Raw genomic sequence first — 54,565 nt, 5'->3', positions numbered from 1 at the left:
CTCGGGCAGGTTGAAGTCCAGCTGGACCGTCGACATCTGCCAGGTCCGCCCGATCGCGTCCTTCGTCTGGACGGAGATCTTCGGGCCGTAGAACGCGGCGCCACCCGGGTCCGGAACCAGCGGCAGCCCCTGCTTCTCGGCGACCTGGCGCAGCGTCTCGGTGGCCTCTTCCCAGACCTCGTCCGAGCCGACGAACTTCTCCGGGTCCTTGGTCGACAGCTCCAGGTAGAAGTCCGTCAGGCCGTAGTCCCGCAGCAGGTTGAGGACGAAGGTGAGCGTCTTGTCGAGCTCGTCGGCCATCTGCTCGCGCGTGCAGTAGATGTGCGCGTCGTCCTGCGTGAAGCCCCGCGCGCGGGTGAGGCCGTGCACGACGCCCGACTTCTCGTACCGGTACACGGTCCCGAACTCGAAGAGGCGCAGCGGCAGTTCACGGTACGAGCGGCCACGCGCGTCGAAGATCAGGTTGTGCATCGGGCAGTTCATGGGCTTGAGGTAGTAGTCCACGCCCTCGTCGAGCTGCATGGGCGGGTACATGCCGTCGGCGTACCAGTCCAGGTGCCCGGACGTCTCGAAGAGCTTCCCCTTCGTCGCGTGCGGGGTGTAGACGAACTCGTAGCCCTCTTCCTCGTGGCGGCGCCGCGAGTAGTCCTCCATGACCCGGCGGACGACGCCGCCCTTGGGGTGGAAGACGGCGAGGCCGGAGCCGATCTGCTCGGGGATCGAGAACAGGTCCAGTTCGCTGCCGAGCTTGCGGTGGTCGCGCTTCTCGGCCTCGACCAGGAAGTCGAGGTGCGCCTTCAGCTCCTCCTTGGAGGGCCAGGCGGTGCCGTAGATGCGCTGGAGCATGGGGTTCTTCTCGCTGCCGCGCCAGTAGGCCGCCGCGTTGCGCATCAGCTTGAACGCCGGGATGTTGCGCGTGGTGGGCAGGTGCGGGCCTCGGCAGAGGTCCTTCCAGCACAGGTCGCCGGTCTTGGCGTCGAGGTTGTCGTAGATCGTCAGCTCGCCGCCGCCGACCTCGACGTCCGCGCCGTCGTCGGTGGACGCGGAGCCCTTGATGCCGATGAGTTCGAGCTTGTACGGCTCGTTCGCCAGCTCCTCGCGGGCGTCCTCGTCGGTGACCACGCGGCGCGAGAAACGCTGGCCGCGCTTCTGGATCTCCTGCATCTTCTTCTCGATGGCCTTGAGATCCTCGGGCGTGAACGGCCGCTCGACGTCGAAGTCGTAGTAGAAGCCGTCCTTGACCGGCGGGCCGATGCCCAGCTTGGCCTCGGGGAACAGCTCCTGCACGGCCTGCGCCATGACGTGCGCGGTGGAGTGGCGCAGGATGTTCAGGCCGTCGGTGGAGGAGATCTCGACGCCCTCGACCTCGTCCCCCTCGGAGACGACGTACGCCAGGTCCTTGAGCTCCCCGGCCACGCGCGCGGCGATGATCGAGCGTTCGCCGGCGAAGAGCTCCGCGGCCGTGGTGCCCGTCGTCACCGTGCGCTCTTCCCGCTCGGAATCGCGTTGGATGATCACACGGACGTCTGACACCGGTCTCTCCTGACTGCAGGGTGGATGCGGCGCCATACCGGGAGCGCGCGCAATAGGGGATCGTACCGACCCTAAGGGGCTCACCGCGAAACGGTTGCCCCCGGCCCCCGCTCCCCTGCGCTCCCTCAGTCCTCCCCGCTGCACGCCTCCTCGAAGAAGTCGAGGTTCTCCTGGAGGGACTTCATCAGCCGGTCCCGCTCCGCCTCGTCCACCTGCACGGGTACGACGCCGGAGGCGCCGGTCAGCCGACGGAAGCCGCCCCGGCTCTCCAGCCTGCCGTGCACCCGCACCGGAAGGCCGACGAGGTGGGCGTGACCGGCTATCCGGTACGACTCCTCGTCCAGGGTCATCCGGACGTGCCCGACCTCGGCGCCGGCGATCACCTGCATCCGTACGGTGCCCTCGCCGCGCGGCCCCGACCTGCGCATCCGCACCACCGAGCCGGTGATACGCACGGGCATGGCCGGTTCCTCGCGCAGATAGCGGGCCCCGGCGGCGCGCAGCACGGGCAGGTCGCCGGGTGAGAACTCGACGGCCTCGGCGGGGGCCGCGCAGCCCTCGGGGACGCCTGCGGCGGGCGCCCACTCGACGGCGATGCGGGCGCCCTCGGTGCCGCGCACCAGGGCGACGACGGCTTCGGTCAACTCCCGGCTGACGCCCGCTTCGACGGCCCCGTCGAAGGCGTCCATGCCGCCGGTGGCCCGCTCGTAGTCGATCGCCTCGCGGGTGGCGTACAGGGCCTGGTGCAGGCGTACGGCAAGGGCGCGCCCGGCGTCGACGGGAACGAACGCGGTCAGTTGCCGGCCACCGGGGGCGGAGCCGACGAGGACGTGCTCCAGGGACGCGGCGGCGGGGCGGCGGTGGCGGGCGCCGTAGTAGCCCGCACGCGCGCGTGTGGCGAGTGCGGCGGCGAGCAGCATCTGGCGCGCGGCGGCGCGGAGTTGCTCTTCCACCGTCCAGGGAGCGGCGCCGGCCGGTCCGGTGGGGATGTCGCGCCACCAGCGGATCTCGTCGCTCGGTACGGCGAGGCCGACGAGGACCTCGCGGGCGGAGGGGGTGTTGCTGCGGGCGAGTGCGATGAGCGCCTCGCCGAGGAGGTCGTCGCTGTCGGGGAAGGCCCGGCTCTCGGGAACCAGCAGGCTGGTGGCCGAGCCGCCGGGCCCGGGTGGGGTCCAGCGGCCGTACCGTCCGGCGGCGCCGCCGCGCCGCTGCCAGCCGTGCCGGCGCAGCAGGGCGCTGAGGACGGCGGGGTCGACCTCGTCGGCTTCCGGGGCACGGTCCCACACCGTGTCGTCCACGGGATGCGGTCGTACCGCCCGCAGGTGTTCCTCGACCGAGCGGTGCCTCATGGCCTGCCTCCCGTCCCGACCCGCGTCATGATCTCGCACAGCGCCCGGTCGTCGAAGATGCGCGAGGTCGGTATGCGCACGGTGGTCCGGGTCCTGCCGGTGATCGCGTGACCGGCGAGGTTGACCCAGTAGCAGCAGTGCCGCAGGTCGAGCCGGTCGTGGCTGGCGCGCAGCCAGTCGTCCTGGGAACGCGGGACGAGCATCACGACCAGGATCTTGTGCACCGAGACCGGTGTGCGGGCGAGCTTGCGCAGATGGTCGTTGTCGAGCGTGAAGGAGAAGGAACGTCCCGGCGGGTTCGGCGGGATCTGGTAAGTGCACTTGAGCTGCACTTTTATCGTGACCTCGTCGTCCACCGTGTGCCCGGGCGAGCCGTGACTGACGTGCCAGTCGATGCCGTTGTCCGGAAAGGGTTGCGACAGCGAGCAGCCGGCCGCGGCGGCGACGGCGTGCAGATAGCCCACCTGCAAGGTTTCCATGCAGGCGGTGGTGGCGAGCGATCCGCGATGGGGTGCCGTCCGTTCGGGCAGCAGCCCGCCCCGCTCGGGCTGCGCTATCACCATGACCAACAGCCTTCCAAGTTCAGGTGTATCCCTGTGCCGGGTCGCTGAACTGCAAAGACCCGTACTCCTGTTGTCTCCTTCCGGCGTACGGCGCAAACAGCCCGGGTATCACCAAACAGGCAGAAGACGGTACGTCAGCTGCCGTGGGTGAACGAGGAGTTGTGTACGTATGACGTGCTGGTACGAGGGCCCGTTGGCCGCGTTCGACACGGAGACCACGGGCGTGGATGTGGAGACCGACCGGATCGTGTCGGCCGCCGTCGTCGTCCAGGACGCCCCCGGTACCCGTCCCCGGGTGACCCGGTGGCTGGTGAACCCGGGGGTGCCGGTGCCCGAAGGAGCGACGGCGATCCATGGACTGACGGACGAACACCTTCAGCGCAACGGCCGCTGGCCTGCGCCGGTGATGCATGAGATAGCCGACGAGTTGGCCGAACAGGCGGCCATGGGGCGCCCGTTGGTGGTCATGAACGCACCGTTCGACCTGACCCTGCTGGACCGCGAGCTGCGCCGCCATCGCGCGTGCTCGCTGGACCACTGGTTCGAGTCGACGGCGCTACGGGTGCTGGACCCCCGGGTCCTGGACAAACACCTGGACCGCTACCGCAAGGGCCGCCGCACCCTCACCGACCTGTGCACGCACTACGGCGTCACGCTGGAGGGCGCACACGACGCGGGCGCGGACGCGTTGGCCTCCCTGGAGGTGGTACGAGCCCTGGGCCGCCGCTTCGCGACCCGACTGGAGCGCCTGTCCCCCGCCGAACTGCACACCCTGCAGTCGACCTGGCACGCGGCACAGGCCCGAGGCCTCCAGGCGTGGTTCGCCCGCAGCGGCACCCCGGAGTCGGTGGACCAATCATGGCCACTACGCCCGGAGTTGGACGCGGCGGCCTGACCGAACGGGGCGCCGGAACCGGCGCCCCGCACTTCACCAGGAGCCGCCGCCCGAGACACGAAAAAACCGGCCCGCTGATGCGGACCGGCCTTTCCCGGTGGGCGATACTGGGTTCGAACCAGTGACCTCTTCGGTGTGAACGAAGCGCTCTCCCACTGAGCTAATCGCCCGGGAACGCACCGAACAATACAGGCCCCCGCCGGTTTCCTTCAAACCGCTTCCGTCAGTCCGCGCCCAGGTGTGCGAGGAGCCCGCGCTGTCCGGCCCGCATCATCAGCGCGTGGTTGAGGCGGAACACCGGCCGCCCGGGCACGGCGAACCACTTGAGCAGCGGCCGGTTCAGGTCGACCTCCTGCTCGTAGCGGGCGAGCGTGCCGGAACCGTCGGCCGTGAGCGTCCAGCGCGCCCAGCCCGCCAGATCGCCGGTCATCGCGATCTCCAGCACCCCGGCGACCGGATCGCGCCGCACCTCCCGCGCGGTGAAGGTGAGGGCGTACGGCAGGCTCGCGCGGATGCGGATGACGCCGGTCGTGTCGTCGATCTGGTGCACCTCGCGCACCTGCGGCCACCAGCGGGGGTACTCCTCGGCCCGCTCCAGGACCGGGTACACGACGGCGGGCGGCGCGGGCAGGGACCACCGGGCACGGAAGCGGTAATGGGTCCAGTCCATGGCGGAAGTCTGCCCGGGCGCGGGCCATCTACGGACATCTGAGTACGTTTTGAGTACGCGCACTCATGCCGTACGACGTGACGGGCGCCACACTCCGAGGCATGACGCACATTCCGCACCCGGCCGAGGAGTTGCGGCTCCTGGACGCCGAGCTGCGCCAACTGGACGCCCGTCGCTCGCAGTTGCTGCACCGGCGGGCCTGGCTGATCACGCTGTTGCAGCCGGCCCGGCCCGCGCCCGCGCCCCTGATGGCGCCGCCCGCATCTCCGACCCGGCCGGAGGCCACCGCGCCGGGGGTGCAGAACGTGCTGCTCCTGCTCGGCGGCATGCTGCTCACCCTCGCGGCGATGGCGTTCACGCTGGTCAGCTGGGGGAACCTGGGGATCGCGGGCCGGGCCCTGGTGCTCGGCGCGGTGACCCTGGCGGCGCTCGGCGCACCCGTCGCGCTGTTGCGGCGGGGCCTGCGTTCCACGGCCGAGTCGGTCGCGGGCCTCGGTCTCGTCCTGACGGTGCTGGATGCCTACGCGCTGCACGAGGTCGCGTTCCCGGACGGGGACGGCGTGGCGTTCGCGGCGGTCGCGTCGGTGGTACTGGCGGTGGTGTGGACGGCGTACGGCCTCGGGACGGCGGCGCTCCCGAGCCGGGCCGCGACCGGCACGCGACCGGCCACCGAACCCACCCCACCCATCGCCTCACCGACTCTTCTCCTCCCCCTCCCCGCCGCGCTCGCGGTCGCCCAACTCCCCTTGATTCTCTGGGCGATCGCGGACGGCGGGGGCCCTCGCACGATCACGGCCGCGGTACTGCTGACCGCCGTGATCGACATGGTTGTCGCGCTTCGGGTCTCCCTCAAGGCCGTTCGTTTCGTCGCCGTCGGCGGTGCGTTCGGTATGGGTGGCTGGGGCGTGCTGGCGACCGGCGTGATCTCCCTGGACGCGGCCGGTCCGGGCGCCGCCGCCCGTGCGGCGGCGCTCTTCGCTCTCGCGGCGACGGGCGCGTTCGGCGCCGCGTGGCTCGCCACGGGCTCGGGACTCAGGACGAGTACGGCCACGGCGGGCGGCCTGCTCGTGGTCGCCGCGCTCGGTGGCATGCTGCGCGCGTCACTGCCCGCCGACTGGACGGTTCCCGGCTATCTGGCCTGTGGGCTCGCCCTGTTGGTGCTCGTGCGGGTCCGGCTCCCCGAGTCTGTGCGCCATGGTCTCGGCCGGGCCTCCGGTGTCGTCCAGGCGGGCGCGGTGTTGTGGACGGTGCCGGTCGTCGGTGTCACGCTGCTCGGTCCTGCCGCCTGGGTGTCGCACATCTGGTCCGGTGCGCCGGGCAACGCCCGTGACGCGGCGGCGATGGGTGCCTTCTGGCCGCCCCACACCGCCACGGTTCCCCTGGTTCTCGCCGCGGTCGCCGCGGTCCTTGCCGCTACGGTCCGTAGCGCCGAGTGGCGCCCCCAAGCGCTGACCACCGCCCTCGCCCTGACCTGGGCGACGGCACTCACCATCCTGACGACACTCCAACTGCCGTACAGCATCAGCCTGTTGGTGCAGGGCCTCGCGGTCATGGCCCTTCTCGCCCTCGCGCACCGCACCGCCACTGTCCTCGCCTTGGTCACCTCCCTCAGCCTGGCCGCCCTCTCGCTGGCTTCGGAGCCGGCCACGCTCGCCGTACTCGCGTCGCTGACCGCCCTGTTGGCGGGAGTCGCATGGCGGGGGCGTCCCGCACCGGTGTTCGCCGCCGCGTCCCTCGGGTACGCCGCGTCCCTCGGGTACGCCACGGCGTTCGCCTGCGCGGTGGGGGCCGCCCTCGACTGGCAGCCACAGCACATCGCGGTGCTGGTGCTGGTCGTACCGGCGGCTGCCGCGCTGCTCGCGGCACGCCTCACCGACCAGGTCACGACGACGGCCGTCGAGATCACGGGCGCCGTCGCGGGCTTGGTCGCGATCGGCCTCGCGTCGGCCGAACTCCCCATGCTGGCACTGGTGTTGTCCCTGTGCGGGGTGATCGCGGCAGGCACGGCGCTACGACCCGAGCGCAGGAACGTCGGCTACGCGGCCGCCGCCCTGTTCATCCTGGCCGGCTGGGTACGGCTGGCCGCGTGGGACGTCGGCAGCCCCGAGGCATACACGCTGCCCGTGACCGTCCCCGCGCTGTTCGTCGGGGCGCTGCGCAGGCGCCGCGACCCGAGCGCCACGTCCTGGACGGCCTACGGCCCCGGGCTCGCCGTCACGCTCGCGCCGAGCCTCGTCGCGGCCTGGGCCGACGCGCACTGGACGCGCCCGCTGCTGCTGGGCACCGCCGCGCTGCTGGTCACGCTGATCGGCGCGAGGCATCGCCTCCAAGCGCCGCTCGTCCTCGGCGGCACCACCCTCGTCCTGGACACACTGCACGAACTGGCCCCGTACATCGCCCAGGTCGTCGGCGCGCTGCCCCGCTGGGCACCTCCCGCCCTCGCCGGAGCCCTGCTGCTCGCACTCGGCGCGACGTACGAGCAGCGGATCCGGGACGCCCGACGGGTACGGGAGGTCCTGGGGAGGATGAACTAGCCCTGTACTAGGGCATCTTGTCGCCGAGCAGGGCCAGGTTCTCGATGGCGGCGAGGCCGTACAGCGCGGTGTCGTTCGAGGACACCCAGGCCGCCTCGCTGCCCGGGACGAGGGTGACCGGGCCGTTCAACGCCTCCGTCTTCCACGGCGAGGACTCCATATAGCCGTCCGAGCTGTAGAACTTCGTCCACGCCCGCTTGGCGAGCGTCGCGTCGCCGAGCTGTACGGCGGCGTAGGCGTCGAGGCGCGAGTGGCCCTGGAAGAGCAGCAGGGTGCCGAAGTTGGAACCGTAGCGTGCCGCCTGTTCCGTCTTGGAGGCGTTGAAGTAGCGGCAGTAATCCATGTACACCTCCTTGAACTTGGGCATGTCGACCAGGTAAATCAGCTCCGCGCACAGCTCGTTGAGACCGAAGACCGCCGAGAGGTGCGAGACGGAGACCACGGGCGCGGCGGCGACGGCGAACTTGCCTGTGTCGAGGTCGTACAGCCCACTCCCCTGCACAAATCCGTTGGGCTGGGCGGCGATTGTCTCCATGGTCGACAGCACACGCGCCTTGGCCTTCTCCCACTTGGGGCCCCTGCGTTCCCACTCGGTCAGCCACGCCGACACCAACCCGCTCCAGTCCGTGCCGAATCCGATCGACAGGGCGTGCCGGTCGGGGGTGTACGGCGCGGTGCGGATCTTGCGGATCGGGTCGAGGACGAGGAAGGTCTCGTCGGAGTCGACGTTGGCGGCCATGAGGTCGCCGACGCGTTCGTCGGCGGTGAGGAAGTAGTAGTAGCGCCGGTAGGTGGTGTTGGCGATGCGCTGCTGCTTGGCGCTGTCGGCGTAGTGCTGCACGCCGTGCCGGGTGCCCAGGCCCGCCCACTGGCCGAGGTGGTAGACGTCGACCTCGCCGGTGTGCCGGGTGAGTGCCTCGGCGAAGCGGAAGATGTCCGAGCGGCCCGAGCGGATGTACGCGAACCAGAGCCAGATGTCGGGCGACAGCTCGGAGTTGTCCCAGGCGTAGCCCCCGATGTCGTACCGCCACTGGTGGCGCACGGTGTCGTACGAGTGCATGAAGTCGCCGTAGTCCCAGAAGCCGTACCAACGGCGTTGCGCCACCTGGCCCTTGTAGTAGGTGAAGAGGAAGTCGAGGTGGTCCTCGATCTTCGCCTTGGCGGTGGTGGAGCGGTCGGGCTCGGAGTAGAGACCGGGGCCGAACACCCTGGATTTGATGAGTTGCTGGGGTGGAGCGGCGAGTTGGGGCAACACCCTTACTGCTTCGACCTGTTGGGCGAGGGTCTCAGGTGTCGGGGTGAACTCGTTGGCCCAGAAGAGGAGTTCGGAGGTGCGGGCGATGCCGTACGGGGTGCCGAACTCGGGTTCGTAGTCCTCGTAGGTGATTTCGAGGCCTTCGAGCTGCTTGGCGTACGTGTCCTGGCCCATGCCGTCGTGGTAGAAGCGCAGGTCCATCGGCTGGGCCTCGGGCGACCAGAGCCAGAGGGTGACCTCGGCCTCGTCGGTGTGGGCGTCGCGGATGTCGAGCTGCGCGGGGAACTTCTCCCAGAAGTCCCGCAGCCCGAAGGAGAATCCGCCGCTCACCCCACCGACGTACCCGAATCCGGAGGCGTGTCCGCCACCGCCGGCCGGGATCCAGCCGTAGCCCTTGGTGGTGCGTTTGCGCAGGGTGAAGCCGTCGGCGGAGAGCTGGGAGAGGGTGTAGTCGCCCCACTTGGGGATGTACTGGAGGCGGCTCGTCACGCGCTGGTCCCAGGTGGAGGGGTCGGCCAGCTTCTGCCCCGCGTACTGGGCCGCCTGGACGGTCGCGCCCGGGTCGCGGCGCAGGCCGGTGATGCCCTGAACTGCCTCTCTCAGCAGGCCAGTTCCCTCACCGCCGATGCGGACGTGCCGGTCGTAGGCCGCATCTCTCATCGGCACGGTGAAACGGACGCCGAGCCCTCGGATGAAGTCGCCGCTCGCCTTGCCCGGTTCCACCGTGCCGTCGAAGGTGATCGTGTGGACCATGCGGAAGGAGTCGGCGCCCGCGTAGAAGTAGAGGCGAATCGAGAACGGCAGCCAACTCCGGCTGCCCTTACGGTGTTTGCCGTCGATGCGGACAACGGCGCGGACCGGGCCGTCCTGCTCGACAGTGACCTCGCCGATCGTCCCGTCGAAGCGCTCGGTCTTCACCGAGCCCTGGTCCTCGTCCTCGATCTCGGGCTGGCGGATGAGGACGAGACGGCCGTTCTTCGCGATCTCCGTGCCGCCCCGGGTGACCGACTTGATGAGCGTCGAACCGTTCTTGCCGATCTTCGCGGTGATGACCCCGGTCGAGACGTCGACGGTGCCGCCGCTCTTGTCGACGGTGACCTTCTTGTCGGAGGCGGCCATGTCCCCGGCGGTGAGGGTGAGCTTGCCGGAGCCCGAACTCACCGCGTGCGCCGTCCACTTGAGCGATCCGTCCGGCCAGTAGGCGATCGGCCAGGACTGCACCGGCACGGCCGTACCCTCGGCGTCCGTCAGCGCGAAGGTCTGGTCCTCCTGATAGGTGCCCATCGGCCACGGCACTCCGACCGTCGAACCGGGTGCGGCGCCGAGACCGCCGTCCTCCAGCCAGTCGAGGGTCACCGGGTCATCGTCGGCCGCCGCGGCTCTGGGCGCGGCCTGGGCATCCTTCGCTCCTAGCGCCCAGCTGAACTGCGCGGCGGCTCCGGCGACGGCCGCCGCCTTGAGGAGAGACCTGCGGGGAATGGGGGACATGGCTTTCCTTTCCGTGCGGGAGGCTTTCTTCACATGCGACATGCGATATGCGACCGATCAGGGGCATGACAGATAGAGGTGCGGCGCTCCGGACACGCCGACCTCGTGCGAGGCACCGCCCACCCGTCAGCGGTGCCGGTACCGCTCCTCCACGGCGACGGCCGCCGCGGCGACGGCCCCCAGCACGGGGACCGCCAACGGTGCGATGAGCAGGGCGGAACAGCCGACGAGGACCAGCCCGCCGACGAGCAGGAAGGAACCGGCCGGGTCGAGGACCGTACGGCGACCGGCCTCGGCGAGCAGCGCCCGCCAGCTGTCCCCCGGCGCCCAGACGGCCGCCGCGCGCATCCCGGCGACGACGATCCCGAGCAACGCGAACACCCCGACCGCACCTACGAGTTGCCCACCGGGCAGCCCGGCGCGCACAGCCTGGACGTCCACCCATACGGCGGCCGCCGCGCCCCACCCGGCAACGCCGACGATCCACCCGCCACGCATCGCAGCCCGGACGTCCGCGACGAACTCCCGCCAGCCACCGCCCATATGACCCGTGCGATGCCTCAAGTGCCGTGCCCCGGCAGCGAATGCGGCGGGATAGGTGACAACCCCCGCCGACGCGACGGCGATCCACACCCCGGTGAGCAGACATTCGGCGAAGACCCCGAACCGCTCGGCGAAGACCGACTCCCTGCGTACCTTCACGCGCGCTTCGGCCACCGTCTCAGCCCTTCAGTCCGGAGGTCGCCATACCGTCGATCAGGTACCGCTGGAAGGCGAGGAAGAACAGCAGCACCGGCAACAGCGCGACGAGCGACATCGCGATCATGCCGCCGTAGTTCGCGGCCACGCCGTCCGAGTCGCGGAACATCATCAGGCCCAGCGAAACGGTGTATTTGCCGGGCTCGTTGAGGTAGATCAGCGGGCCCATGAAGTCGTTCCAGGCGTTGATGAAGGTGAAGATCGCGCTGGTGATGAGCGCGGGCCGGCACAGCGGCAGCACGATCGACCAGTAGATGCGCAGATGTCCGCAGCCGTCGAGCCGGGCGGCCTCGTCCAGTTCCTTGGGCAGGTTGCGCATGAACTGCACCATGAGGAAGACGAAGAAGGCCTCGGTCGCCAGGTACTTGCCGATCAGCAACGGGACGTAGGTGTTGACCAGTTGGAGCTTCTGGAACATCACGTACTGCGGGATCAGGAGCACGTGGTACGGCAGCAGGAGCGTGCCGATCATCAGCGAGAAGAGCAGGTTGCGGCCGGCGAACCGGATGCGGGCGAAGGCGTAGGCCGTCAGGGAGCAGGAGATGAGGATGCCGACGACCGAACCGAGGGCGTAGAAAAGGGAGTTCTGGAAGAAGGTCCAGATCGAGATGTCGGCGATGCCCTTGGCCAGGCCCTTGAAGTTGGCGAGGATCGGGTGCCCGGGGAACAGTTGCAGGTTGTTGATGACGTCCTTGCTCGGCTTGAACGAGGCGCCGATCACCCAGACGACCGGGTAGAGGACGACAGCGAGGACGGCCAGCGCACCGACGTGCCAGACGAGCGAGCCGGTGCGCCTGCGCCCCAGCCCCGGGGACTTCGTGGCGGTGGTGACACTCATCGGGCGCCTCATCGAGTGACTCATCGCGCGTCCTCCTCGTAGTGCACCCACTTCTTCTGCGACCAGAAGAGGACGGCCGTCACGAGCGCCACGGCGAGCAGTAGCATCCAGGCCATCGCGGACGCGAAGCCCATCTGGGCGTTCTTGAAGCCCTGTTGGTAGAGGTAGCAGGTGTAGACGAGCGTGGCGTCGGCCGGTCCGCACTGGGAGTTGGAGACGACGTACGCCGAGCCGAAGATCTGGAAGGAGTGGATGGTCTCCAGCAGCACGTTGAAGAACAGCACAGGGGAGATCATCGGCAGCGTGATGTTCCAGAACCGGCGGAAAGGCCCGGCCCCGTCCATCGCAGCCGCCTCGTACAGCTCCCTCGGCACCTGCTTGAGCCCGGCGAGGAAGATGACCATCGGCGCGCCGAACTGCCACACGGTGAGCGCGACCAGGGAGTAGAGGATCCAGTCGGGGTCACCGACCCAGCCACCGACATGGGAGCCGAAGAGGGACTGCGTACGGTCCACTACGGCGCCGTCGGAGAAGAGTGTCCGCCAGACGAAGCCGATCGAGACGCTCGCGCCGATGAGCGAGGGGGCGTAGAAGGCGGCCCGGTAGAGGGCCTGGCCGCGGCGGCTCTGGGCGAGCAGCATGGCGACGCCGAGGGCGAGCAGCAGTTTCAGCGGGGTGCCGATGACGACGTATTTCGCCGTCACCTCTACCGACTTCTGCCACCTCGGGTCGTCGAACATCCGGGTGAAGTTGTCGAAGCCGATCCACTTCGGGCTGTCGAAGAGGTTGTAGTCGGTGAACGCGAAGTAGAGGGAAGCGACCATGGGGCCGGCGGTCAGCAGCAGGAAGCCGGCGATCCACGGGGACATGAAGAGGTAGCCGGCGAGGTTCTCGCGGCGCCCCCGCCGTTTCTTGGCGGCGGGGGCGGCGGAGCGGGTCTGCCGGGTGTCGGGCGGAGCGTCGTCGACGAGCGTCACGGCGGTTCCCATCAGGCGGAGAAGGCGGCCTGCGCCTCGGAGAAGAACTGCTTCACCGCGTCGGCGACCTTGGTCTTGCCCAGCGCCATGTCCCCGCCGATGCGGAGGAAGGCGGACTCGGCCGTGTCGGCGCCGGACGGGTGCGGGGTGATCGTCCCGAGGACGCCCGCCTTGGCGGTGTCCACCTCGTACTGGGCGATCTCCTTCTGTACGGCGTCGGTCGGCTTGAACGCGTCGTACTGGTCGGTGGTCGCCAGGATGCCCCGGTCGTAGCCCATGATCTTGCCGACGGCGGGGTCGTGGACCATGAAGTCGATGAACTGGGCGACTTCCTTGGGGTGCTTGGTGTGTGCGGAGCCGCTGAGCATCAGGGAGGCGAGGTACTGGCCGGTGTCCTTGCCGTCGGTGGTGGGGATCGGCGCGAGGCCGTAGGTGCTGTTGCCCTCGGCCGAGTAGCGGACGGTGAAGTTGTCCCAGGTGAATTCCGAGGCGCCGTGTCCTGCCGAGAGCGAGGACTTGGGGGTGTCCTGGGCGACGACCTTCGGGGAGGTGACGATCCCGGCCTTGACCCGGCCGTACCCGTCCGTCCACCACTCCGTCAGATCTGACTCCTCGAAACCGAGCCCGTCCTTGGTGAAGAACGCCTTGCCGTTCTGCCGGAGGTAGAGGTCGTACAGGTACATGATGCTGAAGTAGCCCGTGTCCCCGGGGACTTCGGTCTTGTCGTGGATCGTCTTGAGGGCCTTGAAGTACTCGTCCCAGGTCCAGCCCGCCGTGGGGTCGACGCCCGCCTTCTCGTAGACCTTCTTGTCGATGACCAGCGCCATGGTGTTCGAACCGACCGGAATACCGAGCTGCTTTCCGTCGACCTCGCCGACCTTGGTGACGCCCGCGCGGAAGTGATCCAGGCTCAGATTCCCTGCGTCGATCTGGGACTTGAGATCGAGCAGGACGCCTCTCTTGTCGTACTTCCGAAGAAATCCGACGGCGTTCTGGAATACGTCCGGTGGATTTCCGCCCGCGGCCTGCGTCTGGAACTTCTCCCAGAAAGAGAGGTAGTCCTGAAAGTCCGTCTTCACCTTGATCTTCGGATACTTCTTCTCGAAGAGAGCGATGGACTGATTGATCTTTTTCGCCCGCTCCTCGGCACCCCACCACGAGTAACGGATCGTCACCGTCCCGTCCGCGGACGTCCCGTCGTTCCCACCGCATCCCGTCGCGGCCAGCCCCAGCGTCACCGCCGAGACCCCGGCGACCTTCAGGACCGTACGCCTCTCCACATTCGTGCGGGTTCCCATGATGGGCCCTCCCCGTAGCGTCGTTGCCACCTGCATGAATCGTTTCAAGTAAGCGCTTGCTGGCACAAGTTACGGAGGCCCTCGGGGTGCGTCAATGATTCGGACAGGAATTTCTTGTGGACCGGCTGAGCGCTACGACGGCGCCGCCGGGCGCGTTGCGGAAGCGACGGGACGGACACCGCAGGTGAGGCGTGCGCGATCGGTCGGCCGAACAGGAAGCGGCCCGCCGCACTCCGGTTCCGACCGGCCGAAAAGCGCCTGGGCGATGAGGAGTTGACCCCGCGCCTCGGCGGGCGAACGCCGACGACCCGCCTGTGTATCACAGGCGGGCCGTCGGTCCGGGTGGGCGATACTGGGTTCGAACCAGTGACCTCTTCGGTGTGAACGAAGCGCTCTCCCACTGAGCTAATCGCCCGGGCGCACGGAGAACATTACCCCATGTCAGCGGGTGCCTCCGACCAGCACGGGGAGGCACCCGGACGCCGTCGGCAGGTCACTGGTCCTTGATCTTCCAGGGCATCACGACGCCGAACTTCCAGACGTAGACACCGACAAGAGCGACCACGATCACCAGGCCGATCGAGGTCAGGACGATGTTGCGGCGGCGCACCTCGGGGTCGAGCGCGCGCTGTGCCGCCTCGGTGACCTTGCGTTTCGTCCAGCGGAGCACGAGCTGGGCCCAGACGAACTCGGTCGCCCAGATCGCCATGCCGGCGAAGATCACGACCCAGCCGGGTCCCGGCAGCGGCAGCATGACGATGCCGGCGACCACGACCGCGAGGCCGATGACGAAGACGCCGACCTGCCAGCTCAGATGCAGCGCGCGGCGTGCCTTGATGAATTCCGGCGCCTTGGAACCGAGCCCTTGCTCGTCCTGCGCCCCGCCTGCTCTCGCCTTGTCCGGCGTCTCGTCGGCCGCCCCGTCCGGCGCCACGGCGACCTCACCCGGCTCGTCACTCCCCGTATTCATACGGACAAACCCTACCCGAGTGAAACCGGTCACCGGAATGGCCGCACCGAGCGATCGAGCTCTCGGCCGGAAGAGTTACATAAAGGCACGCAAAACACTCAGAGGGGTTTACAACGGCACCGTAGGTGGCATGTCGATTTCGCCGACGTGCGAATCCCCGAGCGCACACTGAGCGAAAGGCCCTGGCGCTTATGAACACCACGGTCAGCTGCGAGCTGCACCTGCGCCTCGTTGTGTCGAGCGAGTCATCCCTGCCTGTCCCCGCAGGCCTGCGGTACGACACGGCCGACCCCTACGCCGTGCACGCCACCTTCCACACCGGAGCCGAGGAAACCGTCGAGTGGGTGTTCGCCCGCGACCTTCTCGCGGAGGGCCTCCACCGACCCACCGGTACCGGCGACGTCCGTGTCTGGCCATCCCGTAGTCACGGTCAGGGCGTCGTCTGCATCGCGTTGAGCTCTCCCGAGGGCGAAGCCCTGCTGGAGGCTCCCGCACGGGCCCTGGAGTCCTTCCTGAAGCGGACGGACGCAGCCGTGCCACCTGGTACGGAACACCGGCACTTCGACCTGGATCAGGAGCTGTCGCACATCCTGGCGGAGAGCTAGAGCGAGGCCCCGACGAACCAAGTCCGACGCCGTCCGAACTCGGGGAGACGGCTCGGGCCTGGACAACCGCATATGGCACACACCGGCGCCGTCGCCGCGATTCGTCGCGGGGGCGGCGCCGGTGCGCGTGGTGACCCGGACCCCGGCAACTCTCCGTGGTCCGGGGAACCCCGAGGGGCACGCTGGCGTTCATAGAGGCATGGGGCCGTCCTCCGGGAAGCCACTACCATCGGCCAGCATCGGCGGGCGCCCGCCCGACCCCCAGGCCAGGGAGCGAAACGTGCTGATCACCCACGACACCCGGTGTGCCCTCGACACCGTGGTGGATCTGGTGAACACCGCACCGGAGGACGCCGCGGCGCCGGACGGACTGTCGGACGTCTCGCTGCTCGCGGATTTCGTACGAAACCACGAGATCAGCGATGTCGGAGTGCTGTCGGAGTTCGACCTCTCCGCCGTGCGCAAGATCCGCGGCCTGTTCACCGCGGTCTTCTCGGCCACGGACCCCCGGACCGCCGCCGGGCTGATCAATGACCTGATCGCCGCCGCGGGCACCACCCCCCGCCTCACGGACCACGACGGCTACGACTGGCACGTGCACTATTTCGCGCCCGGCGCCTCGGTCGCCGACCATCTCGCCGCCGACTGCGGGATGGCGCTCGCGTTCTTCGTGGTGGCCGGCGAGCAGGAGCGGCTGCGCCGCTGCGAGGCCCCCGACTGCCGACGCGCCTTCGTCGACCTCTCCCGGAACCGCTCACGCCGGTACTGCGACAGCCGGACCTGCGGAAACCGACTGCACGTGGCCGCGTACCGGGCCCGGCGCAAGGAAGCGGCGGGCTGACACCCGGCGCACATCGATGAGGTCGTGGCCCCCGACGGGTGACGTCGGGGGCCACGAGTACGGCTCACAGCATCAGCAGGTCGTGCAGCGAGGCCATGAGCAGCAGACACCCGATCACCGCAAGGAAGATCATCAGCGGTGGCTGGGAAAGGGCGAAAAGGCACCCGCGCGGCTCGTCCTTCGGCGGCGCGGCGTCGCTCTGTGTCGTGTCCAGCATCTCGCCGCGATGATGACGCAGTGGAGACCCCTGACGCGATCAACACGCCCGATAAGAGAGGGAGTTCGCCGAATTCCGTGATGTCCGTTTCGACTCGCGTCGAGTCCTGAACGCTTACCGGCGGACCCGGCTCGCTCTGTGTCGTTTCAGTCGCTGCCCGACCGTCATATGCCGTGCTTCTTCAGGATGGCCTCGATGTCGCTGAAGTCGTCCCCGCTCTTGGCACGGGGAGCGGCCGCGGGCCGGGTCGCAGGGCGCGTGGCCGGGCCCAGGGAAGGCGCGGAGGCGGTCGGGGCCACCGCGTCCGGCTGGGCCGAGGCTCGGGCCGCCTTGCGTTCCTTACGGGTGCCGCCACGGCGGCGCTCCAGGGCACGGGTGCCCGTGAAGAGCAGCCAGGCACCGCCCAGTACGACGAAACCCGCCCAGGCCATGGGACTGAACGCGGTGTCGGCCGCCCAGCCGACGACCCCGGTCATCACCAGGCCGACGGGCACCAGCGAATAGGCGGCGATACGGGCGGCGGAGAGAAAACGCTTGCGGTACGCCGTGACCGCCGCGATGCCCAGGCCGGCCGCGGAGACGGCGGAACAGACGGTCTCGGCAATCATCCGGTCCTCCAGGCATGGTTCGGTCGGGCAGGTCGTACTTCGTCCCTTCCATCCTGCACCGTCCGGTCCCCGTGATGCCATGCCCCGGTCGGACATCAGGGACATCTCCGGGTCGCATCCTCCCCAGGTGCCGGTCGGCGTCATACGTATGCGGTCCGTGGTGGTCCCGGTTGGGGCGGTGCGGCCGGGACTGGGAGACTGGTCCCATGAGTGACCTCTCCTCCGCGCGCACCCCCGTCCTCGACATCTGGTGCGAACTCCAGTGCCCGGACTGCCACACCGCCCTGGACGACCTGCGCGCCCTGCGGGCCCGCTACGGCGACCGGCTGGAACTGCGGCTGCGGCACTTCCCGCTGGAGAAGCACAAGCACTCCTTCGCCGCCGCGCAGGCCGCCGAGGAGGCGCTGGAGCAGGGGCGGGGCTGGGAGTACGTCGAGGCCGTGCTCGGCCGGGTCGCGGAGCTGGACCGTAAGGGAGAACCCTTCCTGGTCGAGGTGGCCGGTGAACTCGGCCTGGACGCCGACGAGTTCGACACCGCCCTCATCGACGGCCGGCACATCCTGATCGTCGACGCCGACCAGGCCGAGGGCAAGGCCATCGGCGTGACCGGCACCCCGACGTACGTCATCGGCGGCGAGCTTCTCGACGGCAGCAAGAGCCAGGAAGGGCTCCGCGCCCGCATCGAGGAGATCGCCGACCGGCTGCTCGCCGAGGGCGAGTGACCCTCGGGTCAGGCGTCAGAGCAGGTTCTTGTACAGGTGGTAGGTGACCGTCTCGTAGCCGAGTGACTCGTAGAGCCGCTCGGCGGGGGTGTTGCCCTCGAAGACGTTCAGCCGGATGGTCGGCAGACCGGCCGCGACGCCCTGCGCCTCGGCCAGGAGCATCAGGGTGCGGCCATGACCCCTGCCCCGATAACGCGCGTCGGCCTCGACCTTGTAGACGAAGGCCTTGCCGTCACGGGGGGCCACCCAGAGGGTGCCCACCGCGGTCCCTTCGTGCTCCAGGACGCTGAAGAGCATGCCCGCGGTGGCCAGTCCATCGGGGAGCAACGTGGCGTTGCTCCGCAGCGCTCTGGCCCGGGCCTCGGCCTCGGGCACTCCGCGCTCGGTCCAGCTCGCGGTGAAGCTCTTCGTCTGGAGTTCCTCCCAGGGGCCGTACTCCTCCTGGGTCATGGGCCGGCTCCGGCTCCCCGCAGGCAGCTCGGGCGCGGTGCCGCCGAGCGGCTTCTCCATGTGGCGGTTGCGTACGACGTAGCCGAGGGCCGTCGCCACCTTCAGCGCCGTCTCCGCCTCCGCGGGCACGGATGCCTCGATCCGCGCGCAGCCCCAGCCACGCGCCACCTCCTCGGCGGCGAGCGCGGCCACTGTGCCACGGCCGCGCCGACGGTCCGGTTCCTCGATGTTCAGGTCCAGGATCCGGGCCACCGAGGCATCGGAACCGGGACTCGTGCCGAGGTGTATCGCGCCAACGGAACGGCTGTTCACACACACCTGGTAACGGCGTGAACGCGTCCCGTCGGCCTCGCGCTGAAGCGGCTCGGTCGGCCGCAGGGTCGTGGTCATCAACTGTGTTCTACCCGAACTGGAACCCCAGGTCAGCCTCTTAAATGAGGCGCTTACGGATCAAGGTCGTCGCCCGACCGCTCGTCGAACACGCGCATGATCTTGGCCGTCATCGGCCCCGCCACGCCCGGGAGTTGGCGCTCGTCGACCAGGTGGACGGCCTGTACGTCGCGCAGCGAGGACGTCAGGAAGACCTCGTCGGCGCGCTCCAGGACGTCGAGCGGCAGGTCGGTCTCCTTGGCACCGGTCCATTCGACGGTCAGGGCCCGGGTGATGCCGGCGAGACAGCCGGAGGCGACCGGCGGGGTGTGGATCTCGCCGTCCAGGACGACGAAGATGTTCGACCCGGTGCCCTCGCAGAGTTGGCCGACCGTGTTGGCGAACAGGGCCTCGGAGGCGCCGTGTTGGTGGGCGCGGGCGAGGGCGACGACGTTCTCGGCGTAGGAGGTCGTCTTGAGGCCGGTGAGGGCGCCGCGTTCGTTGCGGGTCCAGGGGACCGTGACGGCGGCCGTGGAGTCGGGGCGGCGCTTCGCCTCGCCGAGGGCGACCACGAGGGTCGGGCCGTGCTCGCCGCGGTCGGAGCCGAGGGGGCCATGGCCGCCGGTGTACGTGATCCGCAGCCTGCCGAGCGGCATCGGGTTGGCGTCCAGGACGGCCGCGCAGCCTCGGCGGACCTCGTCCAGGTCGGGGTCGGGCAGCCCGAGGCCGCGCGCGGAGCGGGTCAGCCGGTCGAGATGCCGGGTCAGCGCGAACGTCCTGCCGTCCGTCGCCTTCACCGTCTCGAAAATGCCGTCGCCCACGGTCAGTCCGTGGTCGAAGACAGAGACACGGGCGGACTCGATGTCCTGCAGCCCGCCGTCGAGCCAGATCTTCATGAAAGAGCCCCTCCGCTCACCTCGTACGCTCCCGACGCTATCGCGAGCAGCCGTGACGCCTTCAGCTCGGTCTCCCGCCACTCCCCCTCGGGGTCCGAGCCCCAGGTGATGCCCGCGCCGGTGCCGAAGCGCAGCATCCCGTCGGTGCGGTCGATCCAGAACGTGCGGATACCGACGGCCAGTTCGCCGGTCCCCCGGTCCGCGTCGACCCAGCCGATGCCCCCGCAGTAGGGGCCCCGGGGCGCGGTCTCCAGGGCGTCGATGATGCGCAGGGCGCTGGACTTGGGGGCGCCGGTGACACTCCCGGGCGGGAAGGCGGCGGCCAGCAGTTCCGGCCAACCGGCAGCGACGGGCAGCTCTCCTCGTACCGTCGACACGAGGTGGACCAGACCCGGATGCTTCTCCACGACGCACAGGTCCGGGACGGTCACGCTCCCCGTGGCGCAGACGCGGCCGAGGTCGTTGCGGACCAGGTCCACGATCATCACGTTCTCGGCGTAGTCCTTCTGCAGCAGGTCCGCCTCCGTCCGCCCGGTGCCCTTGATCGGGCCCGACTCGACGACCCGGCCGGAGCGGCGCAGGAAGAGTTCCGGGGAGGCGGTGGCTATCTCCACGCCGTGGGCGGGCAAGCGGATCGTTCCTGCGTACGGCGCCGGGTTGCCGCGTGCCAGCAGGGCGGTGAGGGCGTCCACGTCGGCGTCGGGGGCGACAGGTGCCGACAGGACGCGGCACAGGTTGGCCTGGTAGACCTCGCCGGCCGCGATGTGCTCCCGGATGCGACGGACGCCGGCGGTGTAGGCGGCACGGTCGAGGGAGGAGGTCCAGGCGTCGGTCGCGGGGCCGTGCCAGGCGCCGGGGACGGGTGCCGGGACCGGTTCGTGCCGTACGTCTCGGAAACGGGCGCAGGTCAGACGGCCCTCGAAGTCGGCCGCGACGGCCCAGAAACCGGTGGAGTCCAGGGCCGCGGGATCGCTGGTGACATCGAGGAGACCGGTAGCGACACGGCCGCCGAAACGGGCAAGAGGAACGAGGTCGGACACGCCGTCGAGTCTATGGCGGGTGTCTCACGGGTTGCCCGGCCATGTCCCCACGGGTGCCCTGACCATGTCTTCCTGTAGACGCAGGCCAGCACGCTGCACAAACGCGTTTTTGTGCTGGCCCCGGAATCCGCTAGAGTTCAACTCGTCGCCGCGACGCGCAAGCCGAGCGGAAACGACAAGCGGACGTAGCTCAGTTGGTAGAGCGCAACCTTGCCAAGGTTGAGGTCGCCAGTTCGAACCTGGTCGTCCGCTCGCAGGAAGTGGGGATCTTCCCGAACCCCCGCACTCCTGGTGGAGTGGCCGAGAGGCGAGGCAACGGCCTGCAAAGCCGTCTACACGGGTTCAAATCCCGTCTCCACCTCCAAGGACGATTAGCTCAGCGGGAGAGCGCTTCCCTGACACGGAAGAGGTCACTGGTTCAATCCCAGTATCGTCCACTGGTCCGCAAGGATCCCCGCGCGATTAGCTCAGCGGGAGAGCGCTTCCCTGACACGGAAGAGGTCACTGGTTCAATCCCAGTATCGCGCACGCACCGCCCACGATCCCCGGATCGTGGTCCCGAGGACGATTAGCTCAGCGGGAGAGCGCTTCCCTGACACGGAAGAGGTCACTGGTTCAATCCCAGTATCGTCCACACACCGAAGCCCCCGGCGCTCTCCGCGACCGGGGGCTTCTTCGTGTGCCGGTGTGTGCCGGTCAGCTGGAGAACAGCATGTGGCCGAAGCTCTTGTGGCGGTGGTGGCCGCCGTGACCGCCGTAGTGGCCACCGCCATGACCGCCGCCGTGCTGCGGGGCGCCCCAGGCGGGCGCGGACGGGGCCGGGTAGGCCTGCGGGCCCGGGGGCGGCGGGGCGGGCTGCTGCCACTGGGACTCCACACGGGTCAGCGCCTCAAGCTCGCCGTAGTCGAGAAAGATCCCCCGGCAGTTGCTGCACTGCTCGATCTGGACACCGTTGCGGTTGTACGTGTGCATCGGCGCATGGCACTTCGGACACTGCATGCTCGGCTCAACTCCTCGCCCGTCGGTACATCTTGGTGTTTCCCCAGGACAGACTCCGTCCGACCCCGGTCGGTTGCACCCTACTTCGCGAATCCGGGCGCCAACTCGGGCGGTACGGAACCCATTCGGTCACACGCGTCCACGACGGCCTGCTCCACCTCGTCGAGTGGCCGGCCGGCTGTGACTGCCTTGACGATCGCCAGGGCTGCGGTCTGCACGGTGAGGGCGCGGGCCGGGACGTCCAAGGCCGGCCAGGGGTCGCCGTCCGCGGGGACGGCCGGACCGCCCGCCGCGCGGTACGCGGCCAGGAAACGGGCCCACTCGTCGGGCGGGAGCAGCTCGCAGGCGTACCAGGCGGCGGGGCGGGCGAGGTCCCAACCGGGGACTCCTACGCCCAGGTCGTCGACGTCGATCAGCAGCCAGGGTCCGTCGGGGGCCGGGTGCCGGACGAGCTGGCCGAGGTGCAGGTCGCCGTGGCAGAGGGTGGTGGTGTCGGGCTGGGGTGCCTCCGCACGGGCCCAGGCGGGGAGCAGGGTCCAGGCGCGCAGGACGGAGGTGGCTGCGGGGTGGGGGCCGGCCGCACGGAGCCGGGTGATCGCACGGACTGCCTTGAGGGGGCCTCGCATGGGTGGCAGCGGGGTCGGGGGTGGGGTGCGGTGGAGGCGGGCGAGGAGGGTGCCCGCCGCTTCCCAGGGGGCCGCGTCCGGGTCCTCCGGGTCGACGGGGGTGCCGTAGGGCCAGCAGGTCACCAAGCGGTCGTGCAGGTGGAGGGGGGTGGGGTCGAGTGGAGGCAGGAGGATGCCGGGGAGTCGTGCGGCCGTGGTGAGGCGGGCGGTGAGGTCGGTGGGGTCCGTGTTCGGGGCGTGGGCCTTCGCGACGGTGTCTTCGTGGCGGACGACTGTACCGTCGGGGCGGTCGGTGAGGGTGGTGGTTGCTCCGCACGGGCAGGGGGTGGTGCGCGCGTGGGCCGTGGTCCTGGCTCGGGCGGTGAGGTCGGAGAGCAAGGGGGTGCGGGGCATCGCGCTTCCTGGGGGCGGGCGGTGGGGGTTCGTCGCGAGCGTACGGGGTGGTGCGGTGGTGGGGTTCTACGGCGGGTTCGGGCGGCCTGTGCGGGTGGGTGGGCCTGGGGTTTTCGCCCCCGCCGCCCCTACCCGTCCCATCTCCAGGGGCTGCCGCCCCTTCGACCCCGCCTGGGGCTGCGCCCCAGACCCCCTTCGGCCTGAACGGCCTCGTCCTCAAACGCCGGACGGGCTGAAGGATGCCGGCCTGGGCTGAAAGGGGAACGCCGGACGGGCTGGAGGATGGACACCGGCAAGAAACCAGGAAAAGGGCAAAGCAAAGCCGGCGCAGCTCCCCAGCTGCGCCGGCTTTTTTGCCGTCCGCCGCACCCCCGTCCCCACGGGGTTTCATGGGTTGATGTCCCCGCCCGGACCGCTCTTCCGGGCCTGGGGTCGCCGCTCAGCGCCCCAGCATCACTCCCACGGACGACGCCTGTGTGGCCACGGTCTCCCAGCCGTCGAAGACGACGAGGAGCAGGACCGCCAGGGGAAGTGCCATCAAGGTCGCCACCAATGGGTGGCGACGGCCCGTGCGGCGGGTGCGGAACGCTGCGTTGTACGCCTTGCGTCCTTCTTCGCGGATCAATGCCCGCGGTGCCGTATGGGCCATGGTCCCTCTCCTGACCGTGCTCCGTTGACCGAACTCAGTTGTCGTTGGCAGCGGCGGGTGTCTGACCTCGGGGGACGAGTGCTGCACCCGCCGCTTGACCTCAAATCTAGGCGTGCGGCGGGTGCGGGTCGTCATGCCCTCGTACCGATTGGCGGGCCTCCCGGAGGATGAGCAATGACCTGCGAAGTACTCCCCTGGGTGGAGACGAGGTCCTAGGTCTCGGGGTCTTCCCGGAGAGGGAGTCCGGTGTGCCCCGCTTTCTCTGAGCTGTCCTCGCGCGGCACCGGCTGCTCGACCAGGGCCAGGACCCTGGTCGCCATGAAGCGGGCGGTGCGGACGACGGAGCCGCTGCGGGTGACTTCGCTCACTTCCACGACACCTCGTCGTACCGCCGTCTCCACCCTGCGGCCTGCCCTGCTCGCCACCACCTCGTATGTACGTGTGGTGTCTCCGGCGTCCACCACTATCTCGACGCGATCACCCTTCACGCGCTCAATCCCCCTTCTGTGATGGTTGGTTGGGGTCGGAGGTGATGTGAAGTCCTGCTGTTCGCAACGCCTCTGACCACTCTTCAAGTTTCCCACCCGGCACTGACAATCCGTCGGTCCGAGAGGGCGCGGCCTTTGCGCGCGGGCGCCCGTGGAAACGTAAGCTGTCGCTCGTCACACGGACCGGGCAGCGGGGATGAACATGGCGATGATGCGCCTGAGGCGCGAGGACCCGCGCGTCGTCGGCTCGTTCAGGCTTCACAGACGGCTCGGCGCGGGCGGAATGGGCGTCGTCTATCTGGGCTCCGACCGCAAGGGTCAGCGGGTCGCGCTGAAGGTCATCCGGCCGGATCTGGCGGAGGACCAGGAGTTCCGTTCACGGTTCGCGCGCGAGGTCTCGGCCGCGCGGCGGATTCGCGGCGGGTGCACGGCTCGGCTCGTCGCGGCGGATCTGGAAGCCGATCGGCCGTGGTTCGCCACTCAGTACGTGCCCGGGCCGTCGTTGCACGACAAGGTCGCCGACGAAGGGGCGCTCGGCGCGGCCGAGGTCGCCGCTATCGGGGCCGCCCTGTCGGAGGGGCTCGTCGCGGTTCATGAGGCTGGAGTCGTCCACCGGGATCTCAAGCCGTCGAACATCCTCCTCTCCCCCAAGGGTCCGCGGATCATCGACTTCGGTATCGCCTGGGCGACCGGTGCGTCGACGCTCACGCACGTCGGTACGGCGGTCGGTTCGCCCGGGTTCCTGGCGCCCGAGCAGGTGCGGGGGGCAGCGGTCACTCCGGCCACGGATGTCTTCTCGCTCGGAGCCACGCTTGCGTACGCGTCGACCTCCGACTCGCCCTTCGGGCACGGTAGTTCCGAGGTCATGCTGTACCGCGTGGTGCACGAGGAGGCGCAGCTGCACGGGGTGCCGGACGCGCTCGCGCCGCTTGTCCGCGCGTGCCTCGCGAAGGATCCCGAGGAGCGGCCCAGCACGCTTCAACTGTCCCTGCGGCTCAAGGAGATCGCCGCCCGCGAGGCCCAGGGTCTGTCCGACGTACGGCCGCCCGCGCCACGCGCCGGGGAAGCCGACCGGCCCACCGGGCGCCTCACCGAGAGCTACCCCGAGCAGCAGCGCACGCAGGGCGGGCGGCGTCCGCAGAGCCCTCAGGGCACTCCGGCGCCGCGCGGTGCCGCTCCGCCGTCCCGGGGCGGCGGTAGTCCGTCGCGTGGGGGTGGGGTGCCGTCCCGGCCGGGAGCTCCTCGGCCTACTCCGGCGGGGCGTAACACCACCCGGTCCGGTAGCGGGAGTCGTCCCGCGCCTCGTAGTGGGGCTGGGCGGACTGGGCCGCGGGCCACGGGGACCGGGCGGCGGCCGGCTAATCCGCGGTTGCTGCGGCAGCGGTTGTTCGTGTTCGTCGTGGTGACGCTGTTGGTGGCGCTGGGGATCGCGGTGGCTCAGGGGTGTTCGGGGCCGGCTCATGGGCTTGGGCGTATGGGGCACGGGAGTGTCGTCGGGGCGGATGGTCGCGTTTCGGACGGGTGGTACGGGGCTGTGGGCAGGTTCGCCGGGTAGGGGTGTTTCGGTGTTTCGCCCCCGCCGCCCCTACCCGTCCCATCCTCCAGGGGCTGCCGCCCCTTCGGCCCCGCCTGGGGCTGCGCCCCAGACCCCCATCGGCCTGAACGGCCTCGTCCTCAAACGCCGGACGGGCTGAAAGATGCCGGCCTGCGCTGCATAGTGAACGTCGGGCTCGCGTGTCTACAAGCCCGGCAGCACGTGCTCGAAGAACTCTCTGTCCGCGTCGAAAGCCGGCGTCATCGTCAGGAACTCCGTCGGTGTGACCCAGCGGACCTCGGAGACCTCGCCCGGGTCGGGGACGATCGTGCCGTTGCCCGTTTCCTTGGCGGTCCACCAGTGGAGGCGGAAGGTGCCGTCGTCGGTCTCGGACTGCCAGACCTTGGAGAGGGGGGAGACCGTGAGGCCCACCTCCTCGTGGACCTCTCTGACCAGGGCTTCTTCCTGGGTTTCGCCTGGTTCCAGTTTGCCGCTGAGAGGGGCCCAGTAGCCGGAGCGGGCCGAGTCGGGGCCCCGGCGGATGACCAGGACACGGTCCGCGCGACGGAGTACGGCGACGATCGCCTCTCGCTGGGCCAAGCGGGCTCCTAGAGTTCGGGGCGGCCGGTGGCCACCGCGTAGAAGGCGACCGCGGCCGCGGCGCCCACGTTGAGGGAGTCGACGCCGTGGGCCATCGGGATGCGGACCCATTCGTCGGCGGCCACCAGGGCCTGGGTCGACAGGCCGTCGCCCTCGGCGCCCAGCATGAGGGCTACTCGGTCCATGCGGTGCGGGGCCGCCTCGTCGAGGCTCTTCGCCTTTTCGTCGGGAGTGAGGGCCAGGAGCGTGAAGCCTGCCTCGCGGACCGACTCCAGGCCCTTGGGCCAGCTGTCGAGGCGGGCGTAGGGGACCGAGAAGACCGCACCCATCGAGACCTTCACGCTGCGGCGGTACAGAGGGTCCGCGCAGTCGGGAGACAACAGGACCGCGTCCATGCCCAACGCCGCCGCCGAGCGGAAGATCGCGCCAATGTTGGTGTGGTCGTTCACCGACTCCATGACCACGACCCGGCGGGTTGTCTGGAGGAGTTCGTCCGCCGTGGGAAGCGGTTTGCGCTGCATGGAGGCGAGTGCGCCTCTGTGCACGTGGTAGCCCGTCACGCGTTCGGCCAACTCCGGGCTCACCGCGTAGACGGGGGCCGGGAGTTCGTCGATGACGTCCCGCATGACGTCGACCCACTTCGCGGACAGCAGCATCGAACGCATCTCGTAGCCCGCGTCCTTGGCCCGTCTGATGACCTTCTCGCCCTCGGCGATGAACAGGCCCTCGGCCGGTTCACGCTTGCGGCGCAGCTCTACGTCGGTCAGGCCCGTGTAATCACGCAGGCGCGGGTCGTCGGGATCCTCAACGGTGATGAGATCGGCCACAGGGTGATACTGCCTTGTCCTGGGTGTGCTGCCAACGGCTGGGAACGGGTTGTGTTACCCGGGGTTACGCAGATGCCGCGATTACGCGGAGGTCTTCGGGCCTACGGTGACGACCGCGCCGATGACGATCACCGCCGGCGGCTTCACGTCCTCGGTGCGTGCGGTCTCGCCGACCGTCGCGAGCGTTGCGTCCACGCGGCGCTGGGCGGCCGTCGTGCCCTCCTGGATCAGGGCGACGGGGGTGTCGGCCGGCTTGCCGTGCGCGATCAGGGTGTCGGCGATCTTTCCGATCTTGTCGACGCCCATGAGGATCACGAGGGTGCCGGTGAGCTTGGCGAGGGACTGCCAGTCGACCAGCGAACGTTCGTCGTCGGGGGCGACATGGCCGCTGACCACCGTGAACTCGTGTGCGACTCCTCGGTGGGTGACCGGGATGCCGGCGGCGCCCGGGACCGAGATCGAGCTGGAGATGCCGGGCACGACCGTGCAAGGGATGCCGGCCTCCGCGAGCGCCTGGACCTCCTCCATGCCACGGCCGTAGACGAAGGGATCGCCGCCCTTGAGGCGGACCACCGACTTGCCCTGCTTGGCGTGTTCGATCAGGGCGTTGTTGATGGCCTCCTGGGCCATGTAACGGCCGTACGGGATCTTCGCGGCGTCGATGACCTCGACGTGCGGCGGAAGTTCGGCGAGGAGGTCGCGGGGGCCGAGGCGGTCGGCGATGACGACGTCGGCCTCGGCGAGGAGGCGGCGGCCTCGGACCGTGATGAGGTCGGGGTCGCCGGGGCCGCCGCCGACGAGGGCGACGCCCGGGGTGCGGGTGCGGTGGTGGGGGGCGACGAGGGTGCCGTCGCGCAGGCCCGCGACGACCGCGTCGCGGATGGCGGCGGTGTGGCGGGGGTCCCGGCCGCGCGCGTTCGTCGTGAGTACGGCGACCGTCACTCCCTCGCTGTGGCCCGTTGCCGGGGTCCATGCGGTGGCCTGGTCGGCGTCGTCGGATCGGACGCACCAGACGCGGTGCGCTTCCGCCTCGGTGGAGGCCCGGTTGTTCGCTTCCGGGTCCGTGGTCGCGATCAGGGCGTACCAGGCGTTCGCCAGGTCGCCTTCCGCGTACGGGCGGCGCTCCCAGGTGATCTCGCCCGCGTCCGCCATCGCCTCTACCGAGGGGGTCGCCTCGGGGGATACGAGGGTGATGTCCGCGCCCGCCGCGATCAGCGCCGGGAGGCGGCGCTGGGCGACCTGGCCGCCGCCGAGGACGACGACCCTGCGGCCGGTGAGGCGGAGGCCTACGGGGTAGGCGGGGTTTTCGGCCATGAGGGTGCGGCTCCTCTTTTACGGCGTGCGGTGGCCCTGACGTGCAGATTTTACGGGCAGGGGGCTGTGGCGGCTCAGCCGGTCCAGTGGCTGAGCCGCCACAGCCCCCTGCGGGCGCCTACTTCTCGGTCACCCCTGCGGAGTCGAACGTCGCCACCTCGTGCATCGCCCGCGCCGTGCTCTGCACCAGCGGCAGGGCCAGCAGCGCGCCCGTGCCCTCGCCGAGGCGGAGGTCGAGGTCGACCAAGGGGCGCAGGCCGAGCTTGTTGAGGGCGGCCACGTGGCCCGGTTCGGCGCTGCGGTGGCCCGCGATGCAGGCTGCGAGGACCTCGGGGGCGATCGCGCGGGCGACCAGGGCGGCGGCTCCGGCGCTGACGCCGTCCAGGATCACCGGCGTACGCAGGGAGGCGCCGCCGAGCAGCAGGCCGACCATGGCCGCGTGTTCGAAGCCGCCGATCGCGGCGAGTACGCCGATGGGGTCGGCCGGGTCCGGCTGGTGGAGTTCGATCGCGCGGCGCACGACCTCCGTCTTGCGGGCCAGGGTCTCGTCGTTGATGCCGGTGCCCCGGCCGGTGACCTCCGCGGGGTCGGTGTCCGTGAACACCGAGATCAGGGCCGCGGACGCCGTCGTGTTCGCGATGCCCATCTCACCGGTGAGGAGGGCCTTGTTGCCGGCCGCGACGAGGTCGCGGGCCGTCTCGATGCCCACCTCGATGGCCTGCTTGGCCTCCTCGCGGGACATCGCGGGGCCGGTCGTCATGTCGGACGTACCGGCGCGGATCTTGCGCGGCAACAGGCCGGGCGTGGCCGGGAGTTCGGCCGCCACACCGACGTCTACGACACAGACCTCGGCGCCCACCTGGCCCGCGAAGGCGTTGCAGACCGCCCCGCCGCCGAGGAAGTTGGCGACCATCTGCGCCGTGACCTCCTGCGGCCAGGGAGTGACGCCCTGCGCGTGCACGCCGTGGTCGCCGGCGAAGATCGCGACGGCCGCGGGTTCCGGGATCGGCGGCGGGCACTGCCGGGACAGGCCGGACAACTGCGCGGAGATGATCTCCAGCATGCCGAGCGAGCCCGGCGGCTTCGTCATCCGCTTCTGCCGCTCCCACGCCTCACCGAGCGCCTTTGCGTCCAGCGGGCGGATACCTGCGACGGTCTCGGCGAGCAGGTCGTGCGGGTCCTCACCGGGCAGCGCCCGACGGCCGTACGTCTCCTCGTGCACGACCCAGGACAGCGGGCGGCGCTTGGACCAGCCGGCCTGCATCAGCTCGGGCTCGTCCGGGAACTCGTCGACGTAGCCGACGCAGAGGTACGCGATGACCTCCAGGTGCTCGGGCAGGCCGAGCGCGCGGACCATCTCGCGCTCGTCGAAGAAGCTGACCCAGCCGACGCCGAGGCCCTCGGCGCGGGCGGCGAGCCAGAGGTTCTCGACGGCGAGTGCTGCGGAGTACGGCGCCATCTGGGGCTGCGTGTGGCGGCCCAGGGTGTGCCGGCCGCCGCGGGTCGGGTCGGCGGTGACGACGATGTTCACCGGGGTGTCGAGGATGGCCTCGATCTTCAGTTCCTTGAACTGCTTGGCCCGGCCCTTGGGCAGCGACTTGGCGTACGCCTCGCGCTGGCTCTGGGCCAGTTCGTGCATGCCCCGGCGGGTGTCGGCGGAGCGGATGACCACGAAGTCCCACGGCTGCGAGTGGCCGACCGACGGAGCCGTGTGGGCGGCCTCCAGGACACGGAGCAGCACGTCGTGCGGGATCGGGTCGCTGCGGAAGCCGTTGCGGATGTCGCGACGCTCGCGCATCACCTTCAGCACGGCCTCACGCTCGGCGTCGTCGTAGCCGGGTGCCGCGGGGCCGGTGGACTCTCGTACGTCTTCCACTCCGGCCGTGCTCTCTTCCTCCTGGTCGGCGGCCCGGGTGTCCAGGTCGTCCGCGTGCTGTACGAGTTCGGGGTCGTGCTCCCCCGCCGGGACGGGCTGGGCCTCACGGGGGCCGGGGACGACCGCGAAGGTTCCCTCGCCGCCCTGCGGCTCCTCCGTGGGGAGGGTGAGGGGGTGCGGCGGGGTCGGCGCGAGGTGCGGGGTGGTGGGCACCGAGCCCGCCACCGGCACGAAGCGGCCGAGGGAGTCGTCCGGCTGCGGCTCTGCCGGGAACGCGTGCGGGGGCTCGGTGAACTCGGCGGCCGGGGCGGCGGGTTGGGCGAGTTGGATGCCCTCGGGGCCGACCGGGTGCGTCTGCGGCTCGGCGGCGAGGGGGAGGTGGGCCTCGGCGGCTTCCGTTCCGTGGCCTTCGACGACGGCGGGCTGCGGCGCGGGCACCGACTCCGCTTCCGCCGCGAACTGCGGGTCCGGTACGGCTTCGACCTCGGCGGGCGTAGCCGCGCTGTCGGGGTGTGCCGCGTCCGGGTCCGTGGTGGGGTGGACGGCCATGGATGTGACCTCGGTGAGGGGCGCGGGGTCGTCGGCCGTGAACGCGGCTTGCGCAACGTCGGGGGCGGCGACGGCGAAAGATCCGGCTTCGGGGGCCGGCAGTGCCTCAACTCCCGCAGGAACAGCGGGAACAGCAGGAACAGCAGGAACAGGCGGAGTTTGGCCGACGTCCGGGACGTGACCGGCCCCGTCGAGAGGAGCGGCCTCCTGAGCGAGAGGGACAGTCTCCTGAGTGTGAGCGGCAGCGAGAGCCTGCTCAGCGTCGGGGGCGAACGCGACCGCGACTGCGTCTTCGGGTGCCTGCCCGGCACCGTGCACCACGCCGGCTTCAGCTACCTGCTCGTTCCCAACAGCGAATCCGGCGGCGACGCCTTCACCGGCACCCGTGACGCCCACGGCCTCCGGCATCGGCCCGGCATCGGAAGCGAACGCCTCCTCGATACCCGAAGCACCCGACGCGACATCGGCCCCCGGCGCGGTCGTCAAACCGTCGGCACCCACCGGCACCGGATCGGCGGCCGGAGCCACAGCACCGTCCTGGACCTGCCCGGCAACCGGAGCGGCGAACTGCTCAGGCACCTGGCCGCCGTTCAGCGCGAACGCGTCTTCAGGCACCTGCCCGGCATCCACCGCGAACGCGGCCTCGGGTACCTGTCCCGCATCCACCACCGACGCGTCCTCGGGCACCGGACCCGTCCCGACAGCAAACGCGCCCTCGGCCGCAGCGCCGTCTTCCGGCGCGTAACCGACCTCGACAGCGTGTACGCCGTCCGGCGCGAACCCCGCCTCCGAGTCCTGGCCATATGCCTGCTGACCGGCGACCGATTCCTCGGCGCCTTCCGGCAGTTGGCCCGTCTCGGGGGCACCGGCGGTTCCAGAAGTCTCCGTGCTCGCGTGCGGGGAAGGGACGGACACCGCGGTCTCCGCCGCGTACAGCTGGCCGTGCCCCTGCCACTCCTCTCCGGCGTCCGGAGCCTGCGCCATGACCGAGCCCTGCTCGGGGGCAGCGGCCGGGCCGGCGTCCACGGCAGTGGCGACACCCCCGGTCTCCCCTTCCCCGGCCTGGGCCACGCCGCTCGGTTCGCCAACCGGAGCAACCGTTTCCGCTGTCTGCACCCCTGCGCTCACCGGCGCCTGGGCGCCCCAGGGGGCCGCGCCCTGCGGGGGCAGGTCGCGGAGTTGGGGTGCGTCGAGGTACTCGGGGCCGGTCGTCGGCGGGCCCGGCTGCCGTACCGGCGCGCCCGCGGGGCCGCGGTCGGCCAGGGAGCGGACCGGGCTCGCGGAGGTGTCGGGGAGGGGCGGGCCGAGGTGCAGCGGGCGGCGCGGGGTGACCGGCGCGGGCGGCGCTTCGGGGAGTCGGACGCCGCCGAGGTCGACGGAACCGCTGTCGCGGCCGGCCGTCTCGTGCGGGCCGGGCTCGTGGACGGTCTCGACGACGGGCTCGGGGGCGGGGGGCGGGACCTCGTTGCCCCAGGCGCCCTGGGCGCCCGGCAGCAGCAGGAGGTCTTCGTCCTCGGCGGTGGTCTCGGAGAGGTAGGTGTACGCGCCGTGCGCGGGAACGCCTGGCTGTTCCACCATGCCTGCGTTCTCCGGCAGCCCCTCGGCCGGGATCTGGCCGGTGTCGGTCATGCGTACCCCTCGCCCATCGGTTAGTGCTTCTACGACCCGCTCACCGGGAACGGCGCACCGACCGCCCCGCAGTGGAGAACGAGCGTGCCTGTCCAGCGGCACGAACGACCCGACGCCAAAAAGCGACAAAGCCATTTAGACGACAAAGCCATTGACTGGCATTGTCGCGGCCGTTGCGCCGTCGCGACAGGTTGACCCGCGACGGCCCGCTGTGGACTGCGCCACGTTGCGCGTCCTCCGGTTCCGCCGTACCACACTCACCCCAAAACGGGCGGGTTTTCCGGACATTGACGAACGAAGTGCCGGGTCACCCGATGCGGTACAACAGTCCGCCAGCCTACCGCGCGCAGTACGACAACAGGATCACGGGGACGGTTCGAGGGGTCAGGAAACGCGCTCCGGAAGGAGGCCGCTGAGCAGGAACGCGACGCTCCGTTCCGTCTCCGTCCAGGCCCTGGTGTCGAGTTCGACGGACTGGAGGAGGGCGCACTCGACGTGGTAGCCGTGCTCCGAGAGGTCGCGGCCGACGAGTTCGGCCTCGTCGCGGGTGGAGGCGTGCGCCACGATGCGCTGCGGGCGCCGGTCGGCGACCGCGGAGACGACGGCCACTCCCCCACCGCCGACCCGTACTACGTCGGGTTCGGGCAGGTTCTCCAGGATGTGCGGGGCGTCGCCCTGGACGATCTGGAGGTGCACGCCGAAGCTGCGGGCCGCGGAGTCGGTGCGGGTGCAGGCCTGGGTGTCGCGGTCGACGGCGATGACGGCGGCGCCGGCGCGGGCCGCCTCGATGGCGAAGGCACCGCTGCCGCAGCCGATGTCCCACACGAGATCTCCGACGCGCGGGCCGAGGCGGGCGAGTTGGGCGGCCCGGAGCAGATCCGTCTCGCCTTCGCCGAGCCCGCCGCCGTAGGCCTCGGCGGGCAGGGTCCAGCCGCGGGCGACGGCGGCCGGGTCGCGGCCGGCGATCCAGCCCTCGCTGCTGGTTCCGGTGACGGCCGGGCCGACCGGGCCGCCCATGACGATGACGACGTTCGGGTCGCGCCAGCTGCGGTCGGCGGCCTTGTCGGAGGTGAGGACGGTGACCTGCTCGTGCTCGGTGCCCAGTTCCTCGCAGATGACGAAGGTGCGGTGGACGCCCTCCATGAGGAGACCGAGTTCGGCGGGTCCGGCGCCCGGTGAGGTGAGGACGGCGACTTTTGTGTGGGCTCGGCACACGTTCACCGCGCGTCGCAGGGTGCGCCTGTGTGCGACCACCACTTGTGCGTCGTCCCAGGGCATGCCGGCACGGGCGAAGGCGGCGGCCACGGAGGAGACGGCGGGGACTACCTCCACCTCAAGGCCGAACTCCGGTGCGCGCAGGGTCCGTACGACTCCGAAGAAGCCCGGGTCCCCGTCGGCGAACACGACCGCGGTGCCGCGGTGCCCGGCGATACGGCGGGCGGCGAGGGCGACGCTGCCGAGGCGGATGCGCTCGGCTCGCTGCGGTACCTCGGGAAGATCCAGATGGTGGGCGGCGCCGGCCACCAGCGTGGCGGCGCTCAGGGCGGAGCGTGCCGCGGCGGTCAGCGGAGAGCCGTCCCAGCCGATCACCGTGACGCGGTCGGCCATCGTCGTCAGTCTCCAGGGGTTTTTCGCAGGTCGTCGGGGAAAGCCGCCCCTACGCGGGCACCGTGAGGGTACCTGGTGCGGCTGGGAGGTGCTCCCTGGGCGGTACCCGCCGCATTCAGTTCCAGTCGGCGAGTGACGTGAAACCGTCGGCGTCTTCGAGCTGTTCGGCCGTGCCCTCCAGGTCCTCGGGGAGGAGGCTCCACACGATGAAGTCGGTGCGGACGTCGCTCCAGGTGCCGTCGTCGGCGTGGACGTGCGCTATGCACGCGTTGCGCAGGACGCCCTCGCTGATGCAGCCGATCTTCTGGGCCACCTGCTGGGAGGCCGTGTTGTCGGCGGCGGTGCGCAGTTCGATGCGCTCCAACTTCTGGTCCCCGAACAGCCATTGGGCGGTGGCGAGCGCCGCCTCCGAGGCGTATCCCTCACCGCGCGCCCAGGGGGCGATGACGTACGACAGCTCGGTGGACCGGATGTGCCAGTCGGTCTTGGTCAACTGGACGATGCCGACGAGCCGTTGGGTGAGGAACTCGGTGACGGCGAGGTCCAGGCCGCGGCCCGAAGTCCGTTCGGCGGGCGCGTAGTTGGTGATCCACTCAAGGGCGCCGGCCTCGGTGAACGGCTGGGGAACGTCGGTCCAGGCCGCGACCTGTTCGTCGTTCATCATCTCGGCCAGGGCCTGCACATCGTCCTCGTCGAGGGGCCGCAGCACCAACCGCTCCGTGCTGATGGAGATGTTGGGGAAGGTGCTAGTCATGCGCCACTCCGTAACCTTTGGAAAATGTTCAGGGCCTACCTGAACTGCCCAGCATGCAGCATGAAAGCAGTGAACCGCACCACGGGGTCCACCCGCGGTGAGCGAGTGGACCCCGTGCGTGGTGATACGCCGTATACGCCCCTGTCAGCCGGAAGTGACCGGCAGGACAGAGCCCTTGTACTTCTGCGCTATGAACTTCTTCACGTCGGAGGAGACGAGCAGCTTCGCGAGCTTCTCGACCCGGGGGTCGTCCTCGTTGCCGCGTTTGACGGCCAGGAGGTTGGCGTAGGGGTTGTCCTTCGCCGACTCCAGGAGGATCGCGTCCTTGGCGGGGCTGAGGCCCGCGTCCTGGGCGTAGTTGTTGTTGATGACGGCCACGTCCACGTCGTCGAGCGAGCGCGGCAGCTGTGCGGGGTCCAGCTCCGTGAACTTCAGGTGCTTCGGGTTGGCCGTGACGTCCGCGGGGGACGCGTCCGTGCCCGCGCCCGCCTTGAGCGTGATCAGCCCCTTGGCGGCGAGGAGTTTGAGGGCGCGCCCTTCGTTGGTGGTCTCGTTCGGGACGGCGACGGTGGCTCCGTCGGCGAGCTTCGCGATGTCCTTGATCTTCTTGGAGTACACGCCCATCGGCGGCAGGTACGCCTTGACGACCGAGACCAGGTCGGTGTCCTTGGACTTGTTGAACTCGTCCAGGAAGGGCTGGTTCTGGTAGAGGTTCGCGTCCAGCGAGCCCTCCTGGAGCGCGGTGTTCGGCAGGACGTAGTCCGTGAACTCCCTTATCTCCAGCTTCAGTCCGGCCTTCTCGGCCAGGTTGTCCTTGATGTACGTCAGGACCTCGCCGGCCGGCACGGCGGTGGCGCCGACGACGAGGGTGCCGTCGGCCTTGCCACCGCTCTTGCCGGAGCCGGAGCCCGAACCGCAGGCCGCGAGGCCGAAGAAGGTCACGGCGAGTCCCGCCGCCGTGATGGCGATGCTCTTGCGCATGGTGAATCCCCCGACTCGGATCAGAAGGACGGAATGACGGAACCGGCGTACTTGTCCTCGATGAACTTCTTCACCTCGGGCGAGGTCAGGAGCTTCGCGAGCTTCTTGACGCGCGGGTCCTTCTCGTTGCCCTTCTTCACGGCGAGGAAGTTGCCGTAGGGGTTGTTCGTCGCGGACTCCAGGACGATGGCGTCCTTGGCGGGCTTCAGACCCGTGGAGATGGCGTAGTTGCCGTTGATGACGGCCGCGTCGACGTCGTCCAGGGAGCGCGGGGTCTGGGCCGCCTCCAGCTCCTTGAACTTGAGGTTCTTCGGGTTCTTGGTGATGTCCGCGGGGGTCGCCTCGTTGCCCACACCGGACTTGAGGGTGATCAGCCCGTTCGCCGCGAGCAGCTTGAGGGCGCGGGCCTCGTTGACGCTGTCGTTCGGGACGGCGATCGTCGCGCCGCTCTTCAGGGCGTCGGCGCTCTTCACCTTGTGGGAGTAGAGGCCGAGCGGCTCCAGGTGGACCGTGACGACGGGCACGATGTGGGTGCCGTTCTTCTTGTTGAAGTCGTCCAGGTACGGCTGGTTCTGGAAGTAGTTGGCGCCCACCGAACCGTCCTCGGTCGCCGTGTTCGGCGTGACGTAGTCGGTGAACTCCTTGACCTCCAGGTCGAGTCCGGCCTTCTTCGCCAGGTGGTCCTTGACGTAGTCGAGGATCTCGGCGTGCGGCGTCGGGCTCGCGGCGACGACCAGCGGTCCGCTGTAGTCGGAGGAGGCCGAGGAGGAGCCCTTGTCCGAGCCGCAGGCGGAGAGCGCGAAGGTGAGGGCTCCGGCGGCGAGGACGGCGGTGGTGAGCTTTGCGGTGTTACGCACGAAAAGTGCCTTTCCTGAAGGGTGTTGCGTGGTACGACCCCGCGTTGGGTGGTGCGGGGAGCCTTTGGGGTGGGGTGGCGGGATGGGCCTACGCGGCCTTCAGCAGCCGGAGCCTCGGCGCGGGTCCTGACCGTCCGCCGCGCCGGTGCACGGAGCGGGCCGCGTAGTCGCCGGTGAACTGGATGAGGGAGATGACGACCGCGAGGATCGCCACGGTGATCCACATCAGCTGGGTCTCGAAGCGCTGGTAGCCGTAGCGGATGGCGATGTCGCCGAGGCCGCCCGCACCGACCGTGCCGGCCATCGCGGAGTAGCCGATGAGCGCGACGATCGTCGTCGTGGTGCTGGAGATCAGCGAGGGCAGGGACTCCGGTACGAGGACCTTGCGCACGATCGTCCAGGTGTTGCCGCCCATCGACTGCACGGCCTCGACGAGCCCGCCGTCCACTTCGCGGACAGCTGTCTCAACAAGGCGCGCGAAGAAGGGGATTGCCCCGATCGCGAGCGGCACGATGGCGGCCTCGCGGCCGATGGTCGTGCCCGTGATGGTCCGGGTGAAGTTCATCAGCGCGACCATGAGGATGATGAACGGCAGTGAGCGGGCGACGTTCACGATCTGCCCGATGACCTTGTTGGCGGCGACGTTCTGGAGCAGGCCGCCGCGGTCGGTCAGGACGAGCAGGATGCCGAGCGGGAGTCCGCCGACGACGGCGATGACCGTGGACCAGCCGACCATGTACAGCGTGTCCCAACACGCCTGGGACAGCAGGGGCTGCATCTCGGACCAGGTCACTTGGCACCTTCCTTCAGCAGTACGGGCTCCTGGCCCAACACGTCGATCTGCAGGCCCTGTTCGCGCAGGAAGCCGATCGGCACGACGTTGTCCTCGTAGCGGCCGGGCAGTTCGATGCGCATACGGCCGACCTGGAGTCCGCCGACGGTGTCGATGGCGGCGCCGAGGATCGAGATGTCGATGTTGTAGGTGCGCGAGAGCTGGGAGATGACGGGCTGGGTGGCGGCCTCGCCGTGGAAGGTGACGTCGACGACCGTGCGGTCCTCGCCGTGCGCCTCGCCGCTGACCGGGAAGAGCGCGGAGGCCAGCTCGGAGCCGGGGGTGGCGAGCAGTTCGCTGACCGTCCCGGACTCGACGATGCGGCCGTTCTCCATGAGGGCGGCCGAGTCGCAGACGTTCTTGACGACGTCCATCTCATGGGTGATGAGCAGGACGGTCAGGCCCAGCTGCCGGTTCAGGTCGCGCAGCAGCTGGAGGATCGAGCGGGTGGTCTCCGGGTCGAGGGCGCTGGTGGCCTCGTCGGAGAGCAGCACCTTGGGGTCGCCGGCCAGCGCGCGGGCGATGCCGACGCGCTGCTTCTGACCGCCGGAGAGCTGCGCCGGGTAGGACTTCGCCTTGTCGGCGAGCCCGACGAGGTCGAGGAGTTCGAGGGCCTTGGCGGACCGTTCCTTCCCGGACTTGCCGAGGATTTCGAGCGGCAGCTCGATGTTGTCCTGCACGGTCCGCGAGGAGAGCAGGTTGAAGTGCTGGAAGACCATGCCGATGCGGCTGCGCGCCTGCCGGAGTTCCCGTCCGGCGCGCGGTCCGCGCCCGGCGAGGGCGGTGAGGTCCTGCCCGGCGACGGTGACCGTGCCGGCGGTGGGCTTCTCCAGCAGGTTGACGCAGCGGATGAGCGAGGACTTGCCGGCGCCGGACTGGCCGATGACGCCGTACACCTCGCCTTCGCGGACGTGGAGATCGACGCCGTCGAGGGCGGTGACCTCACGGCCGCGTGAGCGGTAGACCTTGGTCAGGCCCGATGTGGTGATCACTGGGGTTCCATGACTGTCGGGTACGCGGGCGTGGGTGTGCCCTGGTACGAGGGGGGAAATGTGCGCGGGGCGGCGTCAGTCACGTACGAAATACGAGGTACGGACATGCCACAGCGGCTCGCTTCGGGGCGCGAGGCTCGGGGGTGGTGCGGGGGCCCTCTAGAAGGCGCACATTCGACACATACAACGAGCACCGGGCGTCAGGGTCGCCTCGGTCGCAAGGGTGCGGTTGCTCGTCGTGGTCATGGAATCAGTAAAGCAGACGTACGGTCCTGACAAAGGGCCGCTGTCCGCATGCCGGACAGCGGCGGACGCCCGTCAGCCGCGCCCGGAGATCTCCACTCCCTCGTCGCTGACCAGGGCGGACAGGGCTGACAGGTCACTCACAACAAGGTCGGCGTCGAGCTCGTGGGCCTCGTGGGTTGTGGCCAATGCCACGGTGATCATCCCGGCCGCGCGGCCCGCCTGGAGTCCCGCCGGGGCGTCCTCGAAGACGACACAGCGGGCCGGGTCGACGCCGAGTTGGCGGGCGGCGAGGAGGTAGGGCTCGGGGTCGGGCTTGCCGCGCGTGACGTCCTCGGCGACCACGAGGGTCTTGGGGAGGATGCCGGCGTACGCGAGCCGGGCCTCGGCGAGCCGGCGGGTGGCGGAGGTGACGACGGCCCAGCGGTCGGCGGGCAGCGAGTCGAGGAAGTCCCGGGTGCCGGGCAGCAGGACCGCGCCCCCGTTGGGCACGTCCTCGACCTCCAGCGCCTCGATCCGCGCGACCGCCGCGGGGACGACGTCGGCGGGCAGCAGGTCGGCGGCTATCGCCACGGCGGTCCGCCCGTGCAGTTCGACCCGGGCGAAGTCCTCGGCGGTGATCCCGAACTCCTCCGCCCACCGGGTCCAGCACCGGCGTACGGATTCGAGGGAGGAGACGAGCGTGCCGTCGTTGTCGAACAGGAGGGCCTCAGCATGGATCTTCATGTTCCCGACCCTACGGTCACCGGGTCTTTTGGCCCGTAATAGGGTCACGGCATGCTTGATGCCCTGACGCTGGCGACCGGTGTCGCCGCGCTGCTGCTCGCCGCCTGGTGCGGGTGGGCGGCCTACCGTGACCAGTCGACCAAGGACTGGCACTTCATCGGGATGGCCGTCGTCACCCTGCTGGCCACGGTCCAACTGGTGGTCGGGATCGTGCAGTTGGCGCGCGGCGAGAAGGCGGAGCAGGGCACGGCGATCTTCGTGGCGTATCTGCTGGGCGCGTTCGCGGCGGTCCCGGCGGCGGGTTTCATGTCACTGGCGGAGCGCACGCGCTGGGGTTCGGCGACGGTCGCGGCCGGCGGTGTGGTCCTCGCCGTGCTCGAAGTGCGGCTCTACGACATCTGGGGAAGCTGAGATGACCACCGTGGAAGAGAACACCGTGGAAGAGAAGCCGAAGCGGCTCATCAGCGGGCCCGGCATGCTGCTCGTCTGGTTCTACGGGGTGATGGTCGTCGGCGCGGTGTCCCGCTCCGTCTACCAGATCGCCACCGAGTTCGACCGGGCGCCGCTCGCCTACTCGCTGTCGGCCGTGGCAGGCGTGGTGTACGGGTTCATCACGTACTCCCTGATCCGCGGCGGCGAGAGGGCCCGCAGGGCGGCACAGGTGTGCTGCGCCGCCGAACTCGCGGGTGTCCTGATCGTGGGTACGTTGACCGTGATCGACAGCTCGGCCTTCCCGGACGCGACGGTCTGGTCGTACTACGGCGCGGGGTACATCTTCATCCCCGTGCTGCTGCCGCTGTCCGCGCTGTACTGGCTGCGGAAGAACCGCACGGTCGACACCGGCGACACGGCCGACACCGTCACGCCGTAGCGACGTACGCCTCGACCGGCTTCTCCAGGACGATCATCGGTACGCCGTCGTCGCCCTGGGAGGTGCCCACGGTCTCGTAGCCGACGCGGCGGTACAGGCGGAGGTTGCCCTCGCTGCGGTGGCCGGTGTGGAGGCGGAACTTCTTGGCGCCGCGCTCCTCGGCCAGGGCGGATTCGGCCGCGCGGAGCAGGCGGGCGCCGATGCCGTGACCCTGGAGGCGGGGGTGGACGCAGAGTTTGCCGATGGCCGCCGCGCCGTCCTCCGTCACCGTGCCGCGGACCGATCCGACCACCTCCTCGCCCAGCCGGGCGACGAAGACGCAGTCGGAGCCGACCTCGTCCCGGACCGAGTCGAGGCTCTGGACGAGCGGGTCGATGCGGTAGTTGCCGTACAGCGCCGCCTCGCTCTGGAAGCACAGGTACTGCAGCCTGAAGATCTGCTCTGAGTCCTGCTCGGTCGCCACCGAGATGGTCACGCTCATGCCCATGTGCGCACGCCTCCCGCTCACTTGATCGCCATGTGGTTCCTCACTCCTATCCCCGCGCTTCGCGAGCCGCAACCTCCGGCGTCAGCAATCGCCGAAGACATCCCAGACATCTGGAACGTTCCGGGCCGAGACTGCCCTGTGAGATACCCAACTCCCCCGCGATCTCGCGATAGGTGAGGTCCTTGGGCGACAGCAGCGCCTCCATCAGACGCGGGCAACGACCCGGCAGACGGCGCACGGCGTCATGGAGCGCGCGGTGCCTGGCCGCCGTGAGGGCGGTCTGCTCGGGGCCGCGGTCGCTGTCCTCGGCGGGATCACCGTCGTAGGACTGCTCGATGCGAGCCGTACGGCGGGTGCGCCGGGCCTCCGAGCGGACCGCGCGGCGGAGCCAGCGCTGGGGGTCGACGGGTGGGCCGGAGGCGTCGAGGCGTTCCAGGAGGCGGAGCAAGACGGCCTGTTCGATGTCGCCCGGCTCGGTTCCGGAGGCATATGCCTCGGCGGAGGCCTCGGCGGCGAGCAGTGGGCGCAAGGTGGCGACGAGTTGGTGTGTCATATGCGGCACGACGCGGCCGCCCCGGCGGAAGGTTGCCGGGGCGGCCGTCTGTCACTCCAACGGGGCGCGGGGCTCAGCCGTTGACGAAGTCCGCGCGGGCGAGGAGGCCGGTGTCGGCGTTGTCGGTGAAGACACCGTCGATGCCCGTGGCGAAGTACCGCTTGAAGGCGCCGAACGCGTCGCCGTAGGCGTCCGGGGCGGTGCCCTTGCGGTACTCCAGCGGCAGGAAGGGGTTCTCGTTGCGCATGGTGTAGGGGTGCAGGATCAGGCCCGCCTTGTGCGCGTCGGCGACCAGGGTGGTCTCCTTGTTCAGGCTGCCGTCGGCATTCTTCGTGATGATCAGGTCGAGCGTCGGGCCCAGGCCGTCCGCGTACGTCGCGATCTCGGCGAGACCCTTCGGCTTGACCAGGTCGTCGACCGTGCGGGGGTCGCCCTGGTCGATGAAGTCGAAGGGCTGGGTGCCCGTGCCGGACAGCAGCACCACCAGCGGGTTGCCGACGAGCTTGTTGATCTTCGCGATGCTGGTCGGCTCGAAGGACTGGATGAGGACCGGGGAGTTCTTACGGTCCTTGCCGTGCTTGCGCAGGATCGTCGAGAGCAGCTTCTCCATCTCGAACCCGCGCTTGCGGAAGTAGGTGGGGTGCTTCATCTCGGGGTAGATCCAGACCTGCTTGCCGCGCTTGCGGGTCTGCTCGTCCTGCCACTTGAGCACCTCTTCGAAGGTGGGGATCTCCCAGCGGCCGTTGTAGAGCATGTTGTGCGGGCGGTTGACCGGGATGCGCTCGATCGCGCGCAGGGTCTTCAGCTCGGCGAGCGTGAAGTCCTCGGTGAACCAGCCGGTGGTGGAGACACCGTCGAGCAGCTTGGTGGTCTTGCGGGAGGCGAACTCGGGGTGGTCCGCGACGTTGGTCGTGCCACCGATCTCCGGCTCGTGCCGGCAGACGAGGTGGCCGTCCTTGGTGGGGACGAGGTCACCGGCCTCGACGATGTCGGCGCCCAGGTCGAGGGCCAGGTTGTACGAGCCGAAGGTGTGCTCCGGGCGGTAGCCGCTGGTGCCGCGGTGGCCGACGATCGTCGGCTTGGGCAGGTCCTTCAGGCCGCCCCCGTGACGGGCCGTCGTGGCCTCGGCGGCTCTCGCCGCGCCCGCCGGTCCGAGTGCGGCCACTCCCGCGCCGAGCACGGCGGCGCCGAGCAGCGCCCGTCGTCCGGTGCCGTTGACTCGCTCGTTCGGCCCCTGCGTTCCCTGCGTGTCCATGAAACCTCCTGGCGTCGCCCCGTCGGTGCGCGCCGATCGTAGGTGCGCGTACATGACGAACGGGAGACCTCGGCCGGAACACGGCGGTGACGCTGGATGTCGTACGGAAGGCGAGGTTTGACACGCCGTCACCGAGGAACGCGAGATGTGTCACAACATGGCGGTCCGGTTACGGGGCGGTCCTGGCGCGGCACCGCAGGTAAACGTGCGTCAACACTGCGTAAGACCTCGGTGAACCCGATGTGCATTACCCCGGGCGCCGCGAGTATCGTCCTCACCTGCACAGATTTATATCGAACCCCTTGACACCGGAGGGCCCGTTGTCCCGCTTCGCGCTCATCAAGGCACTGCTCGGACCGATCATGCGCCTGATGTTCCGCCCCCGGGTGGAGGGAATCGAGCACATCCCGGGAGACGGTCCGGTGATCCTGGCCGGCAACCACCTCACCTTCATCGACTCGATGATCCTTCCGCTGGTCTGCGACCGGCAGGTGTTCTTCATCGGCAAGGACGAGTACGTCACCGGGGAGGGGTTCAAGGGGCGGCTCATGGCCTGGTTCTTCACCGGGGTCGGGATGATTCCGGTGGATCGCGACGGTGCGAACGGTGGCGTCGCCGCGCTGATGACCGGGCGGCGTGTGCTGGAGGAGGGCAAGGTCTTCGGGATCTATCCCGAGGGGACGCGGTCGCCTGACGGGCGGTTGTACCGGGGGCGTACCGGGATTGCTCGGCTCACGATGATGACGGGCGCGCCTGTTGTTCCGTTCGCGATGATCGGGACGGACAAGTTGCAGCCGGGGGGTGCGGGTTTCCCCCGGCCGGGGCGAGTGACTGTTCGGTTCGGTGAGGCGATGGAGTTCTCTCGGTACGAGGGGATGGACCGGGATCGGTATGTGCTGCGGGCTGTGACCGACTCTGTGATGACTGAGGTCATGCGGTTGTCTGGGCAGGAGTACGTGGACATGTACGCCACTAAGGCCAAAGCCGCGTAGGGGTTCGTTGTTGGGTGCGGGTGCGTTGTGGCTGGTCGCGCAGTTCCCCGCGCCCCTTAACGGCACTGCCCTACCCGGCGTTTTCCAGGTTCTGCCCCTTGAGCATGAACCATGCTGCAACTGCCGTTGCCAGTAGGACCGTTGCGCCTACCGCCGATGCCACGCTGAGGCCACCGACGAAGGCTTCTCTCGCCGAGGTCAGCATTTCCTGGGACGCGTGAGAGGGCATTCCCGCTGCCGCTTCCACCGCTCCGCCCAGCGACTCGTGTGCCCCGCTCGGTGTGCCCGCCGGAGCTGCGAAGCCCCGGTAGACGCCCGTCACGATGGAGCCGAGTACGGCGATGCCCAGGGCCGCGCCGAGTTCGTAGGCCGTTTCCGAGACCGCTGAGGCCGCGCCCGCCTGTTCCTTCGGTACGGAGGAGAGGATGACGTCGGCTGTCACCGTGAAGGAGAAACCGGCGCCTACGCCGACCACCAGGAGCGCGGCGCCGAGGATCGGGTAGCCGGTCGACTGGTCGAGTGTGGTCAGTACGGCGAGAGACAGACCGACTGCCGCCAGGCCGCCGGCGACCACCGCGCGGACCGAGTAGCGGCGAGCCGCCCTTCCCGCGATCAGACCGGCCGTCACCGCGCCTACCGCGGCGGGGATTTCGGCGAGGCCCGCCTCGAACGGGCCCCTCCCCTGGACGAGTTGCAGGTACTGGGAGAGGAAGAACACCAGCCCGGACAGGCCGAGGATGGTCAGCAGGTCGGCCAGGACCGCCGCGCTGAAGCCGCGGTTGCGGAACAGGCGCATGTCCAACAGGGGTGCGGGAAGCGTGAGTTGGCGGCGTACGAACCAGTACAGGGCCGCCGCGCCCACTGCGCCCACCGCGAGCGAGGGCAACGCGAAGCCGTGGGTCGCCGCCTCCTTGACGGCGTAGACCACACCGATCACACCCACCAAGGACAGGACCACGCTGATCAGGTCCCACGGGCCCGGGTTGGGGTTCTTCGACTCCGGGAGCGTCTTGATGCCGACCAGGACCAGGACCGCCATCACGGGCAGGTTGATGAGGAAGACCGAGCCCCACCAGAAGTGTTCGAGCAGGAAGCCGCCCGCGACCGGGCCGACTGCCGTACCGGCGGAGGCTGTTGCGCCCCAGATACCGACGGCGAGGCTGCGTTCGCGCGGGTCGTGGAAGAGGTTGCGGATCAGGGCGAGGGTGGCGGGCATCAGGGTCGCGCCCGCGACACCGAGCAGCGCCCGCGCCAGGATCATCAACTCCGGTGTGGATGCATAGGCGTTGAGGATCGACATCGCGCCGAACGCCGTGGCTCCGATCAGCAGGATCTTCTTACGGCCGATGCGGTCGCCGAGGCTGCCCATCGACACGAGCAGGCCCGCGATGACGAAGGAGTAGACGTCGCCGATCCAGAGGAGCTGGGTGCCGGAGGGCTTCAGGTCCTCGCTGATGTACGGGGTTGCCAGGCCGAGGACCGTCGCGTCCACGGCCACCAGCAGCACGGCGAGCACGAGGACGGAGAGCGCGAGCCAACGGCCCGGGCGCTTCTCCGTCTCCGCTGCGACCGCCGGCTGCAGGGTGCTGGTCATGATTCCTCTCTCCGTGTTTCGTCTCTGCGCAGTGCGCCGCCGAGCAACAGCTCGACAATCATGTGGGTGAAGTCGTTGGCGGCGACCCGGCCCTCCTGGACGGCCCAGGCGCCGGAGGCCATCAGGCCGTACAGGGCCTCGGTGAGCCAGGCCGGGGTGAGGTCGATGCGGAACTCGCCGCCGGACTGGCCGCGCCGGAACAGCGCGGCGATCCGGTCGTCGATCCGGGTCCAGCCCTCGTTCTGTTCCTCGCCCTCGAACAGCTGGTTCTCGGAGTAGAGGAACGCGAGCAGACCGGCCGCGGGCTCCAGCGCGCGTACGAGTCGTCGTACGGCGTCGCTCGCCGGCCCCTCGTCCAGGCGGGCCGTAACCAGCGCGGACTCGCACTCGGCGATGCCGAGCGCCTCCAGCGCACGGACCAGCGCGTCACGTCCGGCGAACTGGCGGTGCAGGGTGGCCCGGCTGATTCCGGCCGCCTTGGCGACCTCGTCCATGGTGGACGTGGATTTCCGGGTGAGCAGGGCGGCTGCGCTGCGGAGTACGTGGTCACGGTCGACGGCCATGAGACAACCATAACCCATGTGAGACATTAGTGTCTCATCACGGGCATGCGTGACTCACAGTTTGAGGTCGGAGTGGGTGCCGGTCAGTGCCAGGGCAGCCGGCCGCGCCGCTCCCAGTACACGTGCGGGTCCTCCACCAGCGTTGCCAGGCGGGCCAGTTGGTCCTCGTCGAGGTCCACGGCCGCCGCGTGCAGGTTGGAGGCGAGCTGTTCCAGAGTGGCCGCGCCGGAGAGGACCACCCCGGCCCACGACTGGCGCAGGATCAGGGCAAGGGCGATCGCGTCCGCGTTCAGAGACACCTCTTCGGCTACGGCCTTCAGGGCGTCCGGCGCGTACGGCTCCGCCAGCCGCCCGTTGGCCATGCCCTCCTTGATGATCACCGTGAGTCCGGCGTCGTGGGCCTCGGCGAGGGCGGGGCCGGCGGAGGTCTCCAAAGCGTTGTACGTCGACTGCACGGTACGGAAGAGGGGCTCGCCGTCGACCGCCACGGTGAGCGCGGCGCGGATCGCGTCGGCCTGTGCGGGGCCGCTGGTGGAGAAGCCGATGGTCACGCCCGTTGCCGCCAACTCAGCCAGTTTCGCGTGGAGTTCCTTGTCGGTGAGGGCCGGGCTGTCCGGGGTCACCGAGTGGATCTGGTAGAGGTCGAGGCGGTCGCCGAGGAGGTGTGCGGTCTCGGCGCGCTGGCGCTCGTACGTCTGGACGCCGTGGTCCTTGACCTCGTGCTTCTCGGCGTCGGTGGTCCAGTCGGCGGTGTAGGTGTAGCCCCACTTGCTGCCGACCACGATGTCGTCGAGGTCGGGGTTGGCCTTCAGCCAGTCGGCGAGGAACTCCTCGGAACGGCCGTAGGAGCGGGCCGCGTCGAAGTAGCGGACGCCTTGTGCGTAGGCGGCGTCGAGGAGTTCGTGGCTTCGCGTGCGGAGTGCTTCTACGGTGCGGTTCTCTCCGAGGTCTTCTTCCCTGCCGAGGTTGATGTAGCCAGGGCGGCCCACTGCGGCGAGGCCCAGTCCGATGTGGCAGGTGGGGGTCGTTGCGGTGGCCAGTCGGGCGAAGGGCATCGCGGGCTCCGTATACGTCGGCTCCGGTGTGGCTTCCGACCAACGTAACCTGCGATGACCTTCGCTTCAGAGCTCGGGGGCTTGAGGTGCGTTTGGCGGGTGCGCGTACGTCGTGGTTGCTCGCGCCGTTCCCCGCGCCCCTGAAAAACTCGCCCCTACCGCTTGTTTTTAGCCGTCGCCCACTCGTGCTGAACCGCCAAGTCCCGCTTCACCTCTGCCAGCTGGATCGCCACCGCGCTCGGGGCCGTACCGCCACGCCCGTTGCGGGACGCCAGGGCGCCGGGGACGTTGAGGACGGAGCGGACCTCGGGGGTCAGGTGGGCGGAGATCTTCGCGAACTCTTCATCCGTCAGGTCGGCCAGTTCCTTGTTCTCGGACTCGGCCACCTTCACGCACTCGCCGGCGACCTCGTGCGCCACCCGGAACGGGACGCCCTGCTTGACCAGCCACTCGGCGATGTCGGTGGCGAGGGAGAAGCCGGCCGGGGCCAGTTCCTCCATGCGCTCGCGGTGGACGGTCAGGGTGGCCATCATGCCGGTGAACGCCGGGAGCAGGATCTCCAGTTGGTCGATGGAGTCGAAGACCGGCTCCTTGTCCTCCTGGAGGTCGCGGTTGTACGCCAACGGGAGCGCCTTGAGCGTCGCCATGAGGCCCGTCAGGTTGCCGATCAGGCGGCCCGACTTGCCGCGCGCCAGCTCCGCGATGTCCGGGTTCTTCTTCTGCGGCATGATCGAGGAGCCCGTGGAGAACGCGTCGTGCAGGGTCACGAAGGAGAACTCCTTCGTGTTCCAGATGATGATCTCCTCGGCGATCCGGGAGAGGTTCACCCCGATCATCGCGGTGATGAAGGCGAACTCGGCGACGAAGTCGCGCGAGGCCGTGCCGTCGATCGAGTTGGCGACCGAGCCGTGCTCGAAGCCGAGGTCCTTCGCCACCGCCTCCGGGTCCAGGCCGAGGGAGGAACCGGCGAGCGCGCCGGAGCCGTACGGCGAGACGGCCGTGCGCTCGTCCCACTGGCGCAGCCGCTCCGCGTCCCGGGACAGCGGCTGGACGTGGGCCAGCATGTGGTGGGCGAACAGCACCGGCTGGGCGTGCTGGAGGTGGGTGCGGCCGGGCATCGCCACGTCCGGGTGCGCCTCCGCGAGGCCGATCAGCGCGTCCTGGAGGTCGGCGATCAGGCCACCGATCGTCCGGGCGTGGTCGCGCAGGTACATCCGGAAGAGGGTGGCGACCTGGTCGTTGCGCGAGCGGCCGGCCCGCAGCTTGCCGCCGAGGTCGGGGCCGAGGATCTCCAACAGGCCGCGTTCCAGGGCCGTATGGACGTCCTCGTCGGCGATCGTGCCGACGAGGGAGCCGTCGGCGACGTTCGCTTCGAGTTGGTCGAGGCCTGCGAGCATCCGGTTCAACTCGTCGTCCGTGAGGAGGTTCGCCTTGTGCAGCACGCGCGCGTGGGCGCGGGAACCGGCGATGTCGTAGGGCGCGAGCCGCCAGTCGAAGTGGACGGACGCGGACAGCTTCGCCAGGGCCTCGGCGGGACCGTCGGCGAAACGACCGCCCCAGAGCCGTACGTCACCGCTGTTGCTGCTCACTTGCGCTGCTCCTCAAAGGCTGTGGATGGGTCGTCGTTCTGCGTTGTCCCGTTGCAGTATCTCGCTGCATCGTCCTGCCGCATCGTCTCGCATGCATGATTATGCAGAGCGATGCATGATTCGTCAATTTGAAAGGTCCTTGAACAACAGCAACCGCTTTCCCGTACCTCTCGCCGGACGCAGGCGCCGCGTTTCTCCCCACGAGTCACCTCCAGTTCACCCCTGACCCGAGTGAGGCATTCGCATGTCCAGGGCTCTCCCCAAGTACAACAAGCGTCGTGTCGTGTTCATCGGCGGTGCCGCCGCCGTGGTGCTGTCCGGCGCGATCATCGCCGGTTCCGCTCTGGCCGGGACGCCGGACAAGAGCAGCACCGCGCAGAGCGCCCGGACGCTGGCCGACCCGGGGACGATCACCTGCCCCGACGTGAAGTCGCAGCTGCCCGCCGTTCCGGCTTCGGCGCAGGCCGAGGTCGATCGGAACCTCGCGCTGCTCGACACGCAGATCGCCGAGGCCAACAAGCGACTCGTCGACACCGTCGGACAAGGCGGGGCCAACTTCGTCCAGAACGCCATCCTCGGTCCCCTGAAGGACAAGCGCGTGTCCACCATCGACCGGATCGCCATCTCCATCGGGCGTCAGGGCACCAAGCCGACCGGGCTCGACTCCCTGGCCGCCTGCACCCTGAACGCCGGCGGGACCGACGTCGGCGGGGCCCAGACGGGCGGAACCGACACCGGTACCGAGACCGGTTCGACCGACACCGCGACCCCGAGCGCCACGGCGTCCGCCACCGACGCGGCCGGCGGAACGGACACCACCACGGCGGCCGGGACCATCTCGTGCCCCGACGTGAAGTCGCAGCTGCCTGCCGTCCCGGCTTCGGCGCAGGCCGAGGTCGACCGGAACCTCGCCCTGCTCGACACGCAGATCGCCGAGGCCAACAAGCGACTCGTCGACACCGTCGGACAAGGCGGCGCCAACTTCGTCCAGAACGCGATTCTCGGCCCGCTGGAGGACAAGCGCACCTCCACGATCGACCGGATCGCCATCGCCATCGGCCGTCAGGGCACCAAGCCCGCCGGCCTCGACTCCCTGGCCGCCTGCACGCTCACCAAGTGACGTGACAGGCAGCCGTGGCCGCCCCGATGAACGCCGGCCGGGGCGGCCACGGTGACGTCCGGGCCAGGAAATCCCGCCTGTTCGGCCCATCTGAGCTGCCGTCAGCGCTCCCGCCCTCTACCGTCTGAGCCATGCGTCCCGGTGTGCTCGCCCTTGCGTCCGCGTCCCTGCTTCTGCTGCTCGGTGCGGTGCCCGCGCGTGCCGCGGAGCCGCCGCGTCCGTCGTTGCTCGCGGATACCGGGGGTGGCGGTCAGCTGATCCTGGCGGCGGCACCGCGCGCGAACTCCACGTCGGGGACGCTCAGTTGGTGGGAGCGGCGGGGTGGGGCGTGGGTGAAGGTCGGTTCCGCGACCGCTCGGTTCGGGGCGAAGGGGCTTGTCGAGGGTGGGGCGCGCAAGCAGGGGTCGTACACGACTCCCACCGGGTTGTACGGCCTGCCGTATGCCTTCGGGATCAAGGCGGCTCCGGGTGGGACCAAGGCCAAGTACCGGCGGGTGGGCGGGAGTTCGTGGTGGTGTGAGGACACTCGGTCTCGGGTCTACAACCGGTGGAGTGAGCCGCTGGCTCGTGACTGTCGGGCGTCCGAGTCCGAGCGGTTGATCTCTTATGCGACGCAGTATGCGTATGGGTTCGTCGTCGGGTTCAACTACTCCAAGCCTGTGAAGGGGCGTGGGGCCGGGATCTTTTTGCATGTCCACGGGCGTGGGGCTACTGCTGGTTGTGTGTCTGTGCCGGTGGATGCGATACGGAGGATCTTGCGGTGGGTTGATCCTGGGCGTTCGCCGCATATTGCGATTGGAACGGTGAGCGGGGTTACGGCGATCACTCGGTACTGAAGTGCGAGAGCGCCGTTCAGTTTTCGGTTGTACGGCGGGTGCGGGCCGGATGTGGCTGGTCGCGCCCACGCGGCGGAGCCGCAAATCGACACAGCCCCGCGCCCCTAGGTACGTCAACTCGGCGGAAGTTTCACCGTGAACGTCGTTGAACCCGGGCGGCTCTCCAACGCCACGCTTCCTCCGTGCGCCTCCGTCACCGCTGCCACGATCGACAGGCCCAGGCCCGCTCCTCCTCCGCTTCCTCCCCCGCCCTCTGTTCGTCGGCGGTCTGCTCGGGTGAAGCGTTCGAAGACTCCCGGCTGGATCTCCCTCGGGACTCCGGGGCCGTCGTCGTGGACCACCAGGCGGGTCGCCCCGCCTTCCGCCTCCGCCTCCACCGCCACCGTCACCTTCGTGCCAACAGGTGTGTGCAAACGTGCGTTGGCCAACAGGTTGGCCAACACCTGTTGGAGGCGGTGGGCGTCGCCCGTGACCGTTACCGGTTCCTCGGGGAGTTCCAGGGTCCAGCGGTGGTCGGGGCCCGCGGCGCGTGCGTCGGCGATGGCGTCGAGGACCAGGCGGGTGAGGTCGACGGGACGGCGTTCGAGGGGGCGGCCCGCGTCGAGGCGGGCGAGGAGGAGCATCTCGTCGACCATCACGCCCATGCGGGCGGACTCGGCCGTGATGCGCTCCAGCGCCCTGGTCACCTTGGGCGGGACGGGGTCCGGGTGCAACAGGGCGAGTTCGGCGTGGCCCCGGATTGACGCCACCGGGGTGCGCAGCTCGTGGCTGGCGTCGGCGGCGAAGCTGCGCAGCCGTTCCTCGCTGGCGTGCCGGTGGGTGAGGGCGTCCTCGACATGGCCGAGCATGCGGTTGAAGGCACCGGCGAGCCGGCCCACCTCGCTGCGCGGGTCGGACTCGGGTGCCCGGGGCGGAAGGGTCACCTCGCCGTTGGCCAGCGGGAGTTCACTGACCCGGGTGGCTGTGGCGGCGACCCGGCTGAGCGGCCGTAGCGACCAGCGCACCCAGAGCGCGCCCGCGAACCCGGCGGCCAGGAGGGCGGCCCCGAAGACGATCGCGGCGACCGCCTCCAGGCGGTGGACGGCGGCCTCCACCGACTCCAGCGGGAGTCCGGTGATCATCACGTCGCCGTCCCGGCCCGCGGCGGCGAGGACGCGGTACTTGCCGAGGGACGAGAGGTGGATGGTGCGGGCCCTGCCGCCGACCGGGACCGCGGCGAGTTCCCGCCGGTCCCGCCCGGAGAGGGCGACCTTCAGGTCGGTCGTGGCGTCTTCCTTGTCGGCGGGCACGACGGCCGCGTTGGTGACGGTGCCGTCGACCAGGCGGGCGCCGAACGTGCCCGGCGCCTGCCGGCGGGTGTCACCGCGTTCCTTGTCGTCCGCATCGTGGTCGGTCAGCGCGGTCGGGTGCTCCAGGCTGGCCGGGAACTGCGTCCCGACCTCGGTCAGCTGCTGGTCGAGCCGGCCGGTGAGGAAGCCGTCCAGCTCGATCACCGCGGCCACCCCGACGGCGGCGCAGCTGACCGCGAGCAGCACCACCAGGCCCGCTGTCAGACGCGCCCGCAGGGTGTAAGGGCGGGGCAGCCGGCGCAGCCACCGCCCGACAGCACGCCGTCCCGTGTTCATCACGCCACCGGCTTGAGCACGTATCCGGCACCGCGCACGGTGTGGATCATGGGTGTGCGGCCCACGTCCACCTTCTTGCGCAGGTACGAGATGTACAGCTCGACGACATGGGCCTGGCCGCCGAAGTCGTAGGACCAGACGCGGTCGAGGATCTGGGCCTTGCTGAGGACGCGGCGCGGGTTGCGCATGAGGAAGCGGAGCAGTTCGAACTCGGTCGGCGACAGCTCGATGAGGTCGCCCGCACGGGTGACCTCGCGGGCCTCCTCGTCCATGACCAGGTCCCCGACGGTCATCCGGGGGCCCTCCTCCTGCTGGCGGGCCATGCCCGCGCGGCGCAGCAGTCCGCGCAGCCGGGCGACGACCTCCTCCAGGCTGAAGGGTTTCGTGACGTAGTCGTCGCCGCCCGCGGTGATGCCGGCGATGCGGTCCTCGACGGTGTCGCGGGCGGTGAGGAAGAGCACGCAGACGTCGGGCTTCACCTCGTGCAGGGAGCGCAGCACGGCGAAGCCGTCGGTGTCCGGGAGCATCACGTCGAGGACGACGGCGTCGGGCAGCAGCTCGCGCGCGCCGACGAGCGCGGAGGCTCCGTCGCCGGCCGTGCGGACGTTCCAGCCCTCGTAGCGCAGGGCGCCGGACAGCACCTCTGCGAGGTCGGGGTCGTCGTCGACTACCAGGACGCGCACGGGGGTGCCGTCGGGGCGAGTGAGGGCCGGTCGGCCGGAGCGGGTCGTGTTCATGGCGTTTACCAGCATCTCCCCTCGCGGCGTCCTCGGCTGCCGTGGGCCGCTCTGAGTTTCCTCTGAGAAAGCTGAGAAAGGAGCCCACTCAGAGATCCCTCAGAGGTTCGGCCGCCACAGTTGTGTGCAGGACGGGTGAAAGGACACACACATGACCACCGTGTACGAACGACGGACGGCACCGCCCGTGGCGCCGGCTCCCCGGCGTTCACCGGCGGGCTTGGTGCTCGGGCTGATCTGGGCCGGAGCGGCGGCCTCGGTCGCCCTCTGGTGGGTCGACACCGACTCGGTGGTCGGGGCGGCCGGCTGGCTGACCGGGATCGGGCGGATCGCCGGGCTGCTGTGCGGGTACGCCTGCGCGGTGCTCGTGGGTCTGATGGCCCGGGTGCCGCTGCTGGAGCGGCGGATCGGCTCGGACCGGGTGGCCCGCTGGCACGCGATGGCCGGCCGCTACACGATCTGCCTGCTGGTCGTGCACGTCGTGTTCATCCTGCTCGGCTACGCCGCCCAGGACCGTGCCTCGATCGTCCACGAGACGGTCACGGTGGTCCTGGACTACCCGGACATGCTGAAGGGCACGTTCGGGGCGATCATCCTGTTCGCGGTCGGCATCACCTCGGCCCGCGCCGCGCGCCGAAAGCTGAGCTACGAGTTCTGGTACTACGTCCACCTCCTCACGTACGTCGCCGTCTTCCTCGCCTTCTTCCACCAGCTGAGCCTGGGCAACGAGTTCAACGGCCACGCCGGAGCGACGGCCGCCTGGTACGGCCTGTACCTCGGTGTCGCGGCCCTGGTCCTCTGGTACCGGATCCTCGCCCCGGTGCGGCTCAACCTGCGGCACCGGCTGCGGGTCGAGTCCGTGCACCGGGAGGCGCCGGGCGTGTACTCCATCGTCGTACGCGGCCGGCATGTCGACGAACTCGGCGCGGAGGCCGGGCAGTTCTTCCGCTGGCGGTTCTTCGGCGAGGGCATGGGCTGGACGTCGACGCCGTACTCGCTGTCGGCGCCGCCCCGCCGGGACCTGCTGCGGATCACGGTCAAGGCGCTCGGCGACCACAGCGCGGCGGTGGCGTTGCTGCGGCCGGGTGCCCGGGTGTGGGCGGAGGGGCCGTACGGCGCGATGACCGCCGACCGGCGCACCGCGCACAAGTCGCTGCTGATCGCGGCCGGGGTCGGCATCACCCCGCTGCGGGCGCTGTTCGAGACGCTGCCCGGCGAGGTGACGCTGTTGTACCGGGCGCGTACAGCCGAAGACCTGGCGCTGGGCGGCGAGTTGGAGGCCGTCGCACAGTGGCGCGGGGCGAAGGTGCTGTACGCGCTCAACGGGCCGCAGGGGCAGCGACCGATGCTGACCGCCACGTCCCTGCGCGAGGCCGTGCCCGATCTCGCCGGGCACGACGTGTACATCTGCGGTCCGCACGCCTTCGCCCAGGACCTGTACGGGGCACTGCGCACCGCCGGTGTGCCGGACCGCCGTATCCACCACGAGTCGTTCGAGCTGTGAGGCCGTCGTGCATCCGTTGAAGAAGAACCGTCCGCTGCGCCGGATCGTGCTGGCGAGCGCGGTCACCGCGTCCGGTCTGGTGATGCTGCTGGCGCTGAAGCCGCACACCGCGCCCGAGATAGCGGCGGCACCCGCGCCGGCCCCGTCCAGCAGCTCCAGTGCCTCCGCCGGTTCCGGCAGTTCGAGTGGGTCCAGTGGGTCCAGTGGCTCGACCACGACCGGCACGAAGACCGTCACCGGCGAGACCGCGCAGACCCGTTGGGGTCCCGTGCAGGTGAAGATCACCGTGAAGAACGGCAAGATCACCGATGTCACCGCGGTCCAGTCACCGTCGGACAATCCGCGCGACCAGGAGATCAACTCCTATGCCCTGCCCCAGCTGAAGAGCGAGGCGCTCGCCGCGCAGAGCGCGAGCATCGACACCGTGTCG

Annotated in this window: 52 protein-coding genes and 7 tRNA genes (2 of these 59 only partly in view); 18 read left to right on the top strand and 41 right to left on the bottom strand. The window is 69.8% G+C overall.

The window, feature by feature from the left end; translation table 11 throughout:
• The 3 genes from thrS to AB0I69_RS17355 form a co-directional block, all read right to left on the bottom strand.
• Positions 1–1,533 carry the 5' portion of a threonine--tRNA ligase gene (gene thrS, locus AB0I69_RS17365; protein ID WP_363096481.1) on the bottom strand. It extends 444 nt beyond the left edge of the window, so the window shows 1,533 of its 1,977 coding nt (coding positions 1–1,533); the start codon lies at positions 1,531–1,533; its stop codon lies beyond the left edge, outside the window.
• Positions 1,534–1,658: 125 nt separating this feature from the next.
• Entirely contained in the window at positions 1,659–2,882 is a 1,224-nt protein-coding gene (locus AB0I69_RS17360) for a hypothetical protein (RefSeq protein ID WP_363096480.1), read from the bottom strand.
• Complete coding sequence (locus AB0I69_RS17355) at positions 2,879–3,445, bottom strand: DUF4365 domain-containing protein (protein ID WP_200689140.1); 567 nt, start codon at positions 3,443–3,445, stop codon at positions 2,879–2,881. The genes AB0I69_RS17360 and AB0I69_RS17355 overlap by 4 nt, the downstream gene beginning before the upstream one ends.
• Positions 3,446–3,614: 169 nt before the next feature.
• On the opposite strand from AB0I69_RS17355, the gene AB0I69_RS17350 reads away from it, so the two are divergent.
• Complete coding sequence (locus AB0I69_RS17350) at positions 3,615–4,340, top strand: 3'-5' exonuclease (RefSeq protein ID WP_363096479.1); 726 nt, start codon at positions 3,615–3,617, stop codon at positions 4,338–4,340.
• Between the two features lie 98 nt (positions 4,341–4,438).
• On the opposite strand, the gene AB0I69_RS17345 is transcribed toward AB0I69_RS17350, so the two are convergent.
• Together AB0I69_RS17345 and AB0I69_RS17340 are read right to left on the bottom strand one after the other, a co-directional pair.
• Positions 4,439–4,510: transfer RNA gene (locus AB0I69_RS17345), tRNA-Val, on the bottom strand.
• Positions 4,511–4,563: 53 nt separating this feature from the next.
• Positions 4,564–5,010 (bottom strand): SRPBCC family protein, encoded by a 447-nt coding sequence (locus tag AB0I69_RS17340; RefSeq protein ID WP_363096478.1) that lies wholly within the window; start codon positions 5,008–5,010, stop codon positions 4,564–4,566.
• 65 nt (positions 5,011–5,075) lie between these two features.
• Here AB0I69_RS17340 and AB0I69_RS17335 point away from each other — a divergent pair, with 65 nt between their 5' ends.
• Positions 5,076–7,544, top strand: coding sequence for a hypothetical protein (locus tag AB0I69_RS17335; RefSeq protein ID WP_363096477.1), 2,469 nt, complete (start codon positions 5,076–5,078; stop codon positions 7,542–7,544).
• 7 nt (positions 7,545–7,551) lie between these two features.
• On the opposite strand, the gene AB0I69_RS17330 is transcribed toward AB0I69_RS17335, so the two are convergent.
• The 7 genes from AB0I69_RS17330 to AB0I69_RS17300 form a co-directional block, all read right to left on the bottom strand.
• Positions 7,552–10,287, bottom strand: a complete 2,736-nt coding sequence (locus tag AB0I69_RS17330; RefSeq protein WP_363096476.1) for a Tat pathway signal sequence domain protein — start codon at positions 10,285–10,287, stop codon at positions 7,552–7,554.
• Between the two features lie 126 nt (positions 10,288–10,413).
• Complete coding sequence (locus AB0I69_RS17325) at positions 10,414–11,004, bottom strand: hypothetical protein (protein ID WP_363096475.1); 591 nt, start codon at positions 11,002–11,004, stop codon at positions 10,414–10,416.
• Positions 11,005–11,008: 4 nt separating this feature from the next.
• Positions 11,009–11,884, bottom strand: a complete 876-nt coding sequence (locus tag AB0I69_RS17320; RefSeq protein ID WP_363096474.1) for a carbohydrate ABC transporter permease — start codon at positions 11,882–11,884, stop codon at positions 11,009–11,011.
• 20 nt (positions 11,885–11,904) lie between these two features.
• A complete protein-coding gene (locus AB0I69_RS17315) occupies positions 11,905–12,873 on the bottom strand; it encodes a sugar ABC transporter permease (protein WP_363096473.1) in 969 nt (322 codons plus the stop codon).
• Positions 12,873–14,159 (bottom strand): extracellular solute-binding protein, encoded by a 1,287-nt coding sequence (locus tag AB0I69_RS17310; RefSeq protein WP_363096472.1) that lies wholly within the window; start codon positions 14,157–14,159, stop codon positions 12,873–12,875. Before AB0I69_RS17310 ends, AB0I69_RS17315 begins: the two co-directional genes overlap by 1 nt.
• Positions 14,160–14,502: 343 nt before the next feature.
• A tRNA-Val gene (locus AB0I69_RS17305) sits at positions 14,503–14,574 on the bottom strand.
• A 78-nt stretch (positions 14,575–14,652) separates the two neighbouring features.
• A complete protein-coding gene (locus tag AB0I69_RS17300; RefSeq protein ID WP_363096471.1) occupies positions 14,653–15,129 on the bottom strand; it encodes a TIGR02611 family protein in 477 nt (158 codons plus the stop codon).
• Between the two features lie 191 nt (positions 15,130–15,320).
• Between AB0I69_RS17300 and AB0I69_RS17295 the strand changes: the two genes are divergently transcribed.
• Both AB0I69_RS17295 and AB0I69_RS17290 read left to right on the top strand, forming a co-directional pair.
• Complete coding sequence (locus AB0I69_RS17295) at positions 15,321–15,734, top strand: SsgA family sporulation/cell division regulator (protein ID WP_004002642.1); 414 nt, start codon at positions 15,321–15,323, stop codon at positions 15,732–15,734.
• Positions 15,735–16,014: 280 nt separating this feature from the next.
• Positions 16,015–16,575, top strand: a complete 561-nt coding sequence (locus AB0I69_RS17290; protein ID WP_363096470.1) for a CGNR zinc finger domain-containing protein — start codon at positions 16,015–16,017, stop codon at positions 16,573–16,575.
• Between the two features lie 64 nt (positions 16,576–16,639).
• Here AB0I69_RS17290 and AB0I69_RS17285 read toward each other — a convergent pair whose 3' ends face one another.
• Together AB0I69_RS17285 and AB0I69_RS17280 are read right to left on the bottom strand one after the other, a co-directional pair.
• Positions 16,640–16,792, bottom strand: coding sequence for a hypothetical protein (locus tag AB0I69_RS17285; protein WP_019059824.1), 153 nt, complete (start codon positions 16,790–16,792; stop codon positions 16,640–16,642).
• Positions 16,793–16,956: 164 nt separating this feature from the next.
• Positions 16,957–17,400: a hypothetical protein gene (locus tag AB0I69_RS17280; RefSeq protein ID WP_363096469.1), complete on the bottom strand. Its 444-nt coding sequence runs from the start codon at positions 17,398–17,400 to the stop codon at positions 16,957–16,959.
• A gap of 206 nt (positions 17,401–17,606) precedes the next feature.
• On the opposite strand from AB0I69_RS17280, the gene AB0I69_RS17275 reads away from it, so the two are divergent.
• Positions 17,607–18,122 (top strand): DsbA family protein, encoded by a 516-nt coding sequence (locus AB0I69_RS17275; RefSeq protein ID WP_363096468.1) that lies wholly within the window; start codon positions 17,607–17,609, stop codon positions 18,120–18,122.
• Between the two features lie 15 nt (positions 18,123–18,137).
• Here the strand turns inward: AB0I69_RS17275 and AB0I69_RS17270 are convergent, their stop codons facing one another.
• Genes AB0I69_RS17270 through AB0I69_RS17260 form a run of 3 tightly spaced genes read right to left on the bottom strand, consistent with a single transcriptional unit; the run spans position 18,138 to position 20,877 of the window.
• Positions 18,138–18,962 (bottom strand): GNAT family N-acetyltransferase, encoded by an 825-nt coding sequence (locus AB0I69_RS17270; protein ID WP_363096467.1) that lies wholly within the window; start codon positions 18,960–18,962, stop codon positions 18,138–18,140.
• Positions 18,963–19,015: 53 nt separating this feature from the next.
• A complete protein-coding gene (locus AB0I69_RS17265; protein ID WP_363096466.1) occupies positions 19,016–19,837 on the bottom strand; it encodes an aminodeoxychorismate lyase in 822 nt (273 codons plus the stop codon).
• Positions 19,834–20,877 (bottom strand): chorismate-binding protein, encoded by a 1,044-nt coding sequence (locus AB0I69_RS17260; protein WP_363096465.1) that lies wholly within the window; start codon positions 20,875–20,877, stop codon positions 19,834–19,836. Before AB0I69_RS17260 ends, AB0I69_RS17265 begins: the two co-directional genes overlap by 4 nt.
• A 179-nt stretch (positions 20,878–21,056) precedes the next feature.
• Here AB0I69_RS17260 and AB0I69_RS17255 point away from each other — a divergent pair.
• From AB0I69_RS17255 to AB0I69_RS17235, 5 genes are all read left to right on the top strand, one after another.
• Positions 21,057–21,129: transfer RNA gene (locus AB0I69_RS17255), tRNA-Gly, on the top strand.
• Between the two features lie 38 nt (positions 21,130–21,167).
• Positions 21,168–21,241: transfer RNA gene (locus tag AB0I69_RS17250), tRNA-Cys, on the top strand.
• Position 21,242: 1 nt separating this feature from the next.
• Positions 21,243–21,314 (top strand) — tRNA-Val (locus AB0I69_RS17245).
• Positions 21,315–21,333: 19 nt separating this feature from the next.
• Positions 21,334–21,405 (top strand) — tRNA-Val (locus tag AB0I69_RS17240).
• A 34-nt stretch (positions 21,406–21,439) separates the two neighbouring features.
• Positions 21,440–21,511: transfer RNA gene (locus AB0I69_RS17235), tRNA-Val, on the top strand.
• A 62-nt stretch (positions 21,512–21,573) separates the two neighbouring features.
• Here AB0I69_RS17235 and AB0I69_RS17230 read toward each other — a convergent pair.
• The 4 genes from AB0I69_RS17230 to AB0I69_RS17215 all read right to left on the bottom strand — a co-directional run bounded on the left by AB0I69_RS17230 (position 21,574) and on the right by AB0I69_RS17215 (position 24,032).
• Positions 21,574–21,876, bottom strand: coding sequence for a zf-TFIIB domain-containing protein (locus tag AB0I69_RS17230; protein ID WP_363096464.1), 303 nt, complete (start codon positions 21,874–21,876; stop codon positions 21,574–21,576).
• 80 nt (positions 21,877–21,956) lie between these two features.
• Positions 21,957–22,895 (bottom strand): aminoglycoside phosphotransferase family protein, encoded by a 939-nt coding sequence (locus AB0I69_RS17225; protein ID WP_363096463.1) that lies wholly within the window; start codon positions 22,893–22,895, stop codon positions 21,957–21,959.
• 439 nt (positions 22,896–23,334) lie between these two features.
• The gene (locus AB0I69_RS17220; protein WP_026178166.1) at positions 23,335–23,544 is read right to left on the bottom strand and encodes a hypothetical protein; all 210 of its coding nucleotides are present in this window, start codon (positions 23,542–23,544) and stop codon (positions 23,335–23,337) included.
• A gap of 212 nt (positions 23,545–23,756) precedes the next feature.
• Positions 23,757–24,032: a hypothetical protein gene (locus tag AB0I69_RS17215; protein WP_033282228.1), complete on the bottom strand. Its 276-nt coding sequence runs from the start codon at positions 24,030–24,032 to the stop codon at positions 23,757–23,759.
• 196 nt (positions 24,033–24,228) lie between these two features.
• Between AB0I69_RS17215 and AB0I69_RS17210 the strand changes: the two genes are divergently transcribed.
• A complete protein-coding gene (locus AB0I69_RS17210; RefSeq protein ID WP_363096462.1) occupies positions 24,229–25,587 on the top strand; it encodes a protein kinase in 1,359 nt (452 codons plus the stop codon).
• Positions 25,588–25,770: 183 nt separating this feature from the next.
• Here AB0I69_RS17210 and AB0I69_RS17205 read toward each other — a convergent pair whose 3' ends face one another.
• The 11 genes from AB0I69_RS17205 to AB0I69_RS17155 all read right to left on the bottom strand — a co-directional run bounded on the left by AB0I69_RS17205 (position 25,771) and on the right by AB0I69_RS17155 (position 39,354).
• Positions 25,771–26,166 (bottom strand): NUDIX hydrolase, encoded by a 396-nt coding sequence (locus AB0I69_RS17205; RefSeq protein WP_363096461.1) that lies wholly within the window; start codon positions 26,164–26,166, stop codon positions 25,771–25,773.
• An 8-nt stretch (positions 26,167–26,174) separates the two neighbouring features.
• On the bottom strand, positions 26,175–26,993 hold the full coding sequence (locus AB0I69_RS17200; protein ID WP_019059837.1) for an RNA methyltransferase: 819 nt from the start codon (positions 26,991–26,993) through the stop codon (positions 26,175–26,177).
• An 81-nt stretch (positions 26,994–27,074) separates the two neighbouring features.
• Positions 27,075–28,307, bottom strand: a complete 1,233-nt coding sequence (gene cobA, locus AB0I69_RS17195) for a uroporphyrinogen-III C-methyltransferase (RefSeq protein WP_363096460.1) — start codon at positions 28,305–28,307, stop codon at positions 27,075–27,077.
• Between the two features lie 118 nt (positions 28,308–28,425).
• Positions 28,426–32,361, bottom strand: coding sequence for a nicotinate-nucleotide--dimethylbenzimidazole phosphoribosyltransferase (cobT, locus tag AB0I69_RS17190; RefSeq protein ID WP_363096459.1), 3,936 nt, complete (start codon positions 32,359–32,361; stop codon positions 28,426–28,428).
• 384 nt (positions 32,362–32,745) lie between these two features.
• Positions 32,746–33,969, bottom strand: a complete 1,224-nt coding sequence (gene cbiE, locus AB0I69_RS17185) for a precorrin-6y C5,15-methyltransferase (decarboxylating) subunit CbiE (RefSeq protein ID WP_363096458.1) — start codon at positions 33,967–33,969, stop codon at positions 32,746–32,748.
• 115 nt (positions 33,970–34,084) lie between these two features.
• Positions 34,085–34,723, bottom strand: a complete 639-nt coding sequence (locus AB0I69_RS17180; RefSeq protein WP_363096457.1) for a GNAT family N-acetyltransferase — start codon at positions 34,721–34,723, stop codon at positions 34,085–34,087.
• A gap of 144 nt (positions 34,724–34,867) precedes the next feature.
• Positions 34,868–35,704: a MetQ/NlpA family ABC transporter substrate-binding protein gene (locus AB0I69_RS17175; RefSeq protein WP_363096456.1), complete on the bottom strand. Its 837-nt coding sequence runs from the start codon at positions 35,702–35,704 to the stop codon at positions 34,868–34,870.
• A 20-nt stretch (positions 35,705–35,724) separates the two neighbouring features.
• Positions 35,725–36,561: a MetQ/NlpA family ABC transporter substrate-binding protein gene (locus AB0I69_RS17170; protein WP_363096455.1), complete on the bottom strand. Its 837-nt coding sequence runs from the start codon at positions 36,559–36,561 to the stop codon at positions 35,725–35,727.
• 88 nt (positions 36,562–36,649) lie between these two features.
• A complete protein-coding gene (locus tag AB0I69_RS17165) occupies positions 36,650–37,354 on the bottom strand; it encodes a methionine ABC transporter permease (RefSeq protein ID WP_363096454.1) in 705 nt (234 codons plus the stop codon).
• Positions 37,351–38,385, bottom strand: coding sequence for an ATP-binding cassette domain-containing protein (locus AB0I69_RS17160; RefSeq protein ID WP_363096453.1), 1,035 nt, complete (start codon positions 38,383–38,385; stop codon positions 37,351–37,353). Before AB0I69_RS17160 ends, AB0I69_RS17165 begins: the two co-directional genes overlap by 4 nt.
• 318 nt (positions 38,386–38,703) lie before the next feature.
• The gene (locus AB0I69_RS17155; RefSeq protein ID WP_363096452.1) at positions 38,704–39,354 is read right to left on the bottom strand and encodes an HAD family hydrolase; all 651 of its coding nucleotides are present in this window, start codon (positions 39,352–39,354) and stop codon (positions 38,704–38,706) included.
• Between the two features lie 51 nt (positions 39,355–39,405).
• Here AB0I69_RS17155 and AB0I69_RS17150 point away from each other — a divergent pair, with 51 nt between their 5' ends.
• Both AB0I69_RS17150 and AB0I69_RS17145 read left to right on the top strand, forming a co-directional pair.
• Positions 39,406–39,765 (top strand): hypothetical protein, encoded by a 360-nt coding sequence (locus tag AB0I69_RS17150; protein WP_363096451.1) that lies wholly within the window; start codon positions 39,406–39,408, stop codon positions 39,763–39,765.
• 1 nt (position 39,766) lies between these two features.
• Positions 39,767–40,225 (top strand): hypothetical protein, encoded by a 459-nt coding sequence (locus AB0I69_RS17145; protein ID WP_363096450.1) that lies wholly within the window; start codon positions 39,767–39,769, stop codon positions 40,223–40,225.
• Here AB0I69_RS17145 and AB0I69_RS17140 read toward each other — a convergent pair.
• The 3 genes from AB0I69_RS17140 to AB0I69_RS17130 form a co-directional block, all read right to left on the bottom strand.
• The gene (locus AB0I69_RS17140) at positions 40,215–40,712 is read right to left on the bottom strand and encodes a GNAT family N-acetyltransferase (RefSeq protein WP_363096449.1); all 498 of its coding nucleotides are present in this window, start codon (positions 40,710–40,712) and stop codon (positions 40,215–40,217) included. The two genes, AB0I69_RS17145 and AB0I69_RS17140, sit on opposite strands and share 11 nt — an antisense overlap.
• 46 nt (positions 40,713–40,758) lie before the next feature.
• Positions 40,759–41,265: a sigma-70 family RNA polymerase sigma factor gene (locus tag AB0I69_RS17135; protein ID WP_363096448.1), complete on the bottom strand. Its 507-nt coding sequence runs from the start codon at positions 41,263–41,265 to the stop codon at positions 40,759–40,761.
• 73 nt (positions 41,266–41,338) lie between these two features.
• Positions 41,339–42,520 (bottom strand): glycerophosphodiester phosphodiesterase, encoded by a 1,182-nt coding sequence (locus tag AB0I69_RS17130; protein ID WP_363096447.1) that lies wholly within the window; start codon positions 42,518–42,520, stop codon positions 41,339–41,341.
• 302 nt (positions 42,521–42,822) lie between these two features.
• Between AB0I69_RS17130 and AB0I69_RS17125 the strand changes: the two genes are divergently transcribed.
• A complete protein-coding gene (locus AB0I69_RS17125) occupies positions 42,823–43,512 on the top strand; it encodes a lysophospholipid acyltransferase family protein (RefSeq protein WP_363096658.1) in 690 nt (229 codons plus the stop codon).
• 70 nt (positions 43,513–43,582) lie between these two features.
• Here the strand turns inward: AB0I69_RS17125 and AB0I69_RS17120 are convergent, their stop codons facing one another.
• The 4 genes from AB0I69_RS17120 to argH form a co-directional block, all read right to left on the bottom strand.
• Positions 43,583–45,106 carry an MFS transporter gene (locus tag AB0I69_RS17120; RefSeq protein WP_363096446.1) on the bottom strand — a complete coding sequence of 508 codons (1,524 nt, stop codon included), beginning with the start codon at positions 45,104–45,106 and terminating at the stop codon, positions 43,583–43,585.
• On the bottom strand, positions 45,103–45,669 hold the full coding sequence (locus tag AB0I69_RS17115; protein ID WP_363096445.1) for a helix-turn-helix domain-containing protein: 567 nt from the start codon (positions 45,667–45,669) through the stop codon (positions 45,103–45,105). The genes AB0I69_RS17120 and AB0I69_RS17115 overlap by 4 nt, the downstream gene beginning before the upstream one ends.
• A gap of 83 nt (positions 45,670–45,752) precedes the next feature.
• A complete protein-coding gene (locus AB0I69_RS17110; protein WP_363096444.1) occupies positions 45,753–46,724 on the bottom strand; it encodes an aldo/keto reductase in 972 nt (323 codons plus the stop codon).
• A 155-nt stretch (positions 46,725–46,879) separates the two neighbouring features.
• Positions 46,880–48,313, bottom strand: coding sequence for an argininosuccinate lyase (argH, locus tag AB0I69_RS17105; RefSeq protein ID WP_363096443.1), 1,434 nt, complete (start codon positions 48,311–48,313; stop codon positions 46,880–46,882).
• 244 nt (positions 48,314–48,557) lie between these two features.
• Here argH and AB0I69_RS17100 point away from each other — a divergent pair, with 244 nt between their 5' ends.
• Positions 48,558–49,433, top strand: coding sequence for a hypothetical protein (locus AB0I69_RS17100; RefSeq protein WP_363096442.1), 876 nt, complete (start codon positions 48,558–48,560; stop codon positions 49,431–49,433).
• 131 nt (positions 49,434–49,564) lie between these two features.
• A complete protein-coding gene (locus AB0I69_RS17095) occupies positions 49,565–50,269 on the top strand; it encodes a L,D-transpeptidase family protein (protein WP_363096441.1) in 705 nt (234 codons plus the stop codon).
• Between the two features lie 113 nt (positions 50,270–50,382).
• Here the strand turns inward: AB0I69_RS17095 and AB0I69_RS17090 are convergent, their stop codons facing one another.
• Together AB0I69_RS17090 and AB0I69_RS17085 are read right to left on the bottom strand one after the other, a co-directional pair.
• On the bottom strand, positions 50,383–51,894 hold the full coding sequence (locus tag AB0I69_RS17090; RefSeq protein WP_363096440.1) for a HAMP domain-containing sensor histidine kinase: 1,512 nt from the start codon (positions 51,892–51,894) through the stop codon (positions 50,383–50,385).
• Positions 51,894–52,631 (bottom strand): response regulator transcription factor, encoded by a 738-nt coding sequence (locus AB0I69_RS17085; protein ID WP_363096439.1) that lies wholly within the window; start codon positions 52,629–52,631, stop codon positions 51,894–51,896. The genes AB0I69_RS17090 and AB0I69_RS17085 overlap by 1 nt, the downstream gene beginning before the upstream one ends.
• Before the next feature lie 151 nt (positions 52,632–52,782).
• Between AB0I69_RS17085 and AB0I69_RS17080 the strand changes: the two genes are divergently transcribed.
• Both AB0I69_RS17080 and AB0I69_RS17075 read left to right on the top strand, forming a co-directional pair.
• Complete coding sequence (locus tag AB0I69_RS17080) at positions 52,783–54,135, top strand: ferredoxin reductase family protein (RefSeq protein ID WP_363096438.1); 1,353 nt, start codon at positions 52,783–52,785, stop codon at positions 54,133–54,135.
• A 7-nt stretch (positions 54,136–54,142) separates the two neighbouring features.
• Positions 54,143–54,565, top strand: partial view of an FMN-binding protein gene (locus AB0I69_RS17075; protein WP_363096437.1) — the 5' portion only. Its footprint extends 69 nt past the window's final position; only the first 423 of its 492 coding nucleotides appear in the window; the start codon lies at positions 54,143–54,145; its stop codon lies off the right edge, out of view.

It is taken from the genome of Streptomyces sp. NPDC050508 (assembly GCF_040655155.1).
Taxonomy (GTDB): Bacteria; Actinomycetota; Actinomycetes; order Streptomycetales; family Streptomycetaceae; genus Streptomyces.
Note: the sequence above shows the minus strand (reverse complement) of the source record. Positions and strands in the feature narration are given on the sequence as shown.

Excerpts from the sequence above, each read along its gene's own strand:
- AB0I69_RS17230 (WP_363096464.1), bottom strand. The coding sequence starts at position 21,876 with ATGCAGTGTCCGAAGTGCCATGCGCCGATGCACACGTACAACCGCAAC.
- AB0I69_RS17225 (WP_363096463.1), bottom strand. The coding sequence starts at position 22,895 with ATGCCCCGCACCCCCTTGCTCTCCGACCTCACCGCCCGAGCCAGGACC.
- AB0I69_RS17350 (WP_363096479.1), top strand. The coding sequence starts at position 3,615 with ATGACGTGCTGGTACGAGGGCCCGTTGGCCGCGTTCGACACGGAGACC.
- AB0I69_RS17135 (WP_363096448.1), bottom strand. The coding sequence starts at position 41,265 with ATGACACACCAACTCGTCGCCACCTTGCGCCCACTGCTCGCCGCCGAG.
- AB0I69_RS17150 (WP_363096451.1), top strand. The coding sequence starts at position 39,406 with ATGCTTGATGCCCTGACGCTGGCGACCGGTGTCGCCGCGCTGCTGCTC.
- AB0I69_RS17275 (WP_363096468.1), top strand. The coding sequence starts at position 17,607 with ATGAGTGACCTCTCCTCCGCGCGCACCCCCGTCCTCGACATCTGGTGC.
- AB0I69_RS17330 (WP_363096476.1), bottom strand. The coding sequence starts at position 10,287 with ATGTCCCCCATTCCCCGCAGGTCTCTCCTCAAGGCGGCGGCCGTCGCC.
- AB0I69_RS17280 (WP_363096469.1), bottom strand. The coding sequence starts at position 17,400 with ATGATTGCCGAGACCGTCTGTTCCGCCGTCTCCGCGGCCGGCCTGGGC.
- AB0I69_RS17180 (WP_363096457.1), bottom strand. The coding sequence starts at position 34,723 with ATGACTAGCACCTTCCCCAACATCTCCATCAGCACGGAGCGGTTGGTG.
- AB0I69_RS17295 (WP_004002642.1), top strand. The coding sequence starts at position 15,321 with ATGAACACCACGGTCAGCTGCGAGCTGCACCTGCGCCTCGTTGTGTCG.
- AB0I69_RS17310 (WP_363096472.1), bottom strand. The coding sequence starts at position 14,159 with ATGGGAACCCGCACGAATGTGGAGAGGCGTACGGTCCTGAAGGTCGCC.
- AB0I69_RS17315 (WP_363096473.1), bottom strand. The coding sequence starts at position 12,873 with ATGGGAACCGCCGTGACGCTCGTCGACGACGCTCCGCCCGACACCCGG.
- AB0I69_RS17320 (WP_363096474.1), bottom strand. The coding sequence starts at position 11,884 with ATGAGTGTCACCACCGCCACGAAGTCCCCGGGGCTGGGGCGCAGGCGC.
- AB0I69_RS17085 (WP_363096439.1), bottom strand. The coding sequence starts at position 52,631 with ATGAACACGACCCGCTCCGGCCGACCGGCCCTCACTCGCCCCGACGGC.
- AB0I69_RS17355 (WP_200689140.1), bottom strand. The coding sequence starts at position 3,445 with ATGGTGATAGCGCAGCCCGAGCGGGGCGGGCTGCTGCCCGAACGGACG.
- AB0I69_RS17145 (WP_363096450.1), top strand. The coding sequence starts at position 39,767 with ATGACCACCGTGGAAGAGAACACCGTGGAAGAGAAGCCGAAGCGGCTC.
- AB0I69_RS17090 (WP_363096440.1), bottom strand. The coding sequence starts at position 51,894 with ATGAACACGGGACGGCGTGCTGTCGGGCGGTGGCTGCGCCGGCTGCCC.
- AB0I69_RS17115 (WP_363096445.1), bottom strand. The coding sequence starts at position 45,669 with ATGGCCGTCGACCGTGACCACGTACTCCGCAGCGCAGCCGCCCTGCTC.
- AB0I69_RS17335 (WP_363096477.1), top strand. The coding sequence starts at position 5,076 with ATGCCGTACGACGTGACGGGCGCCACACTCCGAGGCATGACGCACATT.
- AB0I69_RS17285 (WP_019059824.1), bottom strand. The coding sequence starts at position 16,792 with ATGCTGGACACGACACAGAGCGACGCCGCGCCGCCGAAGGACGAGCCG.
- cbiE (WP_363096458.1), bottom strand. The coding sequence starts at position 33,969 with ATGGCCGACCGCGTCACGGTGATCGGCTGGGACGGCTCTCCGCTGACC.
- AB0I69_RS17210 (WP_363096462.1), top strand. The coding sequence starts at position 24,229 with ATGAACATGGCGATGATGCGCCTGAGGCGCGAGGACCCGCGCGTCGTC.
- AB0I69_RS17140 (WP_363096449.1), bottom strand. The coding sequence starts at position 40,712 with ATGGGCATGAGCGTGACCATCTCGGTGGCGACCGAGCAGGACTCAGAG.
- cobA (WP_363096460.1), bottom strand. The coding sequence starts at position 28,307 with ATGGCCGAAAACCCCGCCTACCCCGTAGGCCTCCGCCTCACCGGCCGC.
- AB0I69_RS17270 (WP_363096467.1), bottom strand. The coding sequence starts at position 18,962 with ATGACCACGACCCTGCGGCCGACCGAGCCGCTTCAGCGCGAGGCCGAC.
- cobT (WP_363096459.1), bottom strand. The coding sequence starts at position 32,361 with ATGACCGACACCGGCCAGATCCCGGCCGAGGGGCTGCCGGAGAACGCA.
- AB0I69_RS17340 (WP_363096478.1), bottom strand. The coding sequence starts at position 5,010 with ATGGACTGGACCCATTACCGCTTCCGTGCCCGGTGGTCCCTGCCCGCG.
- AB0I69_RS17220 (WP_026178166.1), bottom strand. The coding sequence starts at position 23,544 with ATGGCCCATACGGCACCGCGGGCATTGATCCGCGAAGAAGGACGCAAG.
- AB0I69_RS17175 (WP_363096456.1), bottom strand. The coding sequence starts at position 35,704 with ATGCGCAAGAGCATCGCCATCACGGCGGCGGGACTCGCCGTGACCTTC.
- AB0I69_RS17300 (WP_363096471.1), bottom strand. The coding sequence starts at position 15,129 with ATGAATACGGGGAGTGACGAGCCGGGTGAGGTCGCCGTGGCGCCGGAC.
- AB0I69_RS17095 (WP_363096441.1), top strand. The coding sequence starts at position 49,565 with ATGCGTCCCGGTGTGCTCGCCCTTGCGTCCGCGTCCCTGCTTCTGCTG.
- AB0I69_RS17100 (WP_363096442.1), top strand. The coding sequence starts at position 48,558 with ATGTCCAGGGCTCTCCCCAAGTACAACAAGCGTCGTGTCGTGTTCATC.
- AB0I69_RS17110 (WP_363096444.1), bottom strand. The coding sequence starts at position 46,724 with ATGCCCTTCGCCCGACTGGCCACCGCAACGACCCCCACCTGCCACATC.
- AB0I69_RS17120 (WP_363096446.1), bottom strand. The coding sequence starts at position 45,106 with ATGACCAGCACCCTGCAGCCGGCGGTCGCAGCGGAGACGGAGAAGCGC.
- AB0I69_RS17360 (WP_363096480.1), bottom strand. The coding sequence starts at position 2,882 with ATGAGGCACCGCTCGGTCGAGGAACACCTGCGGGCGGTACGACCGCAT.
- AB0I69_RS17080 (WP_363096438.1), top strand. The coding sequence starts at position 52,783 with ATGACCACCGTGTACGAACGACGGACGGCACCGCCCGTGGCGCCGGCT.
- AB0I69_RS17130 (WP_363096447.1), bottom strand. The coding sequence starts at position 42,520 with ATGGACACGCAGGGAACGCAGGGGCCGAACGAGCGAGTCAACGGCACC.
- AB0I69_RS17155 (WP_363096452.1), bottom strand. The coding sequence starts at position 39,354 with ATGAAGATCCATGCTGAGGCCCTCCTGTTCGACAACGACGGCACGCTC.
- AB0I69_RS17265 (WP_363096466.1), bottom strand. The coding sequence starts at position 19,837 with ATGAAGATCTGGCTCGACGGCGGGCTGCAGGACATCGAGTCCGCCCGT.